56 protein-coding genes, 2 tRNA genes and 1 rRNA gene (1 of these 59 running past the window's edge) are annotated in these 57,671 nt (G+C 49.7%); 25 read left to right on the top strand and 34 right to left on the bottom strand.

Translation table 11 applies throughout. The features are described from left to right. The 4 genes from VMX96_01745 to VMX96_01730 form a co-directional block, all read right to left on the bottom strand. Positions 1-1,197, bottom strand: part of the annotated coding region (locus VMX96_01745; protein ID HUU62633.1) for a hydantoinase/oxoprolinase family protein (this coding region is incomplete at its 3' end). Its footprint begins 193 nt before the window's first position; 1,197 of its 1,390 annotated nt are in view. Between the two features lie 63 nt (positions 1,198-1,260). Next, positions 1,261-1,389, bottom strand: coding sequence for a hypothetical protein (locus VMX96_01740; protein HUU62632.1), 129 nt, complete (start codon positions 1,387-1,389; stop codon positions 1,261-1,263). A 10-nt stretch (positions 1,390-1,399) separates the two neighbouring features. Next, entirely contained in the window at positions 1,400-1,579 is a 180-nt protein-coding gene (locus VMX96_01735; protein ID HUU62631.1) for a hypothetical protein, read from the bottom strand. Further along, a complete protein-coding gene (locus VMX96_01730) occupies positions 1,576-1,719 on the bottom strand; it encodes a hypothetical protein (protein HUU62630.1) in 144 nt (47 codons plus the stop codon). The genes VMX96_01735 and VMX96_01730 overlap by 4 nt, the downstream gene beginning before the upstream one ends. Before the next feature lie 270 nt (positions 1,720-1,989). Between VMX96_01730 and VMX96_01725 the strand changes: the two genes are divergently transcribed. Together VMX96_01725 and VMX96_01720 are read left to right on the top strand one after the other, a co-directional pair. Next, the gene (locus VMX96_01725) at positions 1,990-3,438 is read left to right on the top strand and encodes an OB-fold domain-containing protein (protein HUU62629.1); all 1,449 of its coding nucleotides are present in this window, start codon (positions 1,990-1,992) and stop codon (positions 3,436-3,438) included. Between the two features lie 12 nt (positions 3,439-3,450). Continuing rightward, positions 3,451-4,620, top strand: coding sequence for an acetyl-CoA acetyltransferase (locus VMX96_01720; protein ID HUU62628.1), 1,170 nt, complete (start codon positions 3,451-3,453; stop codon positions 4,618-4,620). Positions 4,621-5,828: 1,208 nt separating this feature from the next. Here VMX96_01720 and VMX96_01715 read toward each other — a convergent pair. From VMX96_01715 to VMX96_01685, 7 genes are all read right to left on the bottom strand, one after another. Next, positions 5,829-6,962 (bottom strand): glycosyltransferase, encoded by a 1,134-nt coding sequence (locus tag VMX96_01715; GenBank protein ID HUU62627.1) that lies wholly within the window; start codon positions 6,960-6,962, stop codon positions 5,829-5,831. Continuing rightward, positions 6,955-8,646, bottom strand: a complete 1,692-nt coding sequence (asnB, locus tag VMX96_01710) for an asparagine synthase (glutamine-hydrolyzing) (GenBank protein HUU62626.1) — start codon at positions 8,644-8,646, stop codon at positions 6,955-6,957. Before asnB ends, VMX96_01715 begins: the two co-directional genes overlap by 8 nt. A 6-nt stretch (positions 8,647-8,652) precedes the next feature. After that, a complete protein-coding gene (locus VMX96_01705) occupies positions 8,653-9,480 on the bottom strand; it encodes a prenyltransferase/squalene oxidase repeat-containing protein (protein HUU62625.1) in 828 nt (275 codons plus the stop codon). A gap of 13 nt (positions 9,481-9,493) precedes the next feature. Further along, positions 9,494-12,802 carry an MBL fold metallo-hydrolase gene (locus tag VMX96_01700; GenBank protein HUU62624.1) on the bottom strand — a complete coding sequence of 1,103 codons (3,309 nt, stop codon included), beginning with the start codon at positions 12,800-12,802 and terminating at the stop codon, positions 9,494-9,496. A 208-nt stretch (positions 12,803-13,010) separates the two neighbouring features. Beyond that, entirely contained in the window at positions 13,011-13,325 is a 315-nt protein-coding gene (locus VMX96_01695) for a PqqD family protein (protein HUU62623.1), read from the bottom strand. Continuing rightward, positions 13,313-14,329, bottom strand: a complete 1,017-nt coding sequence (locus tag VMX96_01690; GenBank protein ID HUU62622.1) for a radical SAM protein — start codon at positions 14,327-14,329, stop codon at positions 13,313-13,315. The genes VMX96_01695 and VMX96_01690 overlap by 13 nt, the downstream gene beginning before the upstream one ends. Positions 14,330-14,802: 473 nt before the next feature. Further along, positions 14,803-15,171, bottom strand: a complete 369-nt coding sequence (locus tag VMX96_01685; protein HUU62621.1) for a uracil-DNA glycosylase family protein — start codon at positions 15,169-15,171, stop codon at positions 14,803-14,805. Between the two features lie 406 nt (positions 15,172-15,577). On the opposite strand from VMX96_01685, the gene VMX96_01680 reads away from it, so the two are divergent. Then, positions 15,578-16,345 (top strand): hypothetical protein, encoded by a 768-nt coding sequence (locus VMX96_01680; protein HUU62620.1) that lies wholly within the window; start codon positions 15,578-15,580, stop codon positions 16,343-16,345. A gap of 192 nt (positions 16,346-16,537) precedes the next feature. Here VMX96_01680 and VMX96_01675 read toward each other — a convergent pair whose 3' ends face one another. Further along, positions 16,538-17,455, bottom strand: coding sequence for a hypothetical protein (locus tag VMX96_01675; protein HUU62619.1), 918 nt, complete (start codon positions 17,453-17,455; stop codon positions 16,538-16,540). A 229-nt stretch (positions 17,456-17,684) separates the two neighbouring features. Beyond that, positions 17,685-17,825: a DUF5679 domain-containing protein gene (locus VMX96_01670; protein HUU62618.1), complete on the bottom strand. Its 141-nt coding sequence runs from the start codon at positions 17,823-17,825 to the stop codon at positions 17,685-17,687. A 240-nt stretch (positions 17,826-18,065) separates the two neighbouring features. Between VMX96_01670 and VMX96_01665 the strand changes: the two genes are divergently transcribed. Together VMX96_01665 and VMX96_01660 are read left to right on the top strand one after the other, a co-directional pair. Continuing rightward, a tRNA-Arg gene (locus VMX96_01665) sits at positions 18,066-18,138 on the top strand. 646 nt (positions 18,139-18,784) lie between these two features. Then, on the top strand, positions 18,785-19,111 hold the full coding sequence (locus VMX96_01660) for a hypothetical protein (GenBank protein ID HUU62617.1): 327 nt from the start codon (positions 18,785-18,787) through the stop codon (positions 19,109-19,111). A gap of 415 nt (positions 19,112-19,526) precedes the next feature. Here VMX96_01660 and VMX96_01655 read toward each other — a convergent pair whose 3' ends face one another. Next, positions 19,527-20,189: a helix-turn-helix domain-containing protein gene (locus VMX96_01655; protein ID HUU62616.1), complete on the bottom strand. Its 663-nt coding sequence runs from the start codon at positions 20,187-20,189 to the stop codon at positions 19,527-19,529. Between VMX96_01655 and VMX96_01650 the strand changes: the two genes are divergently transcribed. Then, a tRNA-Arg gene (locus tag VMX96_01650) sits at positions 20,170-20,232 on the top strand. The genes VMX96_01655 and VMX96_01650 overlap by 20 nt on opposite strands. 240 nt (positions 20,233-20,472) lie before the next feature. Beyond that, on the top strand, positions 20,473-21,510 hold the full coding sequence (gene fni, locus VMX96_01645) for a type 2 isopentenyl-diphosphate Delta-isomerase (GenBank protein ID HUU62615.1): 1,038 nt from the start codon (positions 20,473-20,475) through the stop codon (positions 21,508-21,510). Positions 21,511-21,941: 431 nt separating this feature from the next. Here fni and VMX96_01640 read toward each other — a convergent pair whose 3' ends face one another. Beyond that, positions 21,942-22,415: a dCMP deaminase family protein gene (locus VMX96_01640; protein ID HUU62614.1), complete on the bottom strand. Its 474-nt coding sequence runs from the start codon at positions 22,413-22,415 to the stop codon at positions 21,942-21,944. A 5-nt stretch (positions 22,416-22,420) separates the two neighbouring features. Beyond that, positions 22,421-22,963 (bottom strand): AAA family ATPase, encoded by a 543-nt coding sequence (locus VMX96_01635; protein HUU62613.1) that lies wholly within the window; start codon positions 22,961-22,963, stop codon positions 22,421-22,423. 328 nt (positions 22,964-23,291) lie between these two features. On the opposite strand from VMX96_01635, the gene VMX96_01630 reads away from it, so the two are divergent. The 3 genes from VMX96_01630 to VMX96_01620 all read left to right on the top strand — a co-directional run bounded on the left by VMX96_01630 (position 23,292) and on the right by VMX96_01620 (position 27,452). After that, positions 23,292-23,870: a hypothetical protein gene (locus VMX96_01630; protein HUU62612.1), complete on the top strand. Its 579-nt coding sequence runs from the start codon at positions 23,292-23,294 to the stop codon at positions 23,868-23,870. Positions 23,871-23,891: 21 nt separating this feature from the next. Next, positions 23,892-25,817 carry an NAD(P)/FAD-dependent oxidoreductase gene (locus VMX96_01625; GenBank protein HUU62611.1) on the top strand — a complete coding sequence of 642 codons (1,926 nt, stop codon included), beginning with the start codon at positions 23,892-23,894 and terminating at the stop codon, positions 25,815-25,817. 597 nt (positions 25,818-26,414) lie between these two features. Further along, the gene (locus VMX96_01620; protein ID HUU62610.1) at positions 26,415-27,452 is read left to right on the top strand and encodes a UbiA family prenyltransferase; all 1,038 of its coding nucleotides are present in this window, start codon (positions 26,415-26,417) and stop codon (positions 27,450-27,452) included. Between the two features lie 114 nt (positions 27,453-27,566). Here VMX96_01620 and tilS read toward each other — a convergent pair whose 3' ends face one another. From tilS to VMX96_01595, 5 genes are read right to left on the bottom strand one after another with little or no spacing between them, the layout of a single operon-like run. Beyond that, positions 27,567-28,988 carry a tRNA lysidine(34) synthetase TilS gene (tilS, locus tag VMX96_01615; GenBank protein HUU62609.1) on the bottom strand — a complete coding sequence of 474 codons (1,422 nt, stop codon included), beginning with the start codon at positions 28,986-28,988 and terminating at the stop codon, positions 27,567-27,569. 3 nt (positions 28,989-28,991) lie between these two features. Continuing rightward, the gene (locus VMX96_01610; GenBank protein ID HUU62608.1) at positions 28,992-29,603 is read right to left on the bottom strand and encodes a histidine phosphatase family protein; all 612 of its coding nucleotides are present in this window, start codon (positions 29,601-29,603) and stop codon (positions 28,992-28,994) included. Next, positions 29,600-30,724 (bottom strand): M48 family metalloprotease, encoded by a 1,125-nt coding sequence (locus VMX96_01605; GenBank protein ID HUU62607.1) that lies wholly within the window; start codon positions 30,722-30,724, stop codon positions 29,600-29,602. Before VMX96_01605 ends, VMX96_01610 begins: the two co-directional genes overlap by 4 nt. 1 nt (position 30,725) lies before the next feature. Then, the gene (locus VMX96_01600; GenBank protein ID HUU62606.1) at positions 30,726-31,373 is read right to left on the bottom strand and encodes a TIGR03936 family radical SAM-associated protein; all 648 of its coding nucleotides are present in this window, start codon (positions 31,371-31,373) and stop codon (positions 30,726-30,728) included. A 1-nt stretch (position 31,374) separates the two neighbouring features. After that, positions 31,375-32,625, bottom strand: a complete 1,251-nt coding sequence (locus tag VMX96_01595) for a hemolysin family protein (protein ID HUU62605.1) — start codon at positions 32,623-32,625, stop codon at positions 31,375-31,377. Positions 32,626-33,245: 620 nt separating this feature from the next. On the opposite strand from VMX96_01595, the gene tsaD reads away from it, so the two are divergent. The 3 genes from tsaD to groL all read left to right on the top strand — a co-directional run bounded on the left by tsaD (position 33,246) and on the right by groL (position 36,487). Next, positions 33,246-34,376: a tRNA (adenosine(37)-N6)-threonylcarbamoyltransferase complex transferase subunit TsaD gene (gene tsaD, locus VMX96_01590; GenBank protein ID HUU62604.1), complete on the top strand. Its 1,131-nt coding sequence runs from the start codon at positions 33,246-33,248 to the stop codon at positions 34,374-34,376. Positions 34,377-34,573: 197 nt separating this feature from the next. After that, positions 34,574-34,867 (top strand): co-chaperone GroES, encoded by a 294-nt coding sequence (gene groES, locus VMX96_01585; protein HUU62603.1) that lies wholly within the window; start codon positions 34,574-34,576, stop codon positions 34,865-34,867. A 12-nt stretch (positions 34,868-34,879) separates the two neighbouring features. Then, on the top strand, positions 34,880-36,487 hold the full coding sequence (groL, locus tag VMX96_01580; GenBank protein HUU62602.1) for a chaperonin GroEL: 1,608 nt from the start codon (positions 34,880-34,882) through the stop codon (positions 36,485-36,487). Positions 36,488-36,597: 110 nt separating this feature from the next. Here groL and VMX96_01575 read toward each other — a convergent pair whose 3' ends face one another. After that, positions 36,598-37,860 (bottom strand): pitrilysin family protein, encoded by a 1,263-nt coding sequence (locus tag VMX96_01575; GenBank protein ID HUU62601.1) that lies wholly within the window; start codon positions 37,858-37,860, stop codon positions 36,598-36,600. Positions 37,861-38,090: 230 nt separating this feature from the next. On the opposite strand from VMX96_01575, the gene VMX96_01570 reads away from it, so the two are divergent. The 4 genes from VMX96_01570 (at position 38,091) to VMX96_01555 (ending at position 42,188) form a co-directional block, all read left to right on the top strand. Continuing rightward, a complete protein-coding gene (locus VMX96_01570) occupies positions 38,091-38,921 on the top strand; it encodes an MBL fold metallo-hydrolase (GenBank protein ID HUU62600.1) in 831 nt (276 codons plus the stop codon). Then, on the top strand, positions 38,914-40,203 hold the full coding sequence (lysA, locus tag VMX96_01565) for a diaminopimelate decarboxylase (protein HUU62599.1): 1,290 nt from the start codon (positions 38,914-38,916) through the stop codon (positions 40,201-40,203). The genes VMX96_01570 and lysA overlap by 8 nt, the downstream gene beginning before the upstream one ends. A gap of 171 nt (positions 40,204-40,374) precedes the next feature. Next, the gene (holB, locus tag VMX96_01560; protein HUU62598.1) at positions 40,375-41,367 is read left to right on the top strand and encodes a DNA polymerase III subunit delta'; all 993 of its coding nucleotides are present in this window, start codon (positions 40,375-40,377) and stop codon (positions 41,365-41,367) included. Positions 41,368-41,378: 11 nt separating this feature from the next. Continuing rightward, positions 41,379-42,188, top strand: coding sequence for a stage 0 sporulation family protein (locus VMX96_01555; GenBank protein ID HUU62597.1), 810 nt, complete (start codon positions 41,379-41,381; stop codon positions 42,186-42,188). A gap of 9 nt (positions 42,189-42,197) precedes the next feature. Here VMX96_01555 and VMX96_01550 read toward each other — a convergent pair whose 3' ends face one another. From VMX96_01550 to rpsU, 7 genes are all read right to left on the bottom strand, one after another. Further along, positions 42,198-42,722: an HNH endonuclease gene (locus tag VMX96_01550; GenBank protein HUU62596.1), complete on the bottom strand. Its 525-nt coding sequence runs from the start codon at positions 42,720-42,722 to the stop codon at positions 42,198-42,200. After that, on the bottom strand, positions 42,723-43,574 hold the full coding sequence (locus VMX96_01545; GenBank protein ID HUU62595.1) for an ATP-binding protein: 852 nt from the start codon (positions 43,572-43,574) through the stop codon (positions 42,723-42,725). Continuing rightward, positions 43,471-44,190, bottom strand: a complete 720-nt coding sequence (locus VMX96_01540) for a DnaD domain protein (GenBank protein HUU62594.1) — start codon at positions 44,188-44,190, stop codon at positions 43,471-43,473. The genes VMX96_01545 and VMX96_01540 overlap by 104 nt, the downstream gene beginning before the upstream one ends. Further along, a complete protein-coding gene (gene dnaB, locus VMX96_01535; GenBank protein ID HUU62593.1) occupies positions 44,187-45,536 on the bottom strand; it encodes a replicative DNA helicase in 1,350 nt (449 codons plus the stop codon). The genes VMX96_01540 and dnaB overlap by 4 nt, the downstream gene beginning before the upstream one ends. A 2-nt stretch (positions 45,537-45,538) precedes the next feature. Beyond that, positions 45,539-46,057, bottom strand: a complete 519-nt coding sequence (rplI, locus tag VMX96_01530; GenBank protein ID HUU62592.1) for a 50S ribosomal protein L9 — start codon at positions 46,055-46,057, stop codon at positions 45,539-45,541. Between the two features lie 237 nt (positions 46,058-46,294). Continuing rightward, positions 46,295-46,741 (bottom strand): GatB/YqeY domain-containing protein, encoded by a 447-nt coding sequence (locus VMX96_01525; protein ID HUU62591.1) that lies wholly within the window; start codon positions 46,739-46,741, stop codon positions 46,295-46,297. A gap of 24 nt (positions 46,742-46,765) precedes the next feature. After that, the gene (rpsU, locus tag VMX96_01520; protein ID HUU62590.1) at positions 46,766-46,975 is read right to left on the bottom strand and encodes a 30S ribosomal protein S21; all 210 of its coding nucleotides are present in this window, start codon (positions 46,973-46,975) and stop codon (positions 46,766-46,768) included. Between the two features lie 124 nt (positions 46,976-47,099). Between rpsU and VMX96_01515 the strand changes: the two genes are divergently transcribed. Then, positions 47,100-47,246, top strand: a complete 147-nt coding sequence (locus tag VMX96_01515) for a hypothetical protein (GenBank protein ID HUU62589.1) — start codon at positions 47,100-47,102, stop codon at positions 47,244-47,246. A 44-nt stretch (positions 47,247-47,290) separates the two neighbouring features. On the opposite strand, the gene rrf is transcribed toward VMX96_01515, so the two are convergent. Continuing rightward, a 5S ribosomal RNA gene (gene rrf / locus VMX96_01510) occupies positions 47,291-47,408 on the bottom strand. Between the two features lie 130 nt (positions 47,409-47,538). Between rrf and VMX96_01505 the strand changes: the two genes are divergently transcribed. The 5 genes from VMX96_01505 (at position 47,539) to VMX96_01485 (ending at position 51,769) form a co-directional block, all read left to right on the top strand. Further along, a complete protein-coding gene (locus VMX96_01505) occupies positions 47,539-47,676 on the top strand; it encodes a helix-turn-helix domain-containing protein (protein ID HUU62588.1) in 138 nt (45 codons plus the stop codon). A gap of 205 nt (positions 47,677-47,881) precedes the next feature. Next, positions 47,882-48,385 carry an NAD(P)H-dependent oxidoreductase subunit E gene (locus tag VMX96_01500; protein ID HUU62587.1) on the top strand — a complete coding sequence of 168 codons (504 nt, stop codon included), beginning with the start codon at positions 47,882-47,884 and terminating at the stop codon, positions 48,383-48,385. Beyond that, a complete protein-coding gene (locus tag VMX96_01495) occupies positions 48,363-50,330 on the top strand; it encodes an NADH-quinone oxidoreductase subunit NuoF (protein ID HUU62586.1) in 1,968 nt (655 codons plus the stop codon). The genes VMX96_01500 and VMX96_01495 overlap by 23 nt, the downstream gene beginning before the upstream one ends. Next, positions 50,290-50,946, top strand: a complete 657-nt coding sequence (locus tag VMX96_01490) for a 2Fe-2S iron-sulfur cluster-binding protein (GenBank protein HUU62585.1) — start codon at positions 50,290-50,292, stop codon at positions 50,944-50,946. Before VMX96_01495 ends, VMX96_01490 begins: the two co-directional genes overlap by 41 nt. 22 nt (positions 50,947-50,968) lie before the next feature. Continuing rightward, positions 50,969-51,769: a nitroreductase family protein gene (locus VMX96_01485; protein ID HUU62584.1), complete on the top strand. Its 801-nt coding sequence runs from the start codon at positions 50,969-50,971 to the stop codon at positions 51,767-51,769. An 87-nt stretch (positions 51,770-51,856) separates the two neighbouring features. On the opposite strand, the gene VMX96_01480 is transcribed toward VMX96_01485, so the two are convergent. Then, positions 51,857-52,756, bottom strand: coding sequence for a universal stress protein (locus tag VMX96_01480; protein HUU62583.1), 900 nt, complete (start codon positions 52,754-52,756; stop codon positions 51,857-51,859). A 421-nt stretch (positions 52,757-53,177) separates the two neighbouring features. Next, the gene (locus VMX96_01475) at positions 53,178-53,603 is read right to left on the bottom strand and encodes a lipocalin-like domain-containing protein (GenBank protein HUU62582.1); all 426 of its coding nucleotides are present in this window, start codon (positions 53,601-53,603) and stop codon (positions 53,178-53,180) included. 364 nt (positions 53,604-53,967) lie between these two features. Here VMX96_01475 and VMX96_01470 point away from each other — a divergent pair, with 364 nt between their 5' ends. Further along, positions 53,968-55,035 (top strand): hypothetical protein, encoded by a 1,068-nt coding sequence (locus VMX96_01470; protein HUU62581.1) that lies wholly within the window; start codon positions 53,968-53,970, stop codon positions 55,033-55,035. Between the two features lie 366 nt (positions 55,036-55,401). Here VMX96_01470 and VMX96_01465 read toward each other — a convergent pair whose 3' ends face one another. Next, the gene (locus VMX96_01465; GenBank protein HUU62580.1) at positions 55,402-56,412 is read right to left on the bottom strand and encodes a hypothetical protein; all 1,011 of its coding nucleotides are present in this window, start codon (positions 56,410-56,412) and stop codon (positions 55,402-55,404) included. Positions 56,413-56,616: 204 nt separating this feature from the next. Between VMX96_01465 and VMX96_01460 the strand changes: the two genes are divergently transcribed. Then, positions 56,617-56,757: a DUF5679 domain-containing protein gene (locus VMX96_01460; GenBank protein HUU62579.1), complete on the top strand. Its 141-nt coding sequence runs from the start codon at positions 56,617-56,619 to the stop codon at positions 56,755-56,757. Positions 56,758-57,094: 337 nt separating this feature from the next. Here the strand turns inward: VMX96_01460 and VMX96_01455 are convergent. Then, the coding region (locus VMX96_01455; protein ID HUU62578.1) for a tetratricopeptide repeat protein at positions 57,095-57,671 on the bottom strand (577 nt) is incomplete at its 5' end.

Below are 57,671 nucleotides of genomic sequence, written 5' to 3'. Positions count from 1 at the left end.
ATTCAGGATGCCCATGATGAGGACACAGTCCATAACCGTGGGCACCTCGTTTCCCATATCGTAGGAGACCGGTCCCGGGTCGGCCCCGGCGCTCTCGGGACCAACGGTAATCCGCATGGTGATGGGGTCGATGGTAACGTACATCCCGGTGCCGGCGCCGATAGTATCCATGAGCAGGGTGGGAATATTGAATATCCTGCGGTTGATGACCACCTCGCGCAGCATGACAGGCTCGCCGCTCATGATGAGGCCCACGTCGAAGCTGGTACCGCCCATGTCGGAGCATACCCAGTTGCCTGTCCCCATCACCTGCTCCAGATAGCGAACCCCGAGCAGACCCCCGATAGGCCCGGAGAAGCACCCTTCATAGATTCGGGGGTAGCGAATATTGGTCACGCCTCCGTGTGCCAGAACTATCTGAAGCGGATACCTGTATCCACTGTCCTGGAGCTTGCGCTCGATCCCAGACAGCTGTTCGCGTCCAGGCTCTGCAGCGCTGGCATGGAGCACGAGCGTGTTTAGTCGCGATTGCTCCCTGGTAATAGGACAAAGCTGGCAAGAGAGATACACCGGCACCTGGCGACCCCGCTTCCCCATTATCTCGTGGGCTATCTCTGACACCCTCAGCTCGTGCATCGGATTCAGGTATGAATACCACAGGCAGACAGCGATGGCGTCTACTCCCTTATCCAGTAGTTCCTCTATGGCCCTTACCACCTCATGCTCATATAGCGGTATGGCCTCGGAGGCAAACGCATCTATCCTGCCGGTTACGCCCTTAACTAGCCGTCGAGGTACCAGGGGCCTGTTGTGAGCATGCGTGACATGGTGGAGAACATCCTGGTAAGCATAGCCGGCATAGGTCTGGGCGCTCCGTTCGTGGAGGAAGATGTCCTCATCCCCCCGTTGGGTGATGACTCCCACCTTCTGGCCAGTCCCGGTAAGAATCACATTCATCATCGAAGTGCCACAATAGACTAAGGCCTCAACACTGGGGAGGATATTACCCGCCTGCTTTTTGAAATCGATATCCCAGTACTCGAAGGCATCCGTCAGCGACTCCCAAACACCCAGGGATTGATCCTGGGGGGTAGTTGCCGCCTTGCCGATTGTGAAGTTACCCTCGCTGTCTACCACCATCATGTCAGTCATGGTGCCGCCGGCATCACTGGCAATTATCTGTACCTGGTGTTCCATGTCGCCTCCTTGCAAGTTCTACAGAGATTGGGGCTCGTAATGTATCACATCCACACCACTGTGTCAAACACACTGTTGGCTTGAAGCTAGAATAATACCATAAAGTTGAAGGAAGAATAATACCTTGAGTGATGGATAGTATCCTCCAGAGATGGTCTGAGCCACAGATACGATTCCTACTCTTTCAGCCATGTAATCCTCCTTACCTATCTTTCACCCAGCGTTCGAGGCCAAAATCGGCGGTGTCCTGCTCACTTAATAGACTCCATAAACCGTCATCGCAATAGCGCAGGGTTGATTTGCGGTCTATATCCTGCACCGCCCGGGTGGTTGCCTTGGTCATGATGAGCGCCGCCAGGCGCATGCCGCCAATTCTCCTCACCACCTCCTTGGCCTTATTAAGGTACTGATCCAGCAGAAGACTTTATTGGCGAAGCCGATGCGATAGGCTTCCTTGCCATCGATGACATGCCCGGTGCAGCAAAACTCGATAGCCTTGGAAACGCCTACTCGGTATGCCATGTTTGCTGTTGCTTCCTCCTTTTCCACTCAGCAATCCGTTTTCAATATACCCGCTAAAGTCAGCGAAGCTCAAGCCCCTCGAGCGAAAATTAGGGCTTTTTCTTATTTATTTTCGCCTTGACGCCACCTCGGGAGCATGGTATATTCCCACTGCGTCATTAAAACGGTTCACCCAGGAATCGGATTTGACATTCCGTCTGAACACGAGGCTGAACGCTTGATATAAAATGACTTGGTGGGCTAAGCCCTAAATTCAAATAGGAGGTGACAATGATAGGGATAACATCATATGGTGCCTACATACCCTGGCACCGGATAGACCGGCAGAATTTCCTTAAAGCCTGGGGGGGCTTTGCCATGCCCGGAGAGAAGGCGGTCGCTTGCTATGATGAGGATAGCCTGACCATGTCGGTAGAGGCAGCCATAGACTGCCTGAAAGATATAGACCCACATAACGTAGATGGCCTCTACTTTGCCACTACCACCTCTCCCTATAAGGAGAAGCAATGCTCGGCCTTAATGGCCTTGCCCCTCGATCTGCGTCGGGATATACGCACTGCTGATATAACCACCTCGCTACGCTCGGGGACAACCGCTATGTCCCTGGCCCTGGATACCATTAAAGCCGGTACGGCAAATAGCATCCTGGTAACCGCGGCTGATAGCCGCATGGCAGCCCCGGGCGGCATGCTGGAGCAGGGCCTGGGCGATGGCGCCGCTGCCCTTCTTCTGGGCAGGGATAATGTCATTGCCGAGATTAAGGAGAGCTATTCCATATCGGATGAGCTGGCGGGGACCTGGCGTTCTGAGAGCGACACCTTTGTGCGCGCCTGGGAAGACCGCATGGTACTGGACGAGGGCTACTCCAAGGTTTTACCCGAGGCCATATCTGGCTTGATGGGTAAGTGTGGCCTCTCGCCCAAAGACCTCACCAAGGTCGTTTTCGACCCCTCTGGCGATGTTAGGAGGCACGGCCGTGCGGCAGCAGCCCTGGGTTTTGACCCCTCTCAACTCCAGGACCCGTTTAGCCTCTTTATGAGTGTGGGTATAACCGGCTGTGCTATGGCTCCGATGATGCTGGTAAGCGCCCTGGAGGAGGCCAAGCCAGGAGATAAGATACTCTTTGCCGGTTTTGGAAATGGCGCCGACGCATTTCTCATGGAGGTAACCGATGTCATAGAGAAGCTGGGAGAGCGCCGCGGGATGAGAAAGCATCTAGAGTCCAAGCGGATGCTGGAAAACTATAATGACTATCTGCGCTGGCGTGAGCTGGTTCCTCTGGAGATGGCGAGGAGGCCCGAAAAGCAGCACATCCGCCTATCCGCTATCTGGCGGGAGAGGAGGGTCCTGCTGGGACTCTGGGGCGTCAAGTGCAGGCGCTGCGGCACCCCGCAGTATGACAACGGCGCTATGAGCACGTCACCCATCCGCGTGTGTGCCAAGTGTCAGGCGCAGGACGATTTTAGGGACTATAACTTCGCCGGAAGGAAGGCTAAAATCTTCAGCTTCACCCATGATCAACTGGCCCAGGTCGCTGATCCACCCGCCTCGGTAGTGCTGATCGACTTCGAGGGAGGGGGAAGGGCGTTCTTCGACCTCACCGATCGCGACCCGGAAAAGATCGAGGTGGGTACTGAGGTGGAGATGACCTTCAGGAAGATGCAATTCGATCGGGGCATCACCAACTATTTCTGGAAGGCCAGGCCTATAAGGTGTTAAAGGAGGCAAGAGATGTCAGGTAGCATTAAGGATAGAGTCGCCATTGTAGGTATGGGCTGCACCAAGTTTGGCGAGCTGTGGGACAAGGGCCCCAGCGACCTCATCGTGGATGCGGTCAGCGAAGCCTACGCCGATGCCGGTGTCGAGGCAAAGGATATCGAGGCCGTGTGGGTAGGCACCCTTTTCAGTGGAATGGGCGGCCGCTCCGTCAGCGAGCCCTTGAAGCTGCAGTACCTTCCGGTTACCAGGGTAGAGAACGCCTGTGGCTCCGGCCATGAGGCGGTGAGGGGTGCCTCCTATGCTGTAGCCGCCGGTATTCACGATATTTGTATGGCTGTGGGTTTCGAGAAGCTGAAAGATGAGGGCATGAGCGGCCTGCCGGGCATGGAGAATCATACCAACACCCACTATCAGTCAAGCATGCCCGGCGTCTTCGCCATTGTGGCCACCAGGTACTTCAATCGCTACGGATTGAGCCCCGAAGAGGGTAAGACCATGCTGGCCAAGATCTCGATCAAGAGCCACCACAACGGCACACTCAATCCCAAGGCCCATTTGAGGAGGGAGTTAACCCTGGAGCAGGTGTTAAACGCTCCTATTATCGCCTGGCCGCTGGGGCTCTTTGACTGCTGTGGCGTCTCCGATGGCGCTTCAGCAGCTATCATCGCCCGCGCCGATATAGCAAAGAAGTTCCGACCCGATCCGGTATATATAAAGGCACTTCAGATATGCGCCGGCCCCACATCGGGACGAATGACATCAGAGTACGACTACACCCATGTTGAGGAGACCTATCGTGCCGGCGTAGCTGCCTACGCGGAGGCTGGGATTAAGGATCCCCGAAAGGAAATTAGCATGGCCGAGGTCCACGACTGCTTCTCCATAAGCGAGGCTGTTGCCATGGAGGATCTCCAGTTCAGCCCTCGTGGCAAGGTGAAGCAGGACATCGAGGCGGGCACTTTTCACCTTGACGGCGCTCTACCGGTGCAACCCGATGGAGGGCTGAAGTGCTTCGGACACCCCATAGGTGCTTCCGGTATAAGGATGATTTACGAGCTTTATCTCCAGCTTCAGGGCAGGGCTGATAAACGTCAGCTAAAAGACCCCAAGTTGGGCCTGGCACATAACATGGGCTATGAGCCCTACGCATCAGTAGTAAGCGTCTGCATTGTCGGGCTTTAAGGCTCTATTTATACTGCACTCTACGCAGTACATAATCTGGGAAGATATCCGATTGTCAAAGACCTGTAATCAATCATTATAAAGCCTCCTGACTATAAATCATTTGATGAATGGGTAACAGATAAACCAGAAGCTGATACCATTTTTATAGCAAGAAAACCACGATTTTCAACAAAGGTGGATTAGCTGGAAGCAGGAAACATCTACGTCTGTAGTAGCTGCACAGGTGTGCGTGCGGTTACTATGGAGACTAATTCGAGCGCTGCTAGCCAATTCAATATCGATCCAACCATGACACCATGATCAGAAGTCCGGGTGTCGGTATTTTATATCTACAGTGAATTAAAAAAGGTGATTTTGACACCCTAATCCGGGGAGAATTCAGAGAACTACACAGAACAAGCCATGTTTTCGAGCAGAACCGAGCAAAATGGCAGCAGCAACAAAACGTCAGTTTGTGCAATGGCTAGGAAATGCTGATGTGAACTTGCTATACGTGCAGCTGTTATAATAAGCTGAGGTGGATTGAACCGTTAACAGAACGAGGATAACACAGGCGAACAGTTTTTTGCTGGAAAAATCGTGATCACACCTAATCGGGGCAATAGCATTTACTAGCGATTGTCTGAAAAGACCGGGGTATCATTTAAATACCACCGCCTACTGAATCTTGAGGTATTATTCTCATAACATGACCCTCTTCACGAACTAATTTACACTGAACCATCATTACCTTCTCGGTGGAAGGTCTCTCACTCCGTGAAGGAGCCATGTGACTCCGATACCATGTGGGATTCAATTTGTAGATCGTATAGCTGTTATCTGGATTCTCTAGTACTGCGATTATCTTTTGCACTCGCGCTAGTGTGGCTTGAGATAAACCGATTTGAGGTGTCCTCTGGTGTGCACTCTTAATAACTATGCGCTCGTCGCCGAGAAACGCCTCGTTACTAAAGTCAGACAGCAATGCAGTTCCCAGATATTGTGCCACCCACTTTGCCATTTCATGTCCCCACTGATTAGCTGCTCTTCCTGATATTCTGTCTTGCGGCATACTTACCTCCCAAAGGTCAGATGTTATAAACTTTGGTATTATTCCATCGGCACATGGGTAGGCTGCCGATAATCTGCTACTCCTGGGAAGTGTATATTGTTGTAAATCAAAACTCGGTATCCTGTGCACAAGAGGATCGAAATCGTTTCTTTGTTCAATAACAGCTCAGGATATTGCTATAAAGGGCTTCGGTGGCAGCAAGGTAATCGCGGTACGTAGCGAGCTGACCTTCAGACTGTCTTGGCTTGGCTCGCTTATCCAACCAGCGCACAATCTCCTCTGCGGCTAAAGATGGATTTACAGGCTGGACCACAAGGACTTGTTCATCACCAATAGCCACAAGCCCTTCATATGTCTCGGCGAAATCTGTTCGATCCGTTATAATTCCGACACCCGAACACATAGCCTCCATTGCTAAATTAGACACGACGGGATGTGGCAAACCTGATTCAAATAAAAAGAGAGCGTCTAACTGATCCAGCAGATGCGGCATTTTCCAAGGGGGTACAAACGGTTTCCAAATAATATTGGAAACTACTTCTTGGCCCAGAGTGCTCTGGAGGTCAGACATGCCTTTTCCCTGACCAACGAACACACACTCGAATTGACCTGTGAGTCGATGCATAATCTCAGCAATATGGTGCAAACCCTTAGACTGCCAATGATAATTGACCTTGCCTATGACAGCTAGCCGCTGTTTGAGCTCCGGACCCTCTCTTGGAACAAACGCTTCAGCATCAACAACGTAAGGCGGTTGCAAAACCAAATTCTTATTCATTGGCTTCAGCAAATCTTTGTGTCGTTCATCAGTAACCACCACGTCAGCACAGTTTATTGTCTCGTAGAGCACTGCCCCTAAAACCTTCCCTTTGAGGAACTTCTCTATGTCCGAGCCACCATGCCGGAGCACATGTACGATGCCGGTGATACGCTTAGCTATATGACCTATGATGCCGTAGGGCACGAGGTAGCCCGTGTCCAGAACTCGCACTTTGTGCTCTTGAATCATTCTTATTGTAAGATCCAGCAAGGTCAGGAAGTTCTCATCGCCTTCTGGTATATGCCAAGGAATCTCCTCTTTGGGTCGGTGTATCCACAGGTTAGGCAACACTTCGGGAGGTTCATCGTTGCCTTGAATGCGGTATTCTCGTCCAGCATCGAGCCCATCAGTGATAATGTGAACCTCGTGACCTCTAGCTGCTAATCCGCGGGCTATCCAGTAGGTTTTAGCAGCAATGCCTCCTTCCAAGGGGGGGTACTTGCTGAGAATAGCAATTGTTCTAGACATTTACTGGCTCTGATAAGAAAGCCTTATTAAAGAGGTCAAACAGATACACGTCGGTCTTAGTATGCAGATAATCCTTAAGAGGACGATCGGAAAAAGCTACATCACTAACTGCGTTCTCCATTCTTTCTTGAATTGGCTTTGCAATATTGCTCAGTGCTGTGGGCATGCCCATCTTCCGGCGCACCAGAACCCACTCCAAACCTAGTTGCTCCAACTCGGGACGGAAGGCATCCCTCAGAATTCGTTTGGTTATCCGTTTGTCAGGCACCTTGTACTCAATAGGCAGTCGCAAAGCAAAATCTGCCAAGTCGTCGAATAGGTATGCAGGACGAATCTCGAAGCCAAAAGCCCCAGATGATCTGTCTACGCTTTGCAAATGGCAGTTCGACAAGCCACTTCTCATCAAGGCGTCAAAGAGATTGCGACGGTATATTCTCTCGTCCTCGGGCGAGGAGAAAAGCTCCTCTACCATTTGACGCACTCCATCGCCAACCGGCATTGAATTCATGCGATTTCTAATGCGGTCTGAGAACCCCAAGGGATGAGTATAGATCCAGTAGTAACCGCCAAATAGCTCGTCGGCACCCTCTCCTGAGAAAGCAACTCGAACGTGTTGAGATACAGTTTCAGATATGAGGTGGAAGGCAGGCGCCCCCTGCAAGTCGAACACTCCTCCCGCTAATAGGCCCTCGTAGTGAGTCGTAAAGTGTTCAAGTCTTGAGAAATAGTCATGAAGACCTACTACCCGTTCGACATGCTGGGTGCCAAGTCTCTGGGCTACCTCTCTAGCTGCTAAAAAGTCTGGATTAGTATTATTGTCAGCTAAGGTAAAGGTCGTGACGGGACGATCAAGTATGGCCCGCGCAACCAGGGTCAAGATTGTTGAATCCAACCCTCCTGAAAGATAGATACCCATGGGGTGGTCACCATGACGCAGGAGCAAGTCCATTGTTTCAATAAGATGCTCTCTCAACTGGGCAATCGCAGTCTGGTACTCGGGGTGTTCTCCCTCATCCTGGTACCGCGCCTGGGGCAATTCCCCGAATTTCTGAACTGATCGTTTGCCTTCACCAAAATTAACGACGGTGCCTGGTTCGACCTGCTGAATCCCTTCAAACAAAGTCTTGTCAGCAGAGTATACGTATCCAAAGACCATGGACTCCTGGAGGGCTGCGATGTTTAACTGAGGAGAAATGCTTGGGTGTGCCAAAAGAGCTTTGATTTCAGACCCAAAGACTATCTTTTCCCCTAAGTCTGCGTAATACAGGGGCTTAATGCCAAATCTGTCGCGGGTCAAGAGCAACCGATCGCCATCCAAGATGACCACCGCGAACATTCCCTTAAGACGCTCCGCGAAGCCGAGTCCATGGTGGACATATAGCTTGGCTACAACCTCAGATTCCAAGTTCGTATGGAAAATAGTGCCATTCACTGCCAATTGCGTTCGCAGGGCGTCGACGTTATAGATCTCGCCATTAAGGAGAACAGCGACGTTTGTTTCTATGTCGTAAAACACAGCCGGGGCAACTGGATCGCCAACAATGGCCAGACGGGATGCCCCCAGACTGCTATTATCATTTGTCATGCAGTCCAGACCGTCTGGTCCGCGGTGAGCCACAGCTTGGGCCATTTTGACCACTGTTGCCTCATCTGGCTGATCCCATATGCCCACGATTCCACACATAGATTACTATTCCTTCATAGAGCGAAGGGCACTAGCTGCCCCAATTAGGGCCATCGCCGTACCTTCGTCCAGGTAGTGATAGGGCCACATCCCATTGTCGAGTTGTCGTGACTGAAGCCAAGACATCCCTCGTTCGAATGTCTGAGCTGGAACCCGTGATGCGAATCCTGATAACCCCCAGAGGGCCACACCCGTACTCCAGGGATCGCTCCCCACCGGATGCCCCTTCCAGGGGCCAAAGCCACCGTCGTCCCCTTGCTCACTGCACAGTAAAGCGATGGTGCGCTCCACCAAGTCATTCTTAGTGGGGGCCTGGGGATGCATCTGGGCGAGCAAAAAGAAGGCTCCCTTGTACGTGAGCTGCACACTAGAGTCAAGGTCGTGTTTCCACTCGTCAGCCAACCAATCCAGTGCCTCTAGTTCTACTACCTCTGGCAAAACAGCAATAACCAACCCGGTGACCGGGATTCGCGGCTGATCGCGCTCCGTCTTTCCCCATGCCCCACAGGGCTTCTGCACAGAATCAAGCCACTGCTTTCCACGCTCTAGTTGTGTAGAGTAATCCCCACCATAGAAAGACACAAATCCTAAGCACCACAATGTTTCCTCAACATCGGCCCATCCTCCATCTTCACGCTGGGCATCTATCAAGTATGAGGCCAGGGTGTGGCCAGGGAAAGTAGAACTGGCAGAGCAGCCGCTGGCCAACAATGCCCAGCCAGCCCGCGCCAGGCGGATGGCCTCCAACCGGCTATCTAGTGCTTCATGTATAAAACAAGCCAATCTAATAATCGTAAGGTTAGTCATCTCATGTATAGATACTGCTTGATTCACTTGTTGATAACTCCTAAGCAGTCTTTAGTTCACAGCCAACCTCATAGAGATGGCGAAGTCGCTCTTGAATGACATCGTGTGATGTAGCTTCTTTGCACGTTTTACATATACAGAAAAGGGCTTCATCTTCTCCATAACGATCGAATTCAGATTCATTTATAGGTACAAATTCATCGCACTGAACACACCATACCCTATAAGAATGACTTTCACTCTCAGCTTCTTCAACTTCACCTTTTTCCTTTGACGGACTCCAGAGACGGATAGTTATTCCGACATCTATAGGTAAGAGTGAAAACTTACCCTCGTACAATTCTCTTAGCCGTTTGATAAGGTCCCTCCGAAGACCTCCCCGTAGCTCTTCCCCAAACTCGCCGATAAGTATCAGAGGCTCATCAACTTTCGGCTGGGGAGCCTTGTCATATAATCGAAGAAGCGTGGACAGAAGCCTTAATACGCCAATTAAATAAGGATGCCGGTTTTTACGAACTAGATTTTCACATGCTTCTTCCTTCTCAGGATCTTCATCACATTGATCATACTTAGCGAAAGACATTCCTTCATCAATAAGCGAACCGAGGTGCATCAAAATGACATTGCACCTAGAATTCGCGTTATCGACTGAGACATATTGAGTAGCGATATCGCTGATCACTCGCTCTTGATCGCCCTGCTTTATACGTTCTTCTGAGATAGGATCATCAATTTCGCCATAAATCCATTTAGTATCCCCTGTATAACCAAATGTAACTATCGTTTCATCTTCTGTAGGAAGCTTTATTTTAACTAAAAACCCAAAGCTATCGGAATAACCACTGTGATCATTGTGATAGGCCCTTGTAGGTATTATCTCGACTCTGGGATATTCATCTTTATTTGGCCTCTTCCCCGGTTCTGACGGCAATATAGCTCGATAATCCATAAGCTGAGGATCAGCATCCAACACCTCTGTAGAAGTCTTCTTATCCTTGCCTTCTTTTTTTTCAGGAGGGACATGCTCAAAACAAAATTTTGGTCCTTTATGAAGATTTTCAAAATAATCAGGGGAGATCTCTTTATTAATATCAATGATGTAAGGCTCAAGAAAGTGACGGTAGGTCGGGTTCTCTATTATATGTTCTAGTCTCTTATATACTCCTAGTGTGAGGATAACATGAATGCGCCTTGTATATTTACCCCGCTTTGAGAGTTCGAAGAGGAGATTGATTATAGACTCAAAATCCCGAATATGATCAAGATCGGCATGGCTTATAAGGACTATGTCAATATCTCTTAAGCTAAAGCCCATATGGAATAAATTTCTCACGAAGTCGAAGCCAGGATCAATTGCTATTCCAAGGTCCACTTGACCAGTTTTATTAGCATGATATATCAGATAGCCTCCTCCTACGGAACGTCCTTTGGCTGGCGATGAAGAGTTCCATCTACGAAGGCCAGCGAAATAAAGCCCATTGCCACCAGCTTGGTGGATACTTCGTCTATCGAGGTGGCGGAGGAATAACCTATTCCATTGTTTAATAACTTTCTCGTAATGATCCTCTAAGAGATAAACATGTTTGTCACCATCACTATTCACCCTTGCGCATTTCAGGAGTCCAATGAAAGCACTTCTATCTAATATTCCATCCCAACATATATATTGGTTTGAATAATTTGAATTTAGTGAATTGACTACCTGCTCGGTTTGATAGCGTAGCTCAAGGTCATTTATTCTCAGATTATCGCGGTTATTCTCCAACTTGATTAAACGCTTAGTAAATATATCTCTATCACCTTTAAACTGTTTTTCGTAAAAAACTAGCATTCGATCGCTGAACTGATTAAAGTGATCAGGATTTATCCGCATGAGGTCAATTCCTTTGAGTTTGCATTGAGGACAGCTACCCGCTTCAATCACTTCATTACGTTTTTCTTCGTTCTCTAATATGCCTAACTTCCTCTGTTGGTATAACTTCGAGTTTATTTTCTGCAGTTCATGTGTCGTGTGACTATCTCCCTTAACAGACTTGGTCTCACTTATCTTGGTTATCCACGCTAGGTACTCAGCTAACTGTTCGTAATAGCCTATACGATTAGGACTTTGGTATTCAACAGACCTGAAATATTGTCGTCTAAAGGCTGTACCTAACCTCCTTAAATAAGGCAAATTTCTGCTAATCCAATCTGGGGCCTTTTCGGTCTGCTCAACCAGAGGACCGATGATCTCACTTAAGTAGACAAGATGATGTTGCATGAGTATACTCAAAAAGCGCCCTTTAATATTCTGACGATATTCACCATTTTCAACTTTGGGTACACAGACGTCTGTTTTCCTTGCCTCAAGCTCATAGGGGAAACAATTGTCACGGCAAAATCTTATGGAGAAAAGCTTTTTACACGTCTCACTAAGGCATTGCGAACTCTTATCTAACCGTGCCATCTGCTGATAGGCCTCAGCTTTAATAAGATCACGCTTCATCTTCTTATATTCTTTATCGGCATCGTCAAACTTTTTACGGTAGATATGCAAGGTATCAAGCGAATGATATGCTAGCTGTATTTTCAGCTGAATATCAGCCCGATAGAGGACAGCAGGTAAATATAATAGTTTAGTATAGCAACGATTACTAAAGAACTCGATTTCGTTTTTATAGAGACTATGGAGCATATCCAAATCATAGATGATTTTATTAAACTCCAGAACAGCATTGCGATAACGAGAGTTGTGAAAATAGGAAATCCCAATATTGTACCTTGCTAATAGATCGTAGAAATGACTGAATTCGCGTCCAAACTCAATGCGTTTGTTTTTAATTAATCGGTGTGCGCGTTGGGCAAAACCTAGTTGTTCTAGTTCTTCTGCTGCAGCGGAAAGCTCAAGGAGATAGATTACTGCTAACTTGTTTGTTTGGATTCTTTGCGCCTTCTTTGCATTAGCCAGGGGTGGAGGCGGAAGGTGTTTCTCAAGATATGCCACTACATCATCCAGACGGCGAAAGTAGCAATCAGTACCTCTCTCTTGGATCATAGCGCGAATTCGCTTGGCATAGAATAAGTGAGACCAGTAACTCTCAATAGGTTTCAAGTTGAGATTCTTTTGCGATTTCTCTGGCCATATGACTGTTTCGATAGGAAAGGCATATTCCTCCCAATTAAGAGCATCTGACCAACGTCGTTCTTTCCACTTAGTACAGCGAGTAGGCCCAAAGCATGATTCAATCTGCTGTTCCGCTTTTTTTGAGAGAGGCAGACAGTCTTGGATCACTCTATACTCTTCTTCGTCGATCCATACGTCGATCTGCGCGTTGAGTGTTTCTAGCTTCTCGAAATCGGCTTGATTCATGACATCTCCCTAACATATGGTGACTGACAAGACCAATCAAGGCTACTTAGGCGAACATCAGAAGCATTTAAAGACGAAATGCACTGTTTAATAAGTCTAACGGCAAGCGTGGCACGAAGAGCATTGCTTACAAATTACGCTCTTACCAGAAGCCTCAATAATGCGAATAGGGAAATTCATCTTCTTCTCTTTGCTCAGCACAGGGCGCTCATATTTCATTTTTTTCTTCTCCATTGCTTCGCCTCCCGATAAGTTTTTCTTCAAATAAGTCATTAACAAGTTCTCGAAGATCCCTCTCTCCTTGCTCTGGAACTACTTCAAAGGCCTCTAAAAAACTTCCTTTCAACTCAATCCACTCAGCACCATTCCCTAAAGCTTCTAGGATCCAAAAGGATGTACTATTAAGGCGGAACTCATCGCCTGTAACTACGTTGAAAGCAAAGAACCAGTCCTGATCTGGTATTGAACGCAGCACTATATTGGGCTCCAAGACTAATACAACTCCAGGTTTTAACGCCAGCATTGAGGATCCTCCGCCATATAGTTACCGGTAGTAGAAAAGGCCATAGCTCGGCAACCTCTGCAAGTTGTTAGGAGGTTACAATCTCGACACTTGCCCCCCAAGTCTTGCGGGTTGCGGATTTTCCAGAGAACGTCTGAATCATACCAGATGGCGAAGAGGCCGTCTTTTAAAACATTGCCGATAGGAATGGGTAGGCGGCGACAAGGGTAGACGGTCCCATCTGGCATAATAGTCAAAGCATTATTACCGGCTGAGCATAGGGCACCTACAGTGGGGTCATCGGGAGCTACAAGAGTAAACAGCGGCCTGTACATAAGCACTCGGACCTTAGTCCCGTTCACTGCCATTTCATGAACCCTCTCATAAAGCGACTTGAGTTCTTGGGTGGAGAGAAGCTGATCCCGAAGCCCTTCACCTCTACCTTCAGGTATCAGTCGCTCCAAGGAAAAAGTGTCTACACCCTCGTCATCCAACAACGCGATAAGAGCGGGTATGTCTTTGTAGTTGAGGTGGCTAATAGTGGTCATGACGCTGACTGCGAGACCGCAATCCTTTAAACGGCGAATGGACTGCAAGGTTTCCTCGTAACTTCCTTTGCCTCTGATGGCATCATTAATTGCAGGTTTTGACCCTTCTAAAGAAACCTGTACCCGCCGCAGCTTTTTCTGGTTCTTCAGTGCATGCGCAAAGTCATCTGAGATTAGGGAGCCATTAGTAAGGACATCATAGTAGGCAAAACTGTCTAGGTAGTCAACTCGATCCATCAGAGCGAAGAGCTCATCATGACGAACGAACGGCTCCCCCCCTGTAAGCGAGAGAGACCCTTGCTTCTCCCATTTCAGAAGTGCTTCATCCATCCGACGAAGGACCAATTCGAGATCGGCAAGGGGTAATTCCTGTGTCGGATGACTGTTCTGATAGCAATGGCGACAGTGTTTGTTGCACCGCTCCGTGATATGCCACTGGAAGTAGAACTCGTCTTCAAGGTTCAGTTGCGGTTCCATTTTCTAGATCCTTGGGAGTTAGTGGCTACATTTTACACCAAATGCTAGGGAAAACAAGTTGTAAAATTAAAAAACAATTACATATGAGCGCCAATACGGCCATAGGGCCTAAAATATCTCAATTTTTATTCAAATTTTAATCTGCTATGGGTGAAGTTTTAAAGCGCTCCTAGGCAAATTGCCACACTGTAACGCTATTTTACCCAGATAGGAGCTTGGTCAAGTTCGCATAGGAATAGATCCGCTAATATTTTGCCGACATACTCGAAGTAGTTGACTGGTTCTTCCCCCTCCTCACTGACAAAGTATCTGTGGCTCTCCAGAAACTTTCCTCTAGATATACTCACATGGAGTAGCGGAATGATATTTACTGCCGACGGATCGTAGGACTTTGTACTTTTTCTGAACTCATCCCCCAGTAATTTCGCTCCCCAGTATGAGAAACGGCGTAAAGGCTCCTTACCCTCAGTTCTCTAGAGGAATTCAAAAGCAAATGCTCCAAACGTTAAAACGATCTTAGGTTTGAAATGCTCAATCTTGGTCTGAAGTTTATCCATTTCCGCTTTCACTTGTGGCACCTCTGTCCAATCACAGCTCCTATCATCTGGTTTATTATCAGGGTTTGTGACTGCGTTTCTGATATACAACCTCGCCGTGTCAAACCTGCGCTTCTTTTTCCTGTACAAAGATTCCTGCGTATATTCAAGTATAGGTGTCCAGATATTATGACGGGCGGGATGCCTTGGATCCAAGGGTGCAAGAAGCTGTTCATGCCACTTCTTTGGTGGCGAATCGGCAACAAGCCAAATGGGAAATTTAGGGTCGCCACATGAAGGCTCCATTATCCCTCCTTACACAGTCAAGGTAAGTGGTAACGCTAGTCAGTTAAATACCGATGGGAGAATTATACAACAATAGTGATAAGTAAGTTTCGAACCACTAATGTCCTGAGCACCGATGAAGCGCTAAAGTTTTTTATGGTACTCCCCTGCTATACTAAACAAAAAGCCATTGCGTGTAGCAGAGCACTCGTTGGGTTACCTTAGAATTTGCTACCATAATAAGCGTAGTACTATCAGAAAGGTTCTCTAGGATGTGAGGGTGAGATAATCTACCTTTAGAGCACCGAGGTGGCGTACTAGGAGCCAGGCTGGCCTAGCTTCTATACTTGGAAAGTGCTAATAAGCTATAATAACGTCAAAGTGCAAGTTCCGGCTTGTAATCAGATGACTTAGATTGGGGGCTAAGTTGAGTTTGGTCGACAGCTTTTCAGACCTTTCGCCAGCCGAACAAGCTGTGCTGTTATACGTCGTTGGGCATTGGACCCAAAAAGAACTACTAAACCGATACCATGTATCCTACAGCGAGTTTAGTCGTGCACGAAAGGAACTTGTAGTAAATGGCGTCTTGGAAACAGAAAACACCGCTTCGGAGAAGGGGCTCAATAGGGTCCCAACCAAAGCGTGGATCGAGATTCAGTCTTCGCTTCGGAATAGACTGGAACAGTCTCAAGAAGAAACGCGCGCTGCTTCGGTTGATAACGTACGGCTGAAGGAGAACATTTCGGCCCTCAATGCTCAGGTTGAAACCCTATTTAGTAAAATCTCCGAGCAGGAGAAGCTACAAGAGGGAAGCCACGATCTGAATGACCTCTTATGCCGCTTCGCTACTACGGGAATCAATGCACAGTGGGTCAGAAGTGTAGTAGCACTCACCCTCATCGAAGCGGCTATGAAGATGAAGCTTGAGCAGCTTGGCATATCCATCAAGCCTAATGTCTCTTTTGGGGAGTTGCGAACCACCCTCGAAGAAGCAGTTCAGGCCATAGAGAAGAGGAAACTGCGGCCGCGCCTTTTGGGCCTAAGTGAACTCTCTGAAATGCGAAATAAGATCATCCACACCGGCCACCTGTTTTTAAGCTTACCTAAAACTGAGGCCGACACACTCGTTGACAACGTGAGCGACTTACTCAGTGAAATACTCGATTTCCCTGAAGATGTGCATGGGCAAAAATAGTGGGGGTACTATAAGTGAAGCTAGCAGGAAAATAGGGGTAACGGAGCAAACAGGAACTAATGCGTTAAAAAATTTTGAATAATTTTATAACTTTATTTTACATCCCTTGACTTCGGTCCTCCTTTCAACCTCCTAGGCCCGCTGCGAACAACTCCTCTTTTGGGTTGCCGCATTAGCAGTCTACCCTACTCCTCACGCTATCAGACTTTTGAGTTTTGTGACACTGTATTTCAACTCTAAATCTTCTAACGTAGCTAATCTCTCTTTTAGTTTAATCTTGTCTCCCGACTCAATCCAATCTCTTAGAATATTTAACTCGACAACTATGCCTATGTCCATTACTTCGTGTAAGGTCTTCATATATTTAATTAATTCATCACGCATAACCTTGATCTCCATAAAATCTCTTTCGAAAAGAAGCCTTCTTCCTATATCTGTTGCATCCGGAATTGCGTGAACATCTTTTGACAAATCTCTATAGAGATTGCTGTAGAGCGTGTCGAACGGCTTGGGAATGTCAACAACGTGCCAGTCTATTAGCTGTTTGACGACTTCTGAAAATGGTGGTATCTGAACAAATTGCTTCTGAAATTCTGGGTCACTGAAAAGGATAGCTGTTTTGTCGAGGATTGCTACGGACGTTTCTTCCAAATCTTTTTCAACCGAAGGCTTTCGTTCAATTAGACCTTCTATCCAGTCCCTAACCGATTTGCGTTTTTCCTTGCCTTTACTTAATACAATAGCCTTCTCTCTAAAGCTTTTGTGAGCTAAACACTCCCAAAAGGCGCCTCTTAGAATTAACTCTAGGGTACTTCTCAAGAGAACGTAAGCTGAACTGTAATAGCCTGAGAGTGCCTCTAAAAACGAACGATGTGCCTGATGGAAAGCTTCCCAATGATAAGTAAGGAATGCTGACTTGGAATGCCAGTTCACCCCGGTCTCACTAGGTAGGCAGAAAGACATAAGATACATGAATTCATGAATAGAATCATGAGTCTTTTGGATTATTTCATAATTGCTCTTGATGGAGGTGCGTATGTTCGGGAATCCTATCTCTTGCTCGATATGCGAAAGCGCCTTGTCAAGTAGTGACTTATCAACTTCGCCCATTACCAGCCAACCTTCCTTTAACAGCTCAGTGACTCTATTATACATGATATTTGTAGCTAGGAAATGGGACTCCGTTGTGGGTTGCTAGCTTGCACATCTCAACAAAATGAGGTGCTCGCTGAGCAACATGACACAACAATTGTCCATTATGTGCAATGAGCACAAAAGAGGCCGGGCATCATCTGGAAAGCCCAGCCTCTTACATACTATAGATACTCAAATACCAGCTTTAACTCTTCCCTATTCTAAATGCTTTGGTGTTGCATTTCGGGCACACGCCCTGAGTGGCCGGACGGCCATTCTTCATCGTGATTGACTTCGGGTCCTTGATATCCACCTTTTTTCGGCACTTCATACAATATGCTTGCATTAATCCACCCCTCATTCTTAATTAGAATAATATCGATGCATCGAATAGCTATAAAGCTGATAAATTTATTCGCAATTACTGTCTTTCAGTATTGACATATGATAAACGGTTGTAATATAGTCCAAGGGTAATATCATGCGACGCACAAATTCAAGAAATCTGAAAGGAGGTGACGAAAAAAAAGACCAACTGCTTCGTCATTTTTTACCCAGGTTTTTGGGTGGAGACAGATACGAAATTGTCCCTGTGATTCACTAAATACAGCAACTGCCTTCTAAGCAGTGGGTCGTGAGTTCGAATCTCACCAGGGACGCTTTTGATTGCTTAACGTTTTGCTTAACAATTTGCTTAACTTTTGCCATTGCTCTCTCCTTTCTTAACCTTCGGTTTTCTCTTCCTCTTATAGTCCAAGCTTAGTACTACCCAATCGTGACCTAGTTTCTTGAGATATCTAGACAACCTCCCTTCAACACAGCCCCCTATCTTAACTACTGACTTTCACCCCAACGGCGCCTTATAAAACTTCAGGCTATCCTGAAAAGTAACCGATCTGGTATATCTTTGTACCATCTCTAATGATTCCCATCTGCCGTAAGCCCGCACTGCGGTATTGACCTGTGTCAAAGCCTCCCTACAATAAACCACATTTTTGTCAGGGTTTTCCCCACAAATAAAAATACATACTTTCCCCACAAAAGATACATACTTTCCCGACAGACAAATGGCGAATCTTGTGTTAGTCTATATGCGAGCCTTTTGCCAGGCACTTCCTGCAGGTAGCCACAATCACATACGGGCAAAACACATACTCAATTTTTCAACAGAGAGGATTTTAGTAAATGCAGAGAAGTAAGATGAAACCCACACCTGGGCAAAAAACAATCTGGATATGCCCCTATTGCTCAAGTAACTCAAATGATAGACAAACCCTGTATGAACATCTACTCTTGAGGCATAACATGGATACTCATTACGCTTTGGAATTAGTGACGGATATGGAGACAACTGGCTCAATCGCTAAAGCCACAGAATACATAGCTAATGAGAAAATAGTCCGTTTTGTCAAGTTTAATAACTTAGTGCAAACCAGAGAGGCAGAAATGGATATGAATGCGTTTATCAGTGAAGCAGACGCATGGTTCGGTGAAGCTGTGGCTGCTGATAAGGAAGCCAGAAAGACCCAAAAGAAGGAGGCAAGGAAGAGCTATCTAGTGAAGCAGACGCAGCGTATGAAAAGGCAATGGCATTTGATAAGAAGGCAACCAAGTGCTTCTGGCCGATTGTAGCAGCATTGGTCGACTTCCTAAGTTGAATAGCATTATAAGCTGACTCGCTATTCAAGCTATATTCGCTTTACTAGGTATTCCTGATGCCATTATAGCAAAAATGCTTCCGCAACGAATTTCAGCCTTTCACCCCAACGGCGGTTTATAAAACCGCAAGCTATCCTCAAATGTAACCGACCTAGTGTATCGCTGTACCATCTCTAATGATTCCCATCTGCCCAGGTCTTTGATGGTCATTGTGTCAACCCCTGCCTTACGCAGTAGGCAAGCAAAGGTTCGGCGGAATGTGTAAGGGTTACAGGGCAAGCCTGTTTCCTTTTCTAACCTCTTTAACATTGAGATTATGCCCCATTTATTCAAATCCCAGATATTGCCATTAGGTTGATACTGAGAGAGCCATTCTTTTAAGTATCTTTCAGATAGCTCTCCAAAGGGGGCAAATCCTGCCTTCCTGCCCTTTCCTAAAACTTCTACTGTTCTTATTATCCCAACTTATTTCTTGTGGTTTAATATTCGCTAATTCGGCTAGCCTTAAACCACTTTCAGCAAATAGCGACAGAATGGCTTTGTCTCTTGAACAGTGCGCTTTTTCCACAATAATCAGTACCTGCTCTGCGGTTAAGCTTGGAAGTACCGGTCTACCGAGTATAGGAGCTAAAATATTGAGCATAGGATTGTTCAGACCATACTCAGCCTTAAGCCAGCGATGGAAGGTCTTAATGGCACGAAATGAAGCATGTCTCGTGGCAAATCCATTGTTGTTTGCGGGTATTGAATTTAAGTATCGTTGTATTTTTTGGGGAGTCGCTGCAAGGTAATCGACATTAGCAGCATACTTATACAGCCTGTCTATATAGAATTCAACAGTACGAGGGCTTACACCCATTGCCTTACGTGATAGAATAAAGAGGTTGAGGTAGTCTATTTGAGGTTTTGAATGCTCAACTAGAGCATCCAGTAGTTTCTGTGAAGGTGGCCTTTTGCCGTGCTTAACTTGGCTGATATATGGTTTGCTTAAATTGCTTAACTCCGCTAATTCGGAAACACTGGTTTTGTTAAGCAGTTTAGCTACATGCAACTGCCTTCTAAGCAGTGGGTCGCTGGTTCGAATCCAGCCAGGGACGCTAGCTACAAAATGAGGGGGTTCTGAAAGGGATCCCCACTACTTTTTCAACAAGTAATTGAGTCGAAATATTTCTTTCTCGCGACTCACTGCCTAGTCAAAGATTTCTCATCACACAAGGCTCATAAACATATCACGGAACAGTCAGAATCTAACCTGTAAAAGGTAGTTTATTTTTAAACGCTAATTTCAATAATTTATAACAAGATTATCTAGCTAAATAAGAACAGGAGGAAATGTGAACGAATCAAACACCCGACGCAAGATTGACTACATGGAAATAGCATTGAATAAAAATTTGGAGATCAATGAGAATGCCACTGGATTAGAAGATTATTGGTTTGTCCATCAGGCCTTACCAGAGGTCAACTTGGCTGACATAGATTTGTCGATTTCCCTCTTCGGCAAGACGCTCAGCGCTCCCCTCATCATATCACCACTCGTAGGAGGTGTAGAAGCAGCCACAAGTATAAATCGCAATTTGGCCAAAGCAGCTCAATCATTGGGAGTAGCTATGGGGGTAGGCTCGCAGCGGTGTGCAATTGATAATCCTGACATGGCATCGACGTATGTAGTGCGCGACATAGCTCCTGATATCTTACTCTTCGCTAACCTTGGAGCCGTTCAGCTTAACCACGGTTATGGGATCTCTGAGTGCCGCCGTGCCGTAGAGATGATAGGCGCCGATGGGTTGATCCTACACCTTAATCCGCTGCAAGAGGCTCTTCAGACCGATGGAGACACCAACTTTGCTGGACTCCTTACTAAGATTGAGAGGATTTGTCGTGAACTGACAGTACCAGTGGTCGTAAAGGAAATCGGCACAGGAATATCCGAAGATGTAGCTCGAAAACTGGCCTCAATTGGGGTTGCCGGTATTGACGTAGCCGGTGCCGGTGGCACGACGTGGAGCGAGGTAGAAAGGCATCGCTCGAACAGCTATTTGCTTAATAATAGTTACTCTGTTTTCAAATCGTGGGGCATACCACTAGCAGAATCGATCAAGATGACACGCAACGGCGCACCAAAAATGCCACTTATAGCAAGTGGTGGCATTCGTAACGGCATACATGTAGCCAAGGCCATCGCTCTAGGCACAGATATGGCGGGTATTGCTGCGCCAATGCTTAGGGCAGCGAATATTTCGGCAGAGGCAGTAATAGCGGCATTACAGGATGTGATCAAAACACTAAGGATTTGCATGTTCTGCATAGGCACTTCTAAGTTGGATGAATTGAGGGATTCATGTTTTCTTAAAAGAAGAACAAGGGATTAAGTATACACTACTATTTGCGCGTTTGTCATACAATTTTCAAAGAATTTCTGCATTACACAGACATCACAGATATTGCAGAAAAATCAGGTAAATCATAAAATGTCCTTGGTCGAGGGTCTTGGTGGTGACTCATTGACTAGTTAAAATTGAGGTGCGAGAAAGACAACAAGTCAGTGTATTGAAAGTGGGGTTTTCTGCCCTTTCAGCTACGAATATTACCCTCAATAACTTCTAAGCAGTGGGTCGCTGGTTCGAATCCAGCCAGGGACGCTAGCTACAAACCTGAGAGTATCCTAATGGAATCTCCCTTATATCTCCCCATAAGTCGTGGTGTATAATCCTTATCCCATTATGTAAAGTTGTATCTTTTCTCTTTATGTTTTTTACCCCTGTTCTCCTCTTTTTCCTCATGATAGCTCACAGGTAATCCCCTAAGCCAGATAGGTTATACTGGAAGACGGTTTCTTATGCAATTCAAACTCTATATTGGCTTCCACAAATAGGTCTCTGAAAGAGTTATCAGCATACATGCCAAAGGTCATAAACCGCTTTATCTTGGCATTTACTAGCATCTTGGCACATAGTATACATGGCGTATGTGTGACATAAATTGTAGCATCTTCCAGGCTTACTCCATGGAGAGCTGCCTGAATGATTACATTTTGCTCTGCGTGGATGCCCCGGCATAGCTCATGCCTCGTTCCAGATGGTACATCCATGCCATCTCTCAGGCAGCCAAGCTCAAGGCAATCCTTAAGTCCAGAGGCAGCACCGTTATATCCGGTAGCTAATATGTGTTTGTCCCTTACTGCCACTGCCCCTACATGGTGCCGGCGACACGTCGAGCGTTCTGCCACTACGGACGCTATTTTTAAAAAATATTCATCGATATCTGGCCTAGATATGATCTTCATTTCAAAGCACCGATAACCCTTTCTGTTTGCTTTTTCAAGTCTTCCAAGGAAGACCCGTTGATGATAAAAAAGTCGGCCATGGCGATTGGCCCACCCTTGTTGGTATCCTCTATCTCCACAATATCGCGGCTGACAGCCTCCTCAACGGTTAAGGGTCGGACCTGCCTTTTCATCAACCTCTCATATCTTTTCTCAGGTGATGACCAAACTGCAACCACATATAAGTCTGCACCATAGCGGCTCTTCATCAACGTGTATTCTTCCCATGAGTAGAGACCGTCCACTACGACATCCTCAGATTTCAGCAGGTAATCAATCCTGGACAGGCTTAGCTTGGCATAAGCCGACATTCCATGCTCTTTTCTCATCTGCTGCCTGATATACCGCTCGTTCTCCTCGTTTAGCTCCAGCCCCCTTTTGCTGACTTCTTTATCTGTAATATCCCCAAACCTTATCTTCACAAAGCCATTATTCTCAAATATCCTAGCCACCTCTGATTTACCTGAACCTGCCATACCAACAATTGATATCACTTTCATAACTAGTTCATCCCTAGCGAAAATTCAACAATAAATTACCCCCAACAAGCTGTGGGGCATCTGTGTCGCTAATACTCGCACCTTTATCGCTAGAATTCGCTATGCAGCGCCTAAATACGCTGCTTGCCACCCCAACCTGCAATTCATCGTGCCAGCAGGCTGACAGGTATTCTAGCTAATTTTTATAAATTAAACCTCTGAGACAATCTTCTCAGCTGCTTTGATTGTAGCGTGAAAATGCGCAGCAGGCAAGACCGCTTTTCGCTTGACCGTACGAGACATAAGTGCTAGTCTTATACGCTGAGAGAGTATATAGGTCTCAAGGTTGATGATACGACAGCGAGTTGAGAGCGATGCAAAGCAAAGCGGCCTGAGGATAATCTGGTTCTTCCTCAGACCCTATAAGAGCCGTTTGGCTATTCTGCTGGGCCTATGTCTGCTTGTCGGCTACCTTGAGACCATGAACATCGCTGTACTGTATCCTATACTGGACGCAAGCCTGGAGATGGATGGCGGACTGAGCGGCAACCCCTTCTTTATCGTCTTGAACCACATAGCAGCAATCATCCCGGTTGATAGCGTCCTGGTATCGTACTGCATCCTGTTTATCCTTACAGCGCTCCTTGTATTTGTGTTCAGGCTGGAATATATCAATCTATCATCTAAAATTACGGCAAAGATTGCGACTGACTACAAGCTAAAGGTTTTTAACAAGTTCACCCAATCAGACTACCAGTTCTTTGTCGACAACAGACAAGGAGACCTTTTGTACAAGGCCAGGGGAGCGCCTGAATTCATATCGCTTACTTTAGACTTACTGACCAGATCCCTAGTAGAAATTGTAGAGCGGAGAAGGATACTGCTTCTTAAAGTGGATTTCGTAGACTATCCCAATCGCTCACTATAAAATTAATACAAGGAGGTTTAAATGCAAGGATTCTCAGCACTATTTCAGCCGGGCAATATAGGCAAACTGCAGCTAAAGAACAGGCTTATCATGAACGCCATGGGCACTGTCCTTGTTGACGGTGAGGGGAATGTCACTGAGAGGATGCTTGACTACTATCGGGCGAGAGCACAGGGTGGTGTGAGTCTGATTACCACACAATGCGCCTCGGTTAGCGCTGACGCCACACCCCCTTTTACTTGGACGATGCATGACGATAAGTATATTCCAGGTCTGTGCAGGCTTGTCGAGATCATCCATGAGCAGGGGGCTAAGGTTTCGGTTCAGTTGATGCATTATGGCTTGCTCCTCTTGTTCGGCGGCTTCATTCCTGAAGGTATGTCCATAAAGGTTCCCTCAATAACTTCATGGCTTGCAGGTAATAAGCCTTACGAGGAGCTCGCGGACACGGATATTGAGCGGTATGTGGAGGACTTTTCCGAGGCTGCGCGGCGCGCTCAAGAGAGTGGAGCCGATGCTGTGGAGCTTCATGCCTGCCATGGTTGCCTGGTGAGCACCTTCCTATCCCCGGTCACCAATCGCCGCACAGATAAGTACGGTGGCACCATGGATAACAGAACCCTTTTTGCCCGAATGATTGTGGAGCGTATTAAGCAGAAGACTGGTACAGGATTTCCGCTCGTGGTAAAACTAAATGGCAGCGACGATGTTGAAGGCGGAGTGACCCTCGATGAAGTGGTGCGCCAGGTAGCTATCCTGGAGGAAGCAGGTGCTGATGCTATCAGCATCTCATCTGGACTCGAGTATTGGACCTCACTTAGCATACCATGCTACTCATACCCCGAAGCTCCGATGTTGCATCTGGCGGAAAGGGTGAAGCAGTCAGCCGGAGTGCCTGTGATTACCGCAGGTAAGATAAGCCCGGATTTAGCAGAGCGGATAATCGCAGGTGGCAAGGCGGATTTCATCGGCATGGCCCGCCCCCTCCTTGCCGACCCCGAGCTACCCAACAAGCTGCGGGAGGGGCGCCGGGAAGACATCCGCTGGTGCGTCTATTGTAATAACTGTATCAGAACCGAGCCTGGTCAGGGCCCCTGCTCGGTAAACCCTTCCCTATACCGGGAAGGTAAGTATCCCCTTCCTCCAGCGGAGTCGCCGAAAAGGGTAATGGTTGTTGGCGGCGGTATTGCCGGCATGCAGGCAGCCGTGCTTATGGCGCAGCGGGGACACCAGGTGACCCTCTATGAGAAGAGCACAGAGCTTGGCGGGCAGTGGAATATCGCTGCAGCCCAGCCGGGGAAAGAAGACTACGCCGCTTTTACCCGATACCTCAATCGTTCCCTGAATAAGTGTGGGGTCAGGGTAACTCTGGGTACCCAGATTAGCAAAGAGCAGGTGCAGCAGCTGAAGCCCGATGCGGTAGTGATTGCTACCGGCGCTGTGCCACTGAGCTTGAATATACCAGGGGTCACTAGCAATCACGTATTCCAGGCGAATGACGTGATATTGGGTAAGGCGAAGATAAAAGGCAGTGTGGTAGTGATCGGTGGACGCTTCATCGGCATGGAAGTGGCCATATCTCTGGCGGAGCAGGAAAAAGAGGTGAGCATAGTAACCCTACGAGGGCTGGGAGAGAACGGGAGCAAGCTCGAGCGGATGACCTACCGCGCCCTGGCGAGGCGGCTCATCGAGCTACGGGTCCCGCTATATATACATACCGCGGCGTTGGAGATTACCCCGAGTAGCGTGGTTATCGGTTGGGGAGAGGAAGTCTTTTCCCTGCCGGCGGATACGGTTATCCTGGCAGTGGGTACACAGTCTGATAACAGGCTGGCTCAGGAGCTGGAAGGCATTATCCCTGAGACCTACACCATTGGCGACTGCGTGGCACCCAGTGACGCCGCTGCCGCAACCTATCAGGCAGCGAGGATGGCAGCCAAGATATAAGCGCTGCTTGGCCAGCTCATTCTCTATTAAATATTGGCCATGTTTATAAAGCGCTACTGTCACGCTGGGCAATTGCTCCTTTAGGGGGTCACTCTGACACTACAAATCTCTACTCAGAAGCCCCCCGCTTTTATGCTTGCTGGTACGACATCCCTTCCAATCTTTCAAATACTTCAATAACGCACATGCTTCCGGCTATTTCACCAACAGGCTGCCCCACTAATGGTCCACATGCTCTACCGACAACTGTTGGAACCACCCTTATTAGTCCATTCGCTATGTCAACAGGCGTTGAAATTCCGGTTGCGCCTCTCCCCATATATTTTGTAGTACATTTTGATCTGCTAGAACCGAATCCATGACCATAACCAGAATCCCATTTAGCTAATCATGAAACTAAACTTAAGAAGTCCAGTTATGTAAATGAAACTAAAGAACATTGACAAATAATGGTAGTTGTGATATTAAGATAAAGAGTCGATGTTCTAATCTTCACATCTCTATAGCTTATCTGATCCATATGTCTAATTTGGTGGTTCTTCAGGAGATATGAAAACATAACTTACATGCCACTGCCTCCCAAAGGGAGAACAGTTAATGATAAAGTATTTTAAACTGGCAAGAATCAGAGCTTTGCCAGCGTTCTCATTCACCTTCGTAATACCCTTCGCGGTAGGAGCATATGCTGAGACAAGCTGGACCCAGGCCTCCATTGGATTCATATCCCTGTTATTATTCGCTAGCTTTGCCTTCGCTCTTAACTTCTACTCTGATAGAGATACTGACAGACTTCACGATGGCAGACAAAAAGATACCAACCTTCGCCTCCAACCGATGGTCACCGGTGAGGTTACAGAGCGGGAATGCAAGATATTTTGCTTAGTGACACTCGTCACAGCAATTTTACTTGGCTTTCTGGTAGGTATCGCATTCGGATTGCTTGTGATCCTTTCTTGCCTCGTTGGTGGCATTCTGTATTCACATCCCAAGATCAGACTGAAGGCGAAACCGTTAGGGGATATCCTTTGCATTGCTCTGTTGGGCTTATTGGTACCTTCAGCAGGTTACTTACTAGGGTACGGAGTGCTACCTACCCCACTCATGATGCTCTTCTGGTTTTTGGTTACTGCTACTGGTTACACCGCTACTGTAATGAGCGACTATGAATTCGATATCAAAGCCGGGTTACGAACCTCTGCTGTCTTTTTCGGTCGAGGTGGGTTACTGAAGATCATGGTTATTGGCTGTACGCTTAGCCTTATTGTCGCATTCTTCATATTCAGGGATACCTATATGTACCCGGTCGGCACAAGGTACTTTGCAGTAATTACCCTTGCTATTGTGATTGCATTGACAGCAGGTATTTGGATGTCGCTAAACCGGCGTAGGAGGCACTTACCATCGATCTCTTTTCGTGTTCGTCGGTTCTATATGAGGAAGAGCTTCATAGATCTAAAAGCAATGCTATGGAGATCGCACAAACCCACTGGGATACAGCGAACCACAGTATCCCACAGTGGACGTTGGGTTTTCATTACACCCGGCATATTCGTTCTGGCCTTTCTCGTCTATGCTTATGTAAAGATTTCGTCTGGCTCATACTATTTGCCCTGGGATCCCTTTGGGGTCCCCTAAGACCACTCTCACCCCTTGAGTCAATGGAATTCTCCAACTTAGCGCCACTTATCTTGCGGATTCGCTGGCACCGTCCTTATCATGGTAGCGAGTTAGCCTGGCCTCTATTGGAGATTAAAGCCTCTCAAACTTCAACCACAAAACCTTCTTTGTGCTATCGATGACCCTCACTCGCTCCGCGATGCGCCAGCCCACCACCCAGACGATGCCCTCAGGTGAGCATACCAGGGGTACATGGTCGCGCCACATGCGTGGGATCTTGGCATCTACCATGAAGTCCTGAAGCCTCTTGGGCTCACCCATGCCCAACGGCTGAAAGCGGTCGCCAGCTTTACGCCCCCGCACCACCAGATTACTCCCTGCCGCATCTAGGTCGAGACATGCCACAAAACCCTCAGCCTTGCTCCCAGGCTGAGTAATACTCGCCCGCACCAGCCATCCGGGAAGCTCCGTATCCCCGGGCACATTTAATCTATTCTCCCCTTCTAAAGCGGGTAAGGGGCATATATCTACAGAACCTCTGGTCACCAGGCACGTTTGATAGCCCACGTGAAAAACCAGTCCCCTGGGCAGAGATAGCCTTTTACCCGCTGGCTTTGACAGTGCCTCCATCATCTTCTCTATGTGAACAGACTCGATATCGGTTAGGTCCCCCAAAATCTGGTCTACTACCTGACGTAGCAGGTGCCGCTGGAGTGCCGGGTGCAGCGATAGCAATGCCTTGCTATCTAGAAGTAATCCATTGGGCTGCTCTCTAACTACTCGATCCCATACTTGAAAGACTTGCTTCTCAATGAAAGATAGCTCATCGGCAGCGGAACGCGCTGTTCGTATCAGGGCATTACCGATATTCTTATTGTATTTTCGCAGGAGTGGCACAAGTTCATAGCGAATTCGATTTCGGGTATACTCCAGCGAGTAGTTCGATAAATCGCTCCGCGGGCTAAGCTTATGTACGCGGCAGTATTCCTCGGTCTCTCTCCTGGCGACATCAAGTAGCGGTCTCACCACCACTAAAATTCCGCCTCCCGGTGAGCGCAATTTTCTAATTGTCCCCATCCCCCTCAATCCCATTAGGCCTGTACCGCGGACCAGGTTCATCAGGATGGTCTCCACCTGGTCATCCTGGGTATGCCCCAGAGCGATACACCCTGCACCTATGGACTCTGCCGCACGGGAGAAAAAATCGTATCTAACCTCCCGAGCCGCCGCCTCCAATGAGAGGCTATGCTCCCTGTGATAGGCCTCCACATCCCTCTTCTCGAAAGTGGCAGGGATGCCCAGAGTATCGGATAACTCTTTGACATAGCTAGCGTCTGCATCGGATTCAATGCCCCGAAGCATGTGATTTAGGTGTGCCACATGGAGCCTCACCCCCAGGGAGTCCTTCAGTTGGTCAAGAATGTGCAGCAGGCATACCGAGTCGGGGCCACCGGAAACACCGACCAGCACTTTTCGCCCTTTCTCGCCCGTTTGATCCGGGGTCAGGCCCCTTTTTTGCATAAATCGGTAAACCCGCTGCCTCAAATCTTCCATCTCTCAACCGCTTCTTTCCAAATGACAGGTATCGTTAAACAGCGCCAAGGAGGCACCATGATCCCCAAAGTTGAGGATGCTTATCGAGGCAAGGCCGAGCCGCAACCTCCTGAAATTGGATGGGGCCATTCCCAATGCCTTTGCAATAATGCTCGAGATGGCCAAGCTATGGCTTACCAGGATAACAACCCTGTCAGTGTTCTCCCCAACTATTCTCTCCACCGCGGGCCAGGTTCGCTGCTGGAGCTCTGTCATGGATTCACCACCCGGCATCCTTAGAGAAGGGTTGCCCTTAATCCAATCCTTTAAAATATCGCCGTAGCGTTCCATCACCTCACCAAAGGTGAGCCCCTCCAGTTCCCCAGCGTCAATCTCCTTGAAGGCATCATCTTTCATCACCCTCAATCTATGAATGCGCGCTATCGCAGCGGCCGTCTCTCTGGCACGTCTAAGCGGGCTGGAGTAGATGGCAGAGACACTATCATTTTCGAGTTTCCGTGCAAGTAGCTCCACCTGCCTGCGCCCGTTACTATCTAGTGCAATCCCGGTATGCCCCACAACGCGGTTCTCCCGGTTCCACCTGGTTTCACCATGTCTTACCAGAATAAGCTTCATCCTGCCCCCTCCTTGTACTGGCGAGCTCGCGCCACCCTCCTGAAATAGGGGGGATGGTCATAGAATAATAGCTCTACCCAGCGAGCTGGCTTTGCCTCAGACAGGTTCTGGTTGGCAAGTTTGCTCATCACTGTGGTGAATCCCCCTGGGTTGTGGGTCAGGGTCAATGTATATTCATCGGCAGCACTCTCAATGTGGCGAGTGTAGGCACAGGTTAGCGGCACCATAAGTATGCCTAGGCCACCCAATGCAATAGCAAGCAGGGGAAAGGATGCAACATCGCTTATCCCGTTAAATCCAAAATGGTGAATGCCAGACTTCACTATCAGATGCGTCAGATAAAACCCACTCATTATAGTCGCTGCCTGAAGTGCGATGAGCTTTACGATGTCGCGATGGACGTGATGCCCTAACTCATGTGCCACGATAACCTCGATCTCCTCATGTGAATATTTCCCCAGAATTGTATCACCAATAACTATCCGCCTGGTGTTTCCCAGGCCCATAATGGCGGCATTACCTGTAGTAACTTTGCTGCTCAGATTTATGGTGAATACTCCCACCACCCTCTCCCCCACCCTTTCGGCAAAACGCACCAGCCTCTCCCCCAGGCTAATGTCGGCGAGGGGCTCCATTCTATAGAAAAGGGGTACAATAATAACCGGGGCCAGATTGGTCATCACTACGGTGAGCAGTATGAGAAAAACGGCGGCCAGTAACCACCACAGGTCAGGGAAGTTCGCCAGAAGCCAGTAAACAAACACCATGATACCCAGGCCCAGGCCCAGGATCAAGCCCAAAACACCTGCCTTCAACCCATCAAGGAGCCAGCCCCTCATTCTTTGACTCAATAGTCCGAAGCTACGTGGTAGCAAAAATCCCCTATATAAGCTTAGAGGTGCGGATACAATCGCGAAACAGAGCATTATGGTGGCAAAGTAGAGTGCCACCCTCAAAGGTTGTGGAAAGTCCAGCAGGTTGCGTAGGCTTGTAGAAAGCGGAGTGAGCAACAGTACCAGGATGAATAAAGCGGCGATGCCTAGTTCTAAAAAAGCGAGAGCACGCATAATCCTTGCATAATTTTTAGCCTTCTCCTGCCTTCCCCAATCGAGCCCCGCCATGCTATTTGCCCGCCAGGATTAACTTGGTACGTTGGATTAATCTCGGGGGATCGGGGAAGCCAACGGACAAAGTTACCTGCTCCGCTCTCCCTGTAGCGGAGTTGTCGTTTCTCAGACGCATGCCTAGAGTGCACAACGACTCCTGCCACTCAATGAGCCAGAGTCTATCTACTAGGATGCGAATGTCATAATGCCGTACGACGTGGTCCCTCGTATGCTGCCAGGGGAAATGCTTTTTCGCCATAAAGGAACGAATCACCTCCTCCACCTCCTGTGGCAGCTTATCGGTGGTCAACTCGACCCGGTATTCCGCCTGCCTGACCTGCGATTGCAGAGAGGGAAGCTGCAGTGAGACCTGCTCCACCCCCGTGATACCGATGCCGCGGGGCAACTGCTCTGCCACCGCCTTTATGAAATAGTAGGGAGAAAACCGCTTGCTAAGAAGGATGTCCATTAATTCACCCTCGCTTATTACTCCGATGGGAAGGGGTGCCGCAATGGAGATTCTCGGGTGCAGGCTGAATCCCTGCGAGTAAGCCAGCGGTATATCGGCACGCCTGAGCGCCCGTTCCCATAACCTCATCAAATCCAGGTGAGAAAGATATTTTATCTCCTCTCCCCGAGTAAATGCGATGCGCAGCCGCTGCATATCACTCCCTGGTCACCAGGACCTTCTCGATCCTCAACTCCCGCATCTGTGTGATCGCCAACTTAAGGCCACCGTACCTCACCTGCTCCCCTTCCCTTGGGATATGACCAATAAGGCTTAGTAAGAAGCCTGCTACGGTGTCATAATCACCCGTAGGCAATTCAAGCCCCAGTTCCTCATTGGCCTCCTCTACCCTCATGCCGCCATCGATCTGAACTGTCCGGTCATCAATAACCTCGAAATCCTTGTCCACCTTCATCAGCTCATCCCCCATTTCACCCACGATCTCGCCCACCAGTTGCTCCATCGTCACAATGCCACTGGTAACACCGTACTCATCAACCACCACAACCAAGGGGTAACCCTGGGACTGCATCTCGGCGAAAAGCTGTGCAATGCGTTTGGTCTCCGGGACAAAGAGAACCGGACGCACCAGGTCATCAATGGCGCCCCTTTTATCCAGCGAACCGATAGCCTGTGCCATAAGCACATCCTTTATGGTAAGGATCCCAACAACAGTATCGATACTATCCCGATAAACCGGGAAACGGGTATGTGGGAATTCAGCGTAGACGGCGAGGAAATCCGCTAGCTTTGTCCCCTCCTCTATCCAGATTACCTCAGGCCGGGGTGTCATTACCTCACGGACGGTGCGGTCACCGAAAACGAACACCTTATGCAACAGCTCTGCCTCTGACGCCTCCACCGTGCCCTCATCACGCCCGACAGATATCATGCCACGTATCTCCTCCTCGCTTACCAGCATCTGTGGCACCCTAGCATGCCCACCAGCAAGTATCGAGCCGAGCCAGCTTAATCCCGCCGCCAGTGGATAGACTATCTTTGTGATGACCTCCAGCGGATAGACATAGAGCAAGGCCAGCCTCTGGGGGTGTCTTATGGCAAGAGTTTTGGGCGTTACCTCTGCGAACACTAAAAGCAGCAGGGTTACCACTATTGTGGCGATAAGTACCCCTATATCTCCCTCCCATATCGATACCGCTATCGCCGTGCCCAGGGCAGCAGCTGCCACATTTACAAAGTTATTGCATAGCAGCACCGTCGCCAGCAGCCTCTCTGGTCTCTCTGTGATCCGTTCCACCCGTCCCGCACCGCTCACCCTGCTGTCCACCAGGTGCCTCACCCTCGCCTTGGGCAATGATATAAAGGCAGTCTCGGCACTAGAGAAGAATGCGGAGAAAGCTAGGCAAATAAAAAGAAGCACCAGGTACAGAATGCTAGTGCTATCCATCTTGGAATCCCTCCCTCATTATTTCGCTCTTCAGCCAACCCGGGCAATTACTCATTTCAATCATATCATCGCCCCCCTTAGCTGTCAAAATTGCATACCCTTCCAGTATACTATTGAAACATCACATTTAGCCAATTACCACAGCAAGCTGATGGGCATCTAAAAGCTGTTAAAACATGCTTGGTCGAAGGAGTTCTGCTCACGGTTTTGATATTCAATGTATTTCCATCTATAACTTGTGTATCCAGACCAAGGTGATACCTAAGATTAATAACGTCATGCTTCGTCCTTCTAATCCCCATGCCGTAGTTACACACAAAAAGTCTTCGCCAAGGGAAGCGCCACTAGCTCACCTTTCGGCGATCCGCCTTCCTCCCTCTAGCAATCTGGCGGGTATCCAATGGGAGGTTCTATGAACACATTTAGATGTAGATAAGCCCTACAATAACAAACTAAAGAGCACCTCCTAGTTACAACAGACCACTTCCAGTATATCAAAGCGAAAGAATATTTTTATCATTGTGGTTTTTTCAACTAAAGGGAACCCAAAGTTCTAAAAACGGTGATTTACATCGGGCAGAACATTTGCTATATTGCTATAGGGCAAAGGGGGCAAAATAATGAATATCCTCGGCATCGAAACTTCCTGCGATGAAACAGCAGCAGCCGTGGTCAGGGATGGCAGGGATATCCTATCCAATGTCATCGCCTCCCAGATGGACCTGCATGCTCGCTATGGAGGCATCGTACCCGAGGTGGCCTCCCGCCAGCACCTGCTAACCGTTATCCCTATTATCCAAGAGGCGATGGCTCAGGCCCAAACCCGCTGGGGCGATCTGGATGCTATAGCGGTTACCAACGGGCCTGGTCTTGCCGGTTCCCTCATTGTCGGGGTGAACATCGCCAAGGCCATCGCCCTATCTCGAGGCATACCCCTTCTGGGCGTAAACCACCTGGAGGGACATATCTATGCCAACTGGCTTGAGGGTAGCACCCCGGACGTCCCCGCTATCTGCCTTATCGTCTCCGGTGGACACAGCGACCTACTCCTTGTAAAGGGGCATGGCAGCTATCAACTCCTGGGGAGAACCAGAGATGATGCCGCCGGCGAAGCATTCGATAAGGTGTCCAGGATCCTGGGGCTGGGCTACCCCGGCGGCCCCGCCATAGAGCAATTCGCCATAGAAGGTAATAGCGCTCGCTACCGCCTTCCCCGTGCCTGGCTCAAAGATAGCGATGACTTTAGCTTCAGTGGGCTCAAGACTGCGGTGCTGCACCTTGTGGAAAAAGAATGCCAAAAAGCGCATCTAGTGGACGCCCCCTTGAATTCAGAGCGTACACAATCACAAAGATGGACTGCAGGCGGAAAGTTCGAAATAGGCTCAGCTTCTATTAGTTCCACCTCCAAATCAGCGGAAACACAACCGAAAGTGCAGCTTCATCTCGAAAAGGGCGAAAAAGCCGATATCGCCGCCAGCTTTCAGAAGGCGGTAGTCGATGTTTTGGTCACCAAGACTGTGGCAGCAGCAAAGCGGCTGAACACCCGGCAGATCCTCCTCGGTGGCGGCGTCGCTGCAAACCACCTGCTTCGACAAATGATGGCCCAGCGCTCTCCCATCCCCATACTCATCCCCAACCCCATTCTGTGCACCGATAACGCCGCCATGATCGCCTCCTGTGGCTATTTCCATCTCGATATGGGCAAACGCTCAGGCAGCGATCTCGATATCTATCCAAACCTCAGCCTGTGACAAACCTTTCGATGCTGGAAGAGCATCAGTGAGCTATTGCTAGCATTATAGAGGATGAAGGCTTCTATATGGTATATATACATGTATTAATGCTCTTCAGCTGCCATAACGGTCTATCTACACACTTGCAGCATTAATCAATCTAGTCTAATATATTTTAGCACTCTCATGATTAGACTGCTAATAGGAGGTTAAGGATGGCAATCAAGTTACAACCATTAGGAGACCGGGTAGTGATAAAGCCTTCAGCCGAGGAGGATGTAACCAAGGGGGGTATCATCTTGCCCGATACCGCAAAGGAGAAGCCGCAGCGGGGTGTGGTCATCGAGGTGGGCCCAGGCAGGTTGGATGAGGAGGGCAAGCGTATTCCCATGGAGGTTAAGAAGGGCGACAAGGTGATCTACTCCAAGTATGCCGGCAGTGAGATCAAGCAAAACGATGAAGAGGTTTTAATCCTGCGGGAGAGCGATATACTCGCTAAGTTCAGCTAATAAGGAGGGGAAATGGCAAAACAGATAGTTTACGATGAGGATGCAAGGCGCAATCTCAAGATTGGCATGGATGCTCTTGCCAATGCGGTGAAGATTACCCTTGGACCCAAGGGGCGTAATGTAGTGCTGGATAAGAGGTTCGGACCGCCTACGATCACCAACGATGGCGTCACCATCGCAAAGGAGATCGACCTGGAGGAGCCCTTCGAGAACATCGGGGCTCAACTGATCAAGGAGGTGGCCACCAAGACCAATGATGTCGCCGGCGATGGCACCACCACCGCCACCGTGCTCGCCCAAGCAATGCTACATGAAGGAATGAAGAACGTCGCTGCCGGGGCAAACCCCATGTCGCTAAAGAAGGGCATTGAGAAGGCTACAGCAGCCATCCTCGATGCGCTAAGGAAGATGAGCACCCCGGTGACCACTAAGGAGCAGATATCTCAGGTAGCATCCATCTCCGCAGCCGATGAGAAGATCGGAAACCTCATCGCCGAGGTCATGGAAAAAGTGGGTAAGGATGGGGTGGTCACCGTTGAGGAAGGGAAGGGGATAGAGTTTGAGACGGAGTATGTCGAGGGAATGCAGGTCGACCGCGGCTATATCTCCCCCTATTTCGTCACCAGCCCGGAGAGGATGGAGGCGGAGATCGAGGACCCCTATATCCTGATCACCGATAAGAAGATCTCCGCGGTAGCTGACCTGCTACCCGCCCTGGAAAAGGTGCTTCAGGTAACCAAGAACGTGGTCATTATCGCTGAGGATGTAGACGGTGAGGCACTTGCCACCCTGGTGGTCAACAAGCTAAGGGGCACTATCAATTGCCTTGCGATTAAGGCGCCGGGCTTCGGCGATCGGCGGAAGGCGATGCTCGAGGACATGGCTCTCCTTACCGGAGGCACGATGATTACCGAGGAGATGGGCCGAAAGCTCGATTCTGCCACAGTTGAGGATCTGGGAAGAGCCAGAAGGATAATCTCCACCAAAGAGGAAACCACCATCATCGAAGGCAAGGGCTCGGATGAGGCAATTGAGGCGCGTATCAAGCAGATTAAGACCCTGATTGATGATAGCACCTCCGACTTCGATAAGGAGAAGCTGCAGGAGCGCCTGGCCAAGCTAGCCGGCGGTGTCGCCGTGATCAAGGTGGGAGCAGCCACCGAGGTTGAGCTCAAGGAGAAGAAGCATCGCGTCGAAGATGCCCTATCCGCAACCCGGGCAGCAGTAGAAGAGGGAATTGTCCCCGGAGGCGGGGTCGCCTTCATCAACGCTATTCCCGCTCTCGACAAGCTGAAGGTAGAGGGCGACGAGCTCACTGGGGTTGCCATTGTGAGGCGTTCCCTGGAGGAGCCGCTCCGCATGATCGCTCAGAATGCCGGCAAAGAGGGATCGGTTGTGGTAAATCACGTTCGTGAGAGCAAGGCTGGCATCGGTTACGACGCCCTGCGCGACGATTACGCCAACATGAAGCAGCGTGGTATTATCGATCCGACCAAGGTGACCAGAGCGGGGCTCGAGAATGCCGCGAGCATTGCCGCTATAGTTCTCACCACAGAGGCTCTGATCACCGACATCAAGGAGAAAGAGAGAGCCATGCCCCCATCGATGCCTGAATATTAAAAATGCTGCGTTTCACAAATCGTAGCTGCGGTATATCGGCTGTAGCTACGATTTTCATTACCAGCGCAGGTTGGTGTTCAAGCTGGCTTTTAAAATATCTTCGCTTAGTCTTAAAGCCTGAGAAGGCTATGGAGGCGATCCTCACTGGCTACGGAACCAACAATGGCCAGGTTAAGCTTCTCAGTAAGGAGCAGTTGAGTTGCCACCTGCTTCAGATCCTGAGGGGTGATGGCATCTATTATCGAGGATACCTCATCCACCGTGCGGATCTGGCCGGTTAGTAGTTCCTGACCTCCCAACCAGCCAGCGACACTCCTGCTATCCTCCATTCGAAGCAGCAGGCGACCCTTGGCTAACTCCTTAGCCTTTGTTAGCTCAAGGTCAGGCACCCCCTCTTTTAGGTGTGAAAGCACCTCGATCATGACCGCTATAGTATCGGCAGCGTTCTTTGGGTCCACCCCGGCATAAATGGTAAGCGCCCCCGAGTCCAAGAAGTGGTCCACATAGCTATGTATATCGTAGGCCAGCCCTCGCCGCTCGCGAATCTCCTGATATAGGCGACTGCTCATCCCCTCGCCTAATATCACATTCAGCAGGTCCAGATTGAACCGATCGGGGTGGTCCACGGGGAGTCCCCTCACCGCCAGACATATATGAGCCTGCTCGGTATCCCTCTGCTCAATACGCATGTGAGCTTCCTGCTGGTGATCCTCCGTGGGATATGGGGAGTGTGGAGTAGCCACCGCCCAGTCTCCCAATGCCTCGCTCACGCGCGATAAGACCTCCTCATGTCCAATGTCACCAGCAACACTGACCACGGTGTTATTGGGCACGTACTGTCGGCTCAGGTAGCCCAGAAGCATCTCTCGACTCAAGGCACCTACCGTCTCCTTGCTCCCGGCAATATCACGCCCCAGGGGTTGATTCGGCCAGACTACTTCATCGATAAGTAAACTCGCCCGATGCTGGGGTGAATCCATGCTCTCACTAAGCTCCTCGATAATGATACCGCGCTCTCTCTCTATATCCTGAGCATCGAACCGGGAATAGCGGAGCATATCCACCATGAGGTCCAAAGCAAGAGGAAAGTGGGGGCGAGCCACCTTGCACCAGTAAACAGTAAACTCCCTATCGGTGCCCCCATTGAGTATGCCGCCCACCCCTTCGATAGCCTCGGCAATCTCCCTGGCGGTAGCGCGGCGCTCTGTCCCCTTAAAGCAAAGGTGCTCTATAAAGTGTGAGGTTCCCGCCTCCTCCTCACCTTCGTAGCGCGAGCCAGCGCTAATGAAGATATTTATACATGCCGCGCGTGTATGTGGCATGGCGCCAGTGATGATGCGAAGCCCATTATCCAGAACGCTCTTCTTATACAAAAGGAACCTCAAGCAAATTCTAGCCCCCTCTCCCATTGCTGTCAACCTGCGTTGGTTGACTTTGACCTGCCCAATTGCTAATATGAAGCTACAGTTCGAAGGGTAATCGCTAGGGCATATTGAGAGCGAGAGTTCGAGTTTCTTTACCAAGCAGACATTTTACGTAAACAATTAAAATAGAAGCAGAAGACTTTTCCAACCATATCTTCAAAGGACTGAAAAAGCTAATAATGCAGATTGCCACGGGCATTCACGCCATTCCAGCGGGGACAGATCGCCTTCTAGGTCATTTTGCGCCCCAGGTCTATCTTGTGATCGCAGATGAGGGTGTACTTATCGACTCAGGATATGGTGATGAGGGGTCAGTCAGTTGTCGCATAGATTATGTTAACAATTTCGCCGGACTTAGGCTAGCCTATATCGTTATCACTCATGCCCATCTCGACCATATAGGCGGGGCAGCCAGGCTGCGTGAAAAAACGGGGGCTAAGATTGTCCTTCACTCCACTGAGCAAACCGGTATCACAGTGGATCACGTGGTAGCTGATGGAGACATCATCTCGCTTAAAGGCATCGATCTTGAGGTGGTACATACCCCAGGGCACAACCCGGGACACATCTGCCTCTATATAAGAAAAGATAAGATACTATTTTCCGGCGACCATATTCTGGGCCTTGGCACCACGGCGATACATCCACCCAAAGGGGACATGGCACAGTATATCGATTCTTTGAGGAAGCTCCTTGACTATGATATTGATCTGATCTGCCCCGGACATGGTCCACTTATAAGGGAACCGCAGCGAAAGCTGGATGAGTTGATCGAGCATCGAAAAGAGCGCGAGTATCAGGTAATCGCCGTGTTACGCCAGGGTGATAATACAGTAAAGCAATTGGTAGCTGAGATCTATCCCGAGCTAGCTGGCTTCCTCTACGAACTAGCCAAAGGGCAGGTATACGCCCACCTTATAAAGCTGGAGAGGGAGGGAAAGGCTTGCTCTCAAGGAATAGGGGAGGAAGTCAGCTATAAACTAGCCTCCCCAGGAGGCAGATATGCTTAGGCTATTTCCACAAACCACTCAGGTACAAAAAAACCACCTCGTAATTGGCGGATGCACGGCCGGGACACTGGCCGGTGAATTCGGCACGCCGCTCTATGTCTTTGACGAAGCGACGCTGAGGGGGAAGTGTACCGAGTATCGAGAGGGGTTTTCGCAGCGTTATCCCAATAGCCTGGTGATATACGCGTGTAAAGCCTTCATCAACCGTGCACTGGCGCAACTCTTCAATGAAGAGCGACTGGGGCTCGAGGTTGTCTCCGCAGGGGAACTTGCCATCGCCGAATCGGTTGGCTTCCCCATGGAGCGAGTCTACTTTAACGGCAATAACAAATCGCGTCAGGAGTTGGAGCTGGCAATAAGGTGGGGAGTGGGACGCATTGTGGTGGACAATCTTTATGAGCTTTCCCTGCTCAACGAGGTAGCAAAGAATGCTGGATCGCGGCAAGAGATACTCCTGCGCCTCTCCCCCGGCGTTGACCCTCACACCCACGCCCACTTAACCACCGGGATTATCGATAGCAAGTTTGGCTTCCCCCTGGACAAGGTTGAGGAGGCGCTCACCTCGGCGATGTCTTCTCTCGAGCTTATCGGGATGCACTTCCACATCGGCTCCCAGATATTCGAGCTTGCGCCCTATAAGCAGGCAATCGGTATTGTGCTGGATTTTGCCGCTGAGATGAGCCGCAAACATAGCTTCAAGCTCAAAGAGCTAAGCATTGGGGGAGGGCTGGCAATCACCTATACGGAAGACTCCCCGGCCCCCACCATCGGCGAACTTGCCGAGGCGACCGCATCCACGCTTCTTGAAAAGAGCGAGGCGCTTGTCCTTGAGCCACCACGGCTTATCGTTGAGCCAGGGAGGTCTATAGTCGGTCCGGCGGGGGTTGCCCTCTATACCGTAGGGGCGATAAAGGAGATTCCTGGAGTTCGCAAATATGTCTCCGTGGATGGGGGCATCGCCGATAACATCCGCCCCGCACTCTACGGAGCCAAATACGAAGCAATAGTGGCAAACAAAGTAGTGGGTGAAAAGAGCGAAAAAGTCACCGTGGCGGGCAAGCTCTGCCAATCGGGGGACATCCTGATTAAGGACATCGACCTGCCCAAACTCGCGCCCGGGGACGTCATTGCCGTGCCCTGCTGCGGGGCCTACTGCCTCCCCATGGCCTCAAATTACAATGCCGCGCTGAGGCCAGCCATCGTTATGGTCAATGATGGAAGGGCGCGCCTCATCCGCCGCCGTGAGAGCTATGAGGATCTAATGAATTGCGACATTATTTAAGACCGCCAAATAAAAAGGGCCAAATTACCGCAACCAATTCTATTTTATTCAAGGTTGGACAAGTGAATCGAGTGAAGACTGCTTCGAACATTTCAAACGTTTCGAAAAACATGATGTGAAAGTGAAAACATCAGAATTATAATATCGCAAACGTAAAGGACGAAAAGAAATATGTGGCAGGTAGTGGGATATGATATAGCGGTCGCCCTTTTAGACAGTGGTCTAAAGGGTGGCAAACTATCTCATGCCTATCTCTTCGTCGGTCCACCTCACGTGGGAAAGATGACCCTGGCCTCTAATCTGGCTCAAGCCTTAAACTGCCAGGGGGACGATCAGCCCTGCGGGGTTTGTGCATCATGCCAAAGGATCGCCCAGCTAAGACATGCCGATGTCCAGGTAATCGGCCCCAATGGCAGGGCGGAGATCAGCATTGACCAAATCAGGGAGATGGAGCGCTCCGCCTCACTTAAACCCTTCGAGGGAAGGAATCGGGTATTTATCATCGATGGTGCAGAGCAACTCTCCTCCGAGGGGGCAAATAGCCTGCTCAAAACGCTGGAGGAGCCACCGCCCAATGTTCAGATAATACTTCTCGCCGTAAATGAGGGGCTGCTTTTACCCACGGTTCGCTCCCGCTGTCAGAGGCTGGAGCTAAGACCACTCCCCATCACAGTAGTGGAGCGGGCACTTATCGAGCAATGGGAGGCAACCCCGGAACAGGCGATGGTACTTGCCAGACTTTCCTTGGGTTGCCTTGGCTGGGCAGTGGGTGCACTGAGTGATGATAGTGTCACCGGCAAGCGTGCTGAGCGCCTCAGCGCACTGCTCCAGCTCACCTGTGTGGGGCGAGCGGAGCGCTTCGCCTACGCCGGCCAGTTAGCAAGCCAGTTCAGCAAAGATCGGGAAGCGCTCCGCGAGGTACTCTCCCTATGGGTTGGCTTGTGGCGTGATCTACTGCTGGTTAAGGTGGGATGCCGCGACCTCATTACCAATATCGATCAAGAGGAATCGCTTTGCAGGGAGACGGAAAACTACAACCTGAATAGGATCAAAGGTTTTATTGAGAGCCTACAGCATGCTTTAGAAGAACTGGGTCAAAACGCAAACCCCCGTCTGGTGCTGGAGGTACTCATGCTTAACCTACCACAAAGTGAAGGGAGTTAGCTCATAATATTATGACCGAAGTGATTGGCGTACGATTCAAGCGAGCAGGGCGGATATATTACTTCGACCCGGCAGACACTGAGGTAAACGTGGGTGACTGGGTAGTGCTGGAGACCGGGCGCGGACCGGAGCTAGGCAGGGTGGTCATTTCACCAAAGCAGGTGCTTGCAAGCGATATTACTGAGCCGCTTAAGCCGGTACTCCGCAAGGCAGAGGAGGAGGATCTCAGCAAATGGGGTGAACTAAAGGGTAATGAGCGGGAGGCACTGGAGAAGTGCCACGAGATAAACTCCAGACTGGGCCTGCCCATGAAGTTCATCTCGGCACAGTACAACCTCGATGGCACTCGCCTCACCATATTCTTTAGTGCCGAGGGTAGGGTGGACTTTCGCGACCTCTTGAAGGAGCTTACCACCACCTATAAAACCCGTATCGAACTTCGCCAGGTAGGGCCACGAGATGAAGCAAAGCTTCTCGGAGGCTACGGCAAATGCGGTCGCCCATTATGCTGCACTACCTATCTATCCGAGTTCAATCCTGTCTCCATCAGAATGGCGAAAGAGCAAGACCTTCCCCTTAACCCGCTCAAGATCTCCGGTGTTTGCGGAAGGCTGCTATGCTGTCTGAGCCACGAAAGTGGGCAATACCGCATCATGAAGGAAAAGCTGCCCCCCATCGGGCAGCATGTGACCACCCATCTAGGAGTAGCCACGGTGGTGGGCGGAAATCCTTTAAAGGAGACGGTGCTGGTGCAACTAAATAGCGGTGCCACTGTGGAATTGCCAGTTGAACAGGTAAAAAGGGAGGGTGGGAAGCCCTGAAAAGGGCGTCTAGTCCCCCTCATCTCTCTGCTGCAGGGGAAGGAACTTCTGCCAGCCGTTGTGCCTCTTTATATACTCGAAAGGTACACAGTAGCCGCTAACATAAGGTGCGAATGGCTGTCGGATGAGCCGCATCCCCGCCTCTTGAGGGGTACGTCCTGCCTTGTGATTGTTGCACCTCAGGCAAGCGCTAACTACATTCTCCCAGATATGTCGGCCCCCTCTATGCCGAGGATCTACATGATCCAAGCTAAGCTCCCTGGTCTCACTACCGCAATACTGGCAGGTATATTTATCCCGCTGGAACACCTCGCGGCGGGTTAACTTCTTCTCCGGTCGAGGGCGCCTCACCATGTAAACCAAACGAATCACCGAGGGCATGGGGATAGTATCACTAGCTGTGTGTATCATCCCCGAGTCATTCTCCAGCGTTTCTGCCTTGCCGCGAATGACCAGAACCACCGCCCGCCGTACCCGTGAGACATTAAGCGGTTCATAGTTCTGATTTAGAACTAGCACCGGGGAGTTTACCATTTAGCGGGTCCTCCTCAGCGGCTTTCCCCTCTCCGAGGGGGCAAGGTCAGAACGGTAATCGGGAACATCGATATTAAAAGGCGTACTCAATCTGGGGTCGCCGAGCCGCGAGCCTATCCTGTTTTCCAGATTCTCCAGGGATAGGCAGGTGGTAATCACTGTGGGCAACCGATCATTATAGCGATAGTTGATCAACTGGTAGAGCTTCTCCTGAGCCCACGGAGTGATCGCCTGTTCCCCAAAGTCATCGAGTATCAAGAGTGTTGCATTTTTTACTCTGTCGAACAGCTCGTCATGACCCAATCTGCCATCGGTGTTATAGGTAGAGCGTAGATGATCAAGAAAGTCTGGGACAACTATAAAGATAACCGGTTTACCCCTTTTCAGTTGATAATTACCGATGGCAGCGGCTAAATGAGTTTTACCACATCCATTGGGGCCAAGAAACACCAGCCATCCCTCCGGCTCCTCGGCGAAGCGACGCGCCAGCTTAATGGCATCATCCAATATCGTCTGCTCCTCCCGCGAGAGATTGAGCCTCTTTTCAAAATTTTCGAAGCTCATCCTGCTTAACAGCTTCAGTCCCAGGTCACCACTATCTCGCCGAAGCCGCAGCATGTGCGCTTCCTCAGACTCCCCATGATTGCACTGACAGGAAACCACCCTTGTGAAATCGGGGCGTCCCGAGGGGAGCAGCGGATGAATAAAACCTGCCCCTCTACAAATAGGACACTCCGGCGACACCACCTTATTCGATTCGGCGTTTGACCAGGTGTCCGTATCTTCCCCTGATATATTTGTCCCGATCCTCTTTAGAATCTCTCCCAGGCGCTCCATGCTCCTTACCCTCACTAGCCCATCTCTTCAAAATGGCTTCAATATACTTCAAGTTGCGTTTGTTTCGGCTCACCGCCTCCCTGAAGGCATCCTCGATCCAGGAAGCAGGATAAAGCTGCTCCGCATCCTTTAACTCATCAGCGATCATCGGGGTGAGCATGCCAATGTTCTCCTCATAAAGGGTGAATATATTGGAGCTCTCCTCGGTCTCAGGCGACTGGGGGGAATCCAAAAAAGGTTCCTTATCTGGTAACACCGCCACGTCTATCTCCCCACGCTCTATTCTGGCATACACCTTCCGATCGTCCTCCGTGTTGAGGAAATAAAGCTCTACAGGCCTCTCATCCCGCTCCAAATTCAACCTAATTATCGTACCCCGGCTTACCGCCTTCTCCAGTCCATGCCGAAGCGTCTCCCCATTACCCATACTCTTCATTAGCATCCGATCAGCTAGAAGCTCTCCACAGGTTACAAACCTGGGGTAGCCCCGCTTCCCATAAATGACCCAGAAGAGATGAAGCGTTACCTTTAATTCAGCGATGTCATCGATCTGGGGAATAAGCTGACTAAAGAAAAGATTGGGTAGCGGGGTGAAGCGCGTCCCTCGTGGAAAACCAAGAAAGGGCTTCATCCCGCCCGCTCCACCTCATAATCGGCGAATTTCACCGTTTTTGCCAGGAAACGCAACTTCCCCTCGCCTATAGGCCCATTGCGTTGCTTCGCAACTATAATGTCAGCAACTCCCCTGGGGAAAGGCTCATCGAGATGGTACTTCTTCCACTCCTCCTCGGATATATTCATATCCTCGCGGTATATGAATACCACAACATCGGCGTCCTGCTCTATAGCACCGCTCTCCCTTAGGTCGGAAAGCAATGGTCTGTGAGAAGCTCGACCCTCTGGTGCCCTTGAGAGCTGAGAGACCGCTATTAGCGGAACATTCAGCTCGCGAGCGAGCTCCTTAAAGGAGCGGGAGATCTCAGTTACCTCCTGAACCCGCCCCTCCCTACCATTTCCCCTCACTAGTTGCAGGTAATCTACAATGATGAGGTCTATACTCTGCTCGTAGTGAAGCCGCCGTGCCTTCGATTTCATCTCCACCACCCGCAGGACGGGAGAGTCATCGATATATATCGGTGCCTCAGAGAGCACACCGGTGGCCTCCATAATCCTTCGCTCCTCAGCCTCCGTCTGCTGGCCAAGTCGCAACTGTTTGGAATCGACCCCCGCCTCGCTGGAGAGAAGACGCTGTACCAGTTGCTCCCGTGCCATCTCCACACTGAAGATAGCTACACGGGCCTTTTGCTGTACTGCAGCGTTTCTGGCTATTCCCAAGACGAGGCTTGTCTTGCCCGCGCCCGGCCTGGCAGCAATTACTACCATATCGGAGCGTCGGAGTCCCCCCAGGATATCATCCAGGGCAGCAAAGCCCGTATTTATCACCTCCCCCTCGAAGGGACGAATCTCGCTTTCCTCGAAGTATCGGTCGAGGAGCTCGCGAATGGGTACGAAGTCCCAGGGTCTCTTAGCATGGCGCAAGCGAAATAGGATGTCCTCCGCTCTACCGAGCGCATCCGCCACGTCCGGTCCCGCCTCGTAGCCGATTTGTTCAATCTGACCTGCCGCAACTACTAGGTGACGCATCACAGACATACGGTGAACAATCTGGGCATAGTACTCAACATGCACCGATGTGGCCACATTTGAGACCAGATGGGTCAGGTAGGCAGCCCCACCAACCGCTTCCAGCCTCTCTCGCCACCCCATCTCATGAGCTACTGTAACCTGATCTATGGCCTCATTTCGCTCATAGAGGTCAAAGCATGCCGCATACACCCACTGATTCTTCTCCCGGTAGAAGTCCTCTGGCTTGAGGAATGTGGCTATCTTATAAATGGCATCACCATCGATGAGGAGAGAGCCTACTACCGCCTCCTCAGCCTCGATATCATGAGGTGGCAACCTCTCGGTTGACATTACTAATCCTTTGCCTCTGGCTCCTCTTGAGCCGCTTCTTTCGCCTTTTCCTTATCCTTCAGCTTTGCCTCCACCCTCTCTTCCTCCACAACAACCTTTAACTTAGGCACAAGGTCTCCAGATAGCTTTACCGAAACCTCATACTCTCCAAGCTGGTGAATTGGCTCATCCAGCTCTACCTTTCGCTTATCTATATCCTGTCCGGTGAGCCGCTGCACTTCATCGGCGATGTCCGCACTGGTAACCGCCCCGTAGAGGCGATCGTGAGCACCAATCTTAGCCCTTATAACAACCTCCAACCCCTCCAGGGTCTGAGCCAGATCCGCCATCCCAGCACTGGCCACTAGCTGGCGGCGCTCCTCAGCGTTACGCCTTTCCTCCGCCCGCTTCATTAAAACAGGAGATGCAAACTCGGCAAGCCCCCTAGGGAGCAGGAAATTTCTGCCGTAGCCATTGGAGACCTCCTTTACCTCCCCCATCTCCCCTAACCCGGATACATTCTGAAGTAAAACTACTCTCATTTTTTCCTTCTTCCCTTTTTCTCCCGTTTCACTCTAATAATTTTGCAAAACGACGAAATTGTTCACGATAATTTCCCCACTTTCCCCCGATTTATTATAATCCACGCTGCCGAAAATAAAAAGATAGACCTTTCCATCCGTATTTATCAGCATGAAGTAAAAAGAAAAACCGCACCATAATAAACTCCGGTGCGGTATTAAAACACATTCTATGACAATTTTAACAATGTACTACTACTACCCAGCGAGCAACTCAGCGACCACATCGCTAACCTCACGCCCATCCACCTTGCCCTTGAGTTGTGGCATAAGCTGGGACATTACCTTGCCCTTATCGCCGGGCCCTCGTGCCTCGACCTGCTCTATCACCTTACGAGCCGCCTCGCTAATTTCCTCACGGCTTATCTGTCTGGGCAAATATTCCAGCAGGGCAGCCAGTTCCGCCTCCTCCTTATCCACCAGGTCCTGTCGATTTCCCTTTATAAATTCAGCAATGCTCTCGCGGTGCTGCTTAACCTCCCTGGAGATTATATCTATAACACCGGCATCATCCAGACTAGCACCCTTAGCGATCTCAGCATTCTTCACGCCTGCCCTAACTAAACGAAGTGCCGATACCCGCGCCTTTGTACCCCTTTTTTGCGCCTGTATCAAGTCAGTTGCTATCTTTTCCTGTAGCGTCATGTCTGTTTCACCTACGAGAGCGCTTCATCTGCTACTTCGAGTGCTACTTCGGGTGCTACTTCGGGTGCTCTTTCGACGCTTCGCTGCCTCTTTCCGTTTTCGCGTGGTGCATGGTTTCTCATAATACTCTCTTCTCCGAAACTCGGAGAGTATACCAGCCTGCTGCACCTTCCGATTGAACCTCTTTAGAAGACTGTCGAAGTTCTCTCTCTCTTCTAGTATTACCTCAGCCACATGATCCCCTCCTTTCTCACCGCTATAGTCACACGTCTATATTCACAGATATTCTAGCTACTTAATCGCAATGTGTCAAGTTATATAAAAGGACAACACTTTAAAATGATGAAAGGAGCCCATTTTGAATTACTTCGATAACTGGACGAGCAATATGTTTACCGACGGGCGTAACACGAGTATAAAGACGCAGCAGTGCAACTCCTATGGTTCAAGGAATGTGGAGGTGCACTGCAGGGAAAATGCTACTGTGTTCTGCACCATTTCATAGCTGTTTCCACTCGATTTTACAGAGAGCTGTTATAAAAAAAGGCTTCCCGGCAGTGACATATTTTCCGCAGTCACGTTCGCAACCAGTATCGTCTGCGCTGGGACGTTTCACTTCCGTGTTCGGGATGGGAACGGGTGGGTCCGTCCCGCTAAAACCACCGGAAAGCCAGCAATAAGTTTAGCATAAATACATCACACTGTAAAGTTTTTATACTCATCATGTTGATGTTCTATGATTTTGTCACCCATTAACTGTTCTGAGAAAATGTCACCCTATGAAAGAGAAGGTGACATTGAATAGGAAAGAGCAGAAGAGATTGATGGTGTTAAACCAGGTGGGGAGGGGTGTGGTGACTTGCAGGGAAGCCAGTGAGGCGTTGCATCTCTCACTGCGCCATGTAAGGAGACTCCTGGCAGCGTATAGGAAGTAGGGCGCCGCGGCATTAGCACATGGCAACCGGGGAAGGAAGCCTCATACGCATGCTGCGCGTTTCGGAACAATACTTTCTATCCAATGTTACCTCTACCTAAACGAGACCAACCTCCTTAGCCACGAGCTTAACAGTGATGCTATGGAGTGCTATAATATAGAGCCAGGCCAGCTAAGCGCTTCGACTACCTAACGATGTCCAGTAGATGACTGAAGAAGAAATAATACGTCAAACGGGCGAAGTACTTGCGTCCCGCTCCAGAGAGCGGGGCAAACTTATCCCCATCTTACAAGACATTCAGGCTAAGTTTGGCTACCTGCCCCGTGAGGCCATGCTTGAGGCCGCCAGCTTCCTGGATGCCCCGGATAGTGAAGTCTACTCCGTGGCCACTTTCTACAATCAGTTTCGCTTCGTTCCGCCGGGGAAGCACCAAATAAAGGTTTGCCTAGGCACAGCCTGCCAGATAAAGGGGGGCAAGATAATACTCGATTCCTGGCAACGGGAGCTCGACATCGAGGAGGGGGAGACAACCCCGGACCGCGAGTTCAGCCTGGAACGGGTCGCCTGCGTGGGCTGCTGTGCCATGGCCCCGGTGTCTGTGGTCGACGACCAGGTTAAAGGCACTATTTCCCCTACCAGAATTAAGGGTGTCCTGCTGTCCTTTGAACAGGAAAAACAGAAGGCTAATGGTAAAAAAGAGCACGATTAAATCCACAGGCGAGAGCTTCGAACACATCAGAAAAAGGGCCCTCGCCGAGTGGGACGCCCTTTTAAACAGTCCCAAGCCACGTATCAGCATCGGTACCGCGACCTGCGGTCGGGCTGCCGGTGCTCTTGAGACGCTGGAGACCCTTAAGGCGGAACTGGCGGAGAGAAACATCGATGCCATACTCACCGAGGTGGGGTGTATGGGACACTGCTATGCCGAACCCCTGGTGATCATCACCAAGCCGGGCTTTCCCCCCATCTGCTACGGATATGTGACGCCCGGAGTCGCCTCGCGGCTCATCTCGGATTATATTATTGGCGATGACCCGTGCTACGAGTTCACCCTCGGTGCCCTCGAGGAGAACGAGCTCATCCCCACCATCTTCGACCAGCCCAGGTTTCAGTATGAAAAGCACATACTGCTAAGCCGCTGCGGCCACATCGACCCCGAAGATATCAACCAGTACATCGCGTACGGCGGCTACGCCGCCATGAATAAGGCTCTCCAGATGAAACCGAAAGACATCATCTCGGAGCTAAAACGCTCCGGGCTCAGGGGGCGAGGCGGAGCCGGCTTTCCCACCGCAGATAAGTGGCAGATATGTCTCGATGCCCCGGGCACCACCAGTTATGTTATCTGTAACGCCGATGAGGGTGACCCCGGCGCCTTTATGGACCGTGCCATCCTGGAGAGCGACCCGCATTCCATAATTGAGGGTATGCTCATCGCCGGATACACCATCGGCTCTGAAAAGGGCTATATATACGTTCGTATCGAGTATCCGCTGGCGGTGGCGCGTGTCGAGAGCGCCCTAGTTCATGCCAGGGAGAATGGTCTCCTCAGCGATAATATCATGGGCAGCGGTTTTGGCTTCGAGATCGAACTGATGCGAGGCTCAGGGGCCTTCGTCTGCGGCGAGGAAACAGCGCTCATCGCCTCGCTGGAAGGCAAGCGGGGCTGGCCGCAGCACCGACCCCCCTTCCCCGCCACCGAAGGCCTGTGGGGTCAGCCGACAATTATAAACAATGTCAAGACCCTGGCGAGCGTGCCCCCCATCATCGATCGCGGTGCTGAGTGGTTTGCAAAAATAGGTACCGAGACCTCAAAGGGAACGGCTGTCTTCGCCCTGGCGGGCAAGGTGTTAAACACCGGCCTGGTGGAGGTTCCGATGGGCACGACGCTGCGCCAGCTTGTCTTCGATGTTGGTGGCGGTATACCCAAGGGACGCAAATTCAAGGCGGTTCAGATCGGCGGGCCGTCGGGCGGCTGCCTCCCCGAGAGCCTCTTGGACCTGCCCATCGACTACGACTCGCTCACTGAGGCAGGAGCCATGATGGGATCCGGCGGGATGGTTATCCTCGACGAAGATAACTGTATGGTCGACACCGCGCGCTACTTCCTCGATTTCACCCGACACGAATCATGCGGTAAGTGCACATTCTGCCGCCTCGGTACGGCGCAGATGCTGGATATACTGGAGGATATAACAAGTGGTAGTGGCAAGGCCGGTGATATCGCGCTCCTTGAGGAGCTAGCGGCTGATATCAAAGAGGGAGCGCTCTGCGGCCTGGGGAAGACAGCCCCAAACCCCATACTGACCACACTGCGATACTTTCATAAGGAGTATGAGTCTCACATAAAGGAACGGTATTGTCCAGCTCTGGTTTGTCCGGAGCTTACCGCCTTTTACATCCTCCCTGAGAAATGCGAGCGCTCCTGCGATGCCTGCGTCGGCAGCTGTCCAGTGGAGGCTATTTTCAGCGGCAAACGGGGGATCAAGGTCATTGACCAGGAAGAGTGCGTCAAGTGTGGTAGCTGCGTTGATGCCTGTCCGCCACAGTACAACGCCGTTATCAGGATATCGCCGCTGAGCGAGCTACCACCTTCGGAGCCGAGACCAACCGATGAAAACAAAACCGATAAACCTGACGATCGACGGCAATAGGGTACAGGCAAAACCAGGCGATAAAGTCCTCTTCGCCGCCCTGGATGCTGGTATATATATCCCCAACCTGTGCGCCATTCGCGGTGTCAGGCCTCATACCGGCTGCCGCCTTTGCTTCGTCGAGATCGATGGAAAGCCCAAGCCGGTCACCGCCTGTACCGAGGAGGTTACCGAGGGCATGGCGGTTCGAACCGATACGGATCATGTCCGCAGGCTACAGCGCACCGCACTGGAGCTGCTCCTCGCCTCCCACCCCATTATATGCAAGTCCTGCCCGGCAAATGGTAATTGCGAACTACAGAAGATCGCCTCCTTTCTTCGTATCAAGCTTAAGCAAAAGCGCTTCCGCACCAAACACCGTGACCTGCCGGTGGATGATAGCCACCCCGATATCACCCTCGACCCCAACCTGTGTATCCTCTGCGGTAAGTGCGTCTGGGCCTGTAATGAGGAGAGGAAAATCGGTGCGCTAAACTATGCCTTCCGCGGCGACCGCACTATCATAAGCCCCTTCGGCGGCGATAGACTGGTAGATACCAGGTGCGACGGCTGTGGGCTATGCGCCGAGGTCTGTCCGGTGGGCGCTATTTCGAAAAATGTGATAAGATCCACATGAACAAACACAGGTGACATCATCGATGGAGATCCCATTTTCCAAATGGCATGCCGCGATTCCCTACAGGAGGTCTCGGCGCGAGTTTGACTCTACCAAGCTAGACTCCAGTCTATTGGACCATTTACAAGCATTTTGCGGAGAATTCAGACCCTTTCCGCAAGCTCGTGCCGAGCTGGTAACACAATCACCCGATGAAATTTTTAAGGGTGTTATTGGCCATTACGGTAAGATAAAAGGCGCTCCTGCCCTTATCGCTTTTATTGGTAATATGGATGATCCTTACATTCAAGAAAAGGTTGGCTATCTGGGAGAAGGCATCATCCTGGAGGCAACAGCTATGGACCTGGCCACTTGCTGGGTGGGCGGGTTCTTCCGCCCCAAAGTTGCGGCATCCATCATTGGCACTGGTGAAAACGAAAGAGTTTTAGCGGTAACCCCCATTGGTTACGCCATCAAAGACTTCTCACTGGAAGAAAGAATAATGACGGGCTTTGGTCGAAGCCACAGGCGGAAGCCTTTAGCGGAACTGGTAACTGGACTAGAGCAGGCGGAGTGGCCTCACTGGATGAAATCAGCTCTTGAAGCAGCTACGCTCGCCCCTTCCGCTATCAACAGACAGCCCTGGCTCTTCTATGTAGAACCAAACAGTATAACCGTTTCCGTTTATCGCTCAAAGTATCGCTCAAAGCTCGAATACGGAATATCCAAGCGTCTGGACTGCGGAATCGCTATGTTGCACATTGAGGTCGCCGCACTGGACTGCGGCGTGCAGGGCAGGTGGGAATTTCTGGAAGCTCCGAAGGTGGCCAGGTTCACAATTTGACCTACATGTGCACTCCTTACAATTTAGCTAGCACTTCGCCGGCGATGGGGTAGCTTCCCCACTCCAGGTTTCAGGAGGTATGCCCCGCTACCTCGTAGTCGCGCTTGATGCCCTCACCAATAAAACCGGAGTGTTCCCTGCATGTAGGACTTTATCTGCTGTACTCCCGAATGCCCAACGACTTATACCGGAATGCCCATGTGTAGACATGGCCACCACATCGGCTTGTATTTCGTCGGCGATCCTGATAATTTCTTCCGCTGGGACCCCAACTCCAACCTCGGATATGGTGTTGATTCCTTTGTCCCTAAGTTCAGCACCCACCGTATCTAGGTAACCTTTGGACTTCGCTACTATCTTCTCCATCTTCTCCAGGCTGTAGGGCTTTTGGACAGCCTCTCCTGGGATGCTGTAAACCAAGTAGGTCGGCGCCACTACCTTAAAGAGGACGACTTCCGCTTTGAGCTTGGAGGCAAGCTCACTGATATAGGGAATTACCGCTTCGCTTTCCTTTGAGCCATCCAGGGTAACGAGCGCCTTGTTCAGCAAGCGCTTCCGACGTACTTTGGGACGGGCGTCCTTAGCCCTGATGAGCACTACCGGCCGCTCCGTAGCCCTCACCACCTTAGCGGCTACGTTTCCCAAAAACCAGCGCCTAATACCAGATCGGCCGTGAGTAGCCATCACGATCAGGCCAATCTTCTCCCTGTCCGCATAGTCCACAATCTGCTCAGCAATGTGTCCAACCAGATGGACTGCGCCCACCTTGGCCGGTTTCCCGCGATACCTTTCGGTACCTTTCCTTGTTGCCTCAACTATTTTCTCCACGTACAACTCGTTCATGTGTACATACTTGTCCTCGGCTGACTCAGAAACGTGTATCAGGGTGATCTCGGAATCCAGAGCTCCTGCCAGCTCCTCAGCATAGGGTAGAGCAATCTCAGCCAACTCCGATCCGTCCAGGGAAACGAGTATTTTTTCATACACTGTGAACCTCCCACACTTATTATACATCTATTAAATGATTCTACAACTTTCGGGCCTGATAAAAATCAGAGTTGTTGCAAGTCTACTCTTGGCCTTTCACCAAAGCTCCTCGATCTTGATGGTGGCCTCACGCGGATTCATCAAGGAGATATCCGGCTTCAGGGTTTTATCTCTAACTGGGTGCTTCTCTCCTAAGAGCATCTGCCGCTCTAGGGAGAGCTTTTCCGGTGGTGGGGTGTGCGCTCAGCGCCTTTTGACCTAGGTGTGATTCTTGGTGTGTTCAAGCGTCTGGATTGCGGAGTCGCCATGTTGCACATTGAGATCGCCGCACTGGACTGTGGTGTACGAGGCAGGTGGGAATTTCTGAAAGCTCCGAAGGTGGCCAGGTTCACAATTACCAGTGGTGGATAGAGTGGAAGATTCAGACCCGTTCCCATAATAGGTGGCCGGTCCATTGCTTCTCGCCCGCTATAATCGGCTCTGTACTTAATAAGAGCCTGTCACCATCGAATTCATAGGTGCGTATCTGATCATTACCAACCCAGTCGGGAAAGAGGCAGACCTCAACATGATGGGTAACCGTATCTTTTTGAACTTCATACCTGCCGCAATAGGATATATAGGTATCAACAGCCGCTACCTTCTCCTCGGTAGTTCCTTTCTTGATGTCTTTAGCTCCGAACCTGGGACGGTTGGCACTCATCATAGCCACGGATACATATCCATTATCACTATACATCAGGAACCCCACAGGGTTCTGGCCCCAGGGGTATCTAGTCTCCCCAGCCGTACTCCTGACTTCATACGATAGCAGTCTCCAGGTGCCGCTAAAAGGATTACGTGCCATTGCCTGTTACTCCTTTACAATATACTGAGAATACAGGATACTCTCTCTAGAAGTCAAGGGCAACGCCCTCTTGTGGATAGATTTTCTACGCCATGATATATTCTACAACCTGCATTGGATTCACCACCCCATACCCTCTAATCCCAAGCAGAAATGTGCTACTATCCTCTCGGCTCTTAGCCATTAGTTTTAAAGGCTTTCCTCTAACCTCATCTAATGTCCTGTAGTTTTTAGCACCATATTACTTCCCACTCAAATCCCCACAAAGCCAGGAAATCATAGAACGCTTCAACGCCTAAGCCTATAGCTTGACTCCCAGCCAGATTTGACTATAATGTCGGTGAAAGAACTATCTGGGAAGTGAATGATGATAAAAAAGCTGGAGATGTTAGCAGCGATGCTCGTTATTTTAGCCCTGGTACTTATACCAGCGGCGTGCTGCGGGCCGGGTGAGACTGAACCGACACCGACACCGACCGCCACAACACCTACGCCTACAGAGAGCAAGATCCTTTTCTTATCCGATCGCCTGACGGAACCCATCAACTGGGAAATCTACTTGATGGAGGCCGATGGCACAGACCAAACCAACATCACCAATAATCCAGCACGTGATTACGACCCGATGTGGTCGCCGGATGGCACCAAGATCGCCTTCTCATCCTACCGCGACGATGAATATGGAATCTGGATAATGAACGCCGATGGCTCAACCCAGATGAAGATTACCACTACTTCCAATGAGGAGGACTACCCTGTGTGGTCGCCGGATGGCACCAAGATAGCCTTCACATCTTATGAAGATTTCACCAATGGAATCTTTGTGGTGGACGCTGAGTATGGTGGCCCAAACAGGACAAGGCTCACTTCATATTCCGACAAGTCCCCGAGCTGGTCACCTGACGGCACCAAGATCGCTTTCTCATCCAGTCGTGATGGAAACCGGCAAATATACATAATGAATTCCGATGGCTCAGACCAGATCCGGCTTACCTCGGGCATCGGTGAGTGTCCGGTGTGGTCGCCAGACGGCTCCAGAATCGCCTTTGTATCCGGACGCGATGGCAACAAGGAAATCTACGTGATGAATGCTGACGGCTCGGAAAAGACCATGCTTACCACAAACACAGATGATGATGACCATCCAGTGTGGTCACCTGACGGCTCCAGAATCGCTTATGTATTACATCGCAGTGGCCGCTCTGAAATCTGGGCTATCAATCCCGATGGCTCGGAACAGACCAGGTTTTCCTATGGTTCGAATGACGATGACTGCCCTACCTGGTCACCCGATGGCACCAAGATCGCCTTTTCATCCAACCGCGATGATATTGCAGAAATAGAAATATATGTGATGAACGCCGATGGCTCTGACCAGACCAGGCTCACCTTTAACTTAGATTTCGATGGCTATCCTTCGTGGTCACCATAGATACGGTCTTGGTGATTCAGCACTGAAGAGTTAGTGAAAGCTAGCCAGCTTCCGCCCTTCTTTAGCTTCTTCGATCGCCATTGTATCGCTTGCCCTTTTTATACCCAACGTATATTCAAGTAGTGTAATTGTGACTGCTAACAACAGGGGAATTCGGTGTCACATTGAAAGTGTGGGGTAAAAATGGTGGAGCTAAGTGGACGATACAAAGAACCTTCAGCTTGGCCTTTAGTCTTTCCACCTAGTCCAGCTTAGCATAATAAAATCGTAGCACAGTATTGCTATCGGTGCAAATGTCAAAGTAAAGTAAATATAAACCCGACTGAACAAAATAGAAGTTTGTTTAATACATTAAACGAGATGGCCTTATGTACAGCTTACCTTATCCCAGCCGTATCGTGTATTCAGATAGTCCACCCAATTTGTATATGTATTACCACAAGATTCGGTTATCGTACTTAGCAATTTTTCTGTTGAGATTCTCGTGAATCTATCTTCCGGCACCAACCCCTTCCAAATCTCAAACATATCTTCTTTCGGGTAAGTCTTCCTAAGATATGGCGAGGTAACGCCTTCCCTGAGCTCAGTGTTTTCAGCAGGTGAGATGTAGAGGACACTGACTACATCAGCATCCATTTCCTTATTGAACTCCATTTCTTGGGCAAGCAATTGTAGTCTCATCAGTTGGTAGAACGGATCAAAAAACAGGGCATTATACAGCTCTGCGTCCTGGCGCTTGAAGATGCCACCCTTCCTATGAAATGCTTGATTGTAGTTCTGCCTGCGCACCTCGATACCCTTATCCGACTCACCATATTCTTCCGTATATTTCCACTCTCCCAGAACGATTTGTATTTCCCCATCCTTTCTCCTGAAGCGTAAGACGAAGTCTGCGCTGGTGTAATTTGCGCCCCTGGTGCGGTTCCTTCCCTTGCGGCGCGTTTCGCCCAAGTAATCACCGACGCCGATCCATTCAAAACCGATATACGGAAAGGAGCCATCAGTCAATGGATTATCCTTGTCGATAGTTAAGGGTTCGACCAAGTCAGAGTAGTATTTCCTGAACACAATCATCAGTAGGTCTGGGCGTCTTGTCATCGGAAAAAGGAAATTGAGGCAGCAACACTGTGAGCAGCATAGATGGTTGCTGGGCTTCTGACCCTCTGCTAGACCATAGTGCCAGCCAATCCTACGCTGCTTGAAATAGTCAATCGCCGGCTTCTGTATGTCAGCGAACAGATTTTCTTCTGAGTGTTCGTCATCCAGACAAAAGAAGCGAGGTATATTTCTGTAGTTACCGTCACGTTGGGCTTCTGGACTAAATAAGATAGGTTTTATACTCTTGTACCTTGCCTTTTCTTTATCTCTGAACTTCATCTTTGAACTCCCTGCTCCAGTTGGGCAGCTAGATAATAGCTGTGAAAAATATGCAAGTCAAGCTATGCAGGATGTCAATATGTATATGTTAGTCAGTGCTCGAAGTATAGCGCTGCACAGAGCGATATTTCGTTAATACCCTATTGACTAATCAGCATTAATCTGCTAGTCTCCCGTTGAAATACGATAATCAAGGAGGGTGAAATGCAGGCCTATTGTATGAAATGTAGGAAAAAGGTGGATGTCAAGGACCCAAAGTCGATCACAATGAAGAATGGCCGCCCGGCCACTCAGGGTGTGTGCCCGAAATGTGGCACCAAAGTATTTAGAATAGGGAAGAGTTAAAGCTAGTATTTGATTATCTGAAGTATAGAAGAGGCTGGGCATCACATAGGATACTCAGCCTATTTGATTTGATATAGATTATACATTCTGGACAAATGTTACATTAACAAGGCGTCCCTAATGCTCTATCTAGGGTGATCAGGCTTAGAGGGGACTTCTAATCTGCAACAGGTTAGAATTGCGTACTTTGCGTATAACGTCCATAGACATACGAAATGCGAGGCGAAGCCAAGAATTTGGGCGAAGCGAAGCAAATCCGTATGTCTGCTGTTATGTGACCCGAACGAATGTGAGGGCGAGCCACGATAGTGGCGAATTGTTTTTCTTGGCGTCATTATTATTTATTGCCACCACAGAACTTAAGAAGTCCTATAAAATTCGACGCAACTAAAGGATAATTTTCTGGAAACTCTTTTTCTGTAAATACTTTCAGAGCTTCCTTGTAAGCGTCGATTGCCTTCCTGCAGTTCTCTGCCTTAGCCACCACCTCCGCAAGAATGCGGTATGCAGTCCCGAGATTGTTCTGAGTCAGTGCGTAATTCATTGGAAAGTGTTCAAGAGTATACACTTTCAGAGCTTCCTCGTAAGCGTCGATTGCCTTCCTGCAGTTCTCTGCCTTATCCTCCACCTCCGCAAGAGTGCTGTATGCATTCCCGAGATTGTTCTGAGTCATTGCGTAATCCATTGGGAAGCGTTCAAGAGTATACACTTTCAGAGCTTCCTCGAAGGTGTTGATTGCCCTCCTGCAGTTCTCTGCCTTAGCCTCCACCTCCGCAAGAGTGCGGTATGCAGTCCCGAGATTGTTCTGAGTCATTGCGTAATCCATTGGGAAGTGTTCAAGAGTCCTTACTTTCAGAGCTTCCTCGAAAGCGTTGATTGCCTTCCTGCAGTTCTCTGCCTTAGCCTCCACCCCC

The organism is Dehalococcoidia bacterium (assembly GCA_035528575.1).
Lineage (GTDB): Bacteria > Chloroflexota > Dehalococcoidia > E44-bin15 > E44-bin15 > DATKYK01.
This window is presented reverse-complemented; position numbering and strand designations above follow the sequence as displayed.

Excerpts from the sequence above, each read along its gene's own strand:
- VMX96_01740 (HUU62632.1), bottom strand. The coding sequence starts at position 1,389 with ATGGCTGAAAGAGTAGGAATCGTATCTGTGGCTCAGACCATCTCTGGA.
- VMX96_01730 (HUU62630.1), bottom strand. The coding sequence starts at position 1,719 with ATGGCATACCGAGTAGGCGTTTCCAAGGCTATCGAGTTTTGCTGCACC.
- VMX96_01725 (HUU62629.1), top strand. The coding sequence starts at position 1,990 with ATGATAGGGATAACATCATATGGTGCCTACATACCCTGGCACCGGATA.
- VMX96_01720 (HUU62628.1), top strand. The coding sequence starts at position 3,451 with ATGTCAGGTAGCATTAAGGATAGAGTCGCCATTGTAGGTATGGGCTGC.
- VMX96_01715 (HUU62627.1), bottom strand. The coding sequence starts at position 6,962 with ATGTCTAGAACAATTGCTATTCTCAGCAAGTACCCCCCCTTGGAAGGA.
- asnB (HUU62626.1), bottom strand. The coding sequence starts at position 8,646 with ATGTGTGGAATCGTGGGCATATGGGATCAGCCAGATGAGGCAACAGTG.
- VMX96_01700 (HUU62624.1), bottom strand. The coding sequence starts at position 12,802 with ATGAATCAAGCCGATTTCGAGAAGCTAGAAACACTCAACGCGCAGATC.
- VMX96_01695 (HUU62623.1), bottom strand. The coding sequence starts at position 13,325 with ATGCTGGCGTTAAAACCTGGAGTTGTATTAGTCTTGGAGCCCAATATA.
- VMX96_01690 (HUU62622.1), bottom strand. The coding sequence starts at position 14,329 with ATGGAACCGCAACTGAACCTTGAAGACGAGTTCTACTTCCAGTGGCAT.
- VMX96_01685 (HUU62621.1), bottom strand. The coding sequence starts at position 15,171 with ATGGAGCCTTCATGTGGCGACCCTAAATTTCCCATTTGGCTTGTTGCC.
- VMX96_01675 (HUU62619.1), bottom strand. The coding sequence starts at position 17,455 with ATGGGCGAAGTTGATAAGTCACTACTTGACAAGGCGCTTTCGCATATC.
- VMX96_01670 (HUU62618.1), bottom strand. The coding sequence starts at position 17,825 with ATGCAAGCATATTGTATGAAGTGCCGAAAAAAGGTGGATATCAAGGAC.
- VMX96_01660 (HUU62617.1), top strand. The coding sequence starts at position 18,785 with ATGGATACTCATTACGCTTTGGAATTAGTGACGGATATGGAGACAACT.
- VMX96_01635 (HUU62613.1), bottom strand. The coding sequence starts at position 22,963 with ATGAAAGTGATATCAATTGTTGGTATGGCAGGTTCAGGTAAATCAGAG.
- VMX96_01630 (HUU62612.1), top strand. The coding sequence starts at position 23,292 with ATGATACGACAGCGAGTTGAGAGCGATGCAAAGCAAAGCGGCCTGAGG.
- VMX96_01625 (HUU62611.1), top strand. The coding sequence starts at position 23,892 with ATGCAAGGATTCTCAGCACTATTTCAGCCGGGCAATATAGGCAAACTG.
- VMX96_01620 (HUU62610.1), top strand. The coding sequence starts at position 26,415 with ATGATAAAGTATTTTAAACTGGCAAGAATCAGAGCTTTGCCAGCGTTC.
- tilS (HUU62609.1), bottom strand. The coding sequence starts at position 28,988 with ATGGAAGATTTGAGGCAGCGGGTTTACCGATTTATGCAAAAAAGGGGC.
- VMX96_01610 (HUU62608.1), bottom strand. The coding sequence starts at position 29,603 with ATGAAGCTTATTCTGGTAAGACATGGTGAAACCAGGTGGAACCGGGAG.
- VMX96_01605 (HUU62607.1), bottom strand. The coding sequence starts at position 30,724 with ATGGCGGGGCTCGATTGGGGAAGGCAGGAGAAGGCTAAAAATTATGCA.
- VMX96_01600 (HUU62606.1), bottom strand. The coding sequence starts at position 31,373 with ATGCAGCGGCTGCGCATCGCATTTACTCGGGGAGAGGAGATAAAATAT.
- VMX96_01595 (HUU62605.1), bottom strand. The coding sequence starts at position 32,625 with ATGGATAGCACTAGCATTCTGTACCTGGTGCTTCTTTTTATTTGCCTA.
- tsaD (HUU62604.1), top strand. The coding sequence starts at position 33,246 with ATGAATATCCTCGGCATCGAAACTTCCTGCGATGAAACAGCAGCAGCC.
- groES (HUU62603.1), top strand. The coding sequence starts at position 34,574 with ATGGCAATCAAGTTACAACCATTAGGAGACCGGGTAGTGATAAAGCCT.
- groL (HUU62602.1), top strand. The coding sequence starts at position 34,880 with ATGGCAAAACAGATAGTTTACGATGAGGATGCAAGGCGCAATCTCAAG.
- VMX96_01570 (HUU62600.1), top strand. The coding sequence starts at position 38,091 with ATGCAGATTGCCACGGGCATTCACGCCATTCCAGCGGGGACAGATCGC.
- lysA (HUU62599.1), top strand. The coding sequence starts at position 38,914 with ATGCTTAGGCTATTTCCACAAACCACTCAGGTACAAAAAAACCACCTC.
- holB (HUU62598.1), top strand. The coding sequence starts at position 40,375 with ATGTGGCAGGTAGTGGGATATGATATAGCGGTCGCCCTTTTAGACAGT.
- VMX96_01555 (HUU62597.1), top strand. The coding sequence starts at position 41,379 with ATGACCGAAGTGATTGGCGTACGATTCAAGCGAGCAGGGCGGATATAT.
- VMX96_01550 (HUU62596.1), bottom strand. The coding sequence starts at position 42,722 with ATGGTAAACTCCCCGGTGCTAGTTCTAAATCAGAACTATGAACCGCTT.
- VMX96_01540 (HUU62594.1), bottom strand. The coding sequence starts at position 44,190 with ATGAAGCCCTTTCTTGGTTTTCCACGAGGGACGCGCTTCACCCCGCTA.
- dnaB (HUU62593.1), bottom strand. The coding sequence starts at position 45,536 with ATGTCAACCGAGAGGTTGCCACCTCATGATATCGAGGCTGAGGAGGCG.
- rplI (HUU62592.1), bottom strand. The coding sequence starts at position 46,057 with ATGAGAGTAGTTTTACTTCAGAATGTATCCGGGTTAGGGGAGATGGGG.
- VMX96_01525 (HUU62591.1), bottom strand. The coding sequence starts at position 46,741 with ATGACGCTACAGGAAAAGATAGCAACTGACTTGATACAGGCGCAAAAA.
- VMX96_01500 (HUU62587.1), top strand. The coding sequence starts at position 47,882 with ATGACTGAAGAAGAAATAATACGTCAAACGGGCGAAGTACTTGCGTCC.
- VMX96_01495 (HUU62586.1), top strand. The coding sequence starts at position 48,363 with ATGGTAAAAAAGAGCACGATTAAATCCACAGGCGAGAGCTTCGAACAC.
- VMX96_01490 (HUU62585.1), top strand. The coding sequence starts at position 50,290 with ATGAAAACAAAACCGATAAACCTGACGATCGACGGCAATAGGGTACAG.
- VMX96_01485 (HUU62584.1), top strand. The coding sequence starts at position 50,969 with ATGGAGATCCCATTTTCCAAATGGCATGCCGCGATTCCCTACAGGAGG.
- VMX96_01475 (HUU62582.1), bottom strand. The coding sequence starts at position 53,603 with ATGGCACGTAATCCTTTTAGCGGCACCTGGAGACTGCTATCGTATGAA.
- VMX96_01470 (HUU62581.1), top strand. The coding sequence starts at position 53,968 with ATGATGATAAAAAAGCTGGAGATGTTAGCAGCGATGCTCGTTATTTTA.
- VMX96_01465 (HUU62580.1), bottom strand. The coding sequence starts at position 56,412 with ATGAAGTTCAGAGATAAAGAAAAGGCAAGGTACAAGAGTATAAAACCT.
- VMX96_01460 (HUU62579.1), top strand. The coding sequence starts at position 56,617 with ATGCAGGCCTATTGTATGAAATGTAGGAAAAAGGTGGATGTCAAGGAC.